Below are 57,671 nucleotides of genomic sequence, written 5' to 3' on the forward strand. Positions count from 1 at the left end.
CGTCAAGCGCTTATTTTAAGAAGTTTTTCAAGCGATGATTCTTTATACACTCTCGTGTTAATAACCATCTAATTGAGCTTCTAAAGCGATTGTCACCTGAGGCTAATTTCCTTAGAAGTTAATCTCTCTAACGCCGCTGCAAGTCCCGTTCTATCTAGCTTAACGCTGGGTAGTTGGCCTGCTGTGCCGTGTCAGTGGATGCGCATTATAGGGATGTGAGATTAAAGCGCAAGGGCAATTGTAAATAAAATCGAACTTTTATAATCGTTTGCTCACAAAACCCACTGACTAGCCACTTTTTAAGCTTTATAATGCTAAAAACACCATAATTAGGACTTTTAGATGCCAAACTCTAGAAACAATAACTCGCTACGATCCTATAAAGGTGTCGTCCCTACACTTAAGAAAAGTGTTTATATCGACGAGGCAGCTGTTTTAGTCGGCGATATCACGCTCGATGATGATGCCAGTGTTTGGCCTTTAGTTGCAGTGCGTGGGGATGTAAACCACATCTATATAGGTAAACGTTCCAATATCCAAGATGGTAGCGTTTTACATGTAACTAGAAAATCTGCTGCTTTACCTGAAGGCCACCCTTTGATTATTGGTGATGACGTCACTATTGGGCATAAAGCGATGTTACACGGTTGCCAAGTCGGTAATCGTATTTTGGTAGGTATGGGCGCAATCATTCTTGACGGTGCGATATTAGAAGATGATGTGATTTTAGGTGCGGGCTCGTTAGTGCCGCCAGGAAAAGTACTTAAGAGTGGTTTTCTTTATGTCGGCAGCCCAGCGAAACAAGCTAGACCGCTAACAGATGCTGAACTCGCCTTTTTACCGCAATCCGCTGACAACTATGTCAGACTCAAGAATGAGTATTTGCTAGAAGGCGAATAGCTTATATTTAGATAAGTGCGATTCTTCCCTGCTCGTCGAATGTATCTTGTTCGATGAGCATTTCAACCTCTTCTTCTATATCAAAACGGTATTCATCAAATACAGCTAAAGCGCTAGCCTCAAGTTCATCGCTATCTTGTTCAAACGTGGCAGATGAAAGCTGGGTTAGTTTATTTAGACTAATACGGCATTCAATGTTTGCCCCCTGCACTTGTACAGGAAAGACTACAGTTTGTGTTTGTGGGTCCCAATCTTGTAGATCTGGGAATAAAATACTTTGGTTCATGTCTATCTCAAACTTTTTGAAATTACAATTCAGCTCGTAACTGAGTTAATACCGGCTCAACGCTTGGCTTAACGTTGCGCCAAATATTGAAACTTTCTGCGGCTTGGCCAACCAACATGCCTAAACCATCTATCGTCTGACTCGCGCCCTGCGCTGCGGCCCAAAGATTAAATGCTGTAGGCTCTTTGCCATACATCATATCGTAGCAAACTGTTTTTAGCGTAATGGTATTGATACTGATGTTAGGCACATCGCCAGTTAAGCTTGAAGAGGTTGAGTTAATAATTAAATCATAGCTTTGGCCACTATGTTCTATCGGTAATACATCCACGTTACCAAAAGGCGCAAACAGACTTGCTAATGTTTCCGCCTTAGTTTGAGTTCGGTTAACGATAGTTAGTTTTGCAATACCTGCTTGTAATAGCGGTAACACACAGCCTCTTGCCGCACCACCAGCACCAACAAGCAGGACATTAAGCCCAGCTAAACTGCCAAGGTTTCTTTCTAAATCACTAACTAGACCTAAACCATCAGTATTGTCACCGCGCACCTCACCATTAGCCATTACAGATAAAGTATTCACTGCACCAGCAAGCTTTGCTTGCTCACTAAGCTCGTCACACAAAGCAAACGCTTGCTCTTTAAATGGCACTGTAACGTTAGCACCACGACCATTACTGCTAACAAACTCTTTAAAGCTTGCAGCAAACTCGTCTACCGGCGCTAAAATGGCTTCATAAGTTAGCGACTGAGCCGTATCTTGAGCAAACATGGCGTGTATTTTAGGCGACTTACTGTGGCCAATAGGGTTACCAAATACTGCGTATCGTTCAGTCATGCTTAGATCTCTTTGCCCCGAAAAATGACAGTGTAACTCGGATTGTCAGCGAGGCAATCGCTTCTATTGGAGTTATTTTCAGCTTTGCAATTTCAGCAACGGTTTGCAGCGCTAATCCATTACTCGTTAAACTGGGCATTACAGGTATAGAAATAAACAATTGAGTAGTAGAGCAATTAAATGAATTGGTTTAAAAAAATTATTGGTAAACAGAGTAGTAATCAAAATAGCTCACAAGACAGAGATCCAAATCAATCTAATGCCTATGACCGTATCGGTGGTGAACCGGTTATTCGCGCGATTGCTCATCAGTTCTACGCTCAGATGCAAAGCAACCCAGCGACTCAAGAGTTACTCGCGATTCATAGAGCGCCAATTGAAGAGTCTGAACAGAAGTTATTTGAATTTTTAAGTGGTTGGCTTGGCGGGCCACAGTTGTATCAGCAGAAACATGGCCATCCAGCACTACGAGCCAGACACATGCCGTTTAAAGTCGATGAAGCTATGCGAGATCAGTGGCTACTATGCATGAAGGCGGCGATTGAATTAGAAGTGAAAGAGCTGCAACACCAGCAAGCCATTTATAGCGCCATATCAACATTGGCTGACCATATGCGAAACCAATAATAGCCAAGTATTATTGGTTTCAGCCAGATGACGATGTAAATGACTTATAGGCTTAACCAATCTCTTGGTTTAAGGAAGTCACTATACAATAGTGACTCTGGACAGCCCGCTTCTGGTGTATAAGCATATTCCCAGCGAACTAGTGGCGGCATCGACATTAAAATAGATTCAGTACGGCCACCGGTTTGTAGACCAAATAAGGTGCCACGGTCATATACTAGATTGAACTCAACGTAGCGACCACGACGATAAAGCTGGAATTGACGCTCGCGCTCGCCGTATGCCGTATCTTTACGGCGTTCAACAATTGGTGCGTAAGCAGTTAAGAAACCATTTCCTACCGCTTGCATAAAGGCAAAGCTCTGTTCGAAACCGTGTTTGTTGAGATCATCAAAGAACAAGCCACCTACGCCGCGAGTTTCATTACGGTGTGGCAACCAAAAGTATTCATCACACCACTGCTTATACTTAGGGTAAGCCTCGTCACCAAATGGTTCGCACAACGATTTTGCACTTTGGTGCCACTCCACAACATCCTCTAAGTATGGATAGTAAGGTGTTAAATCAAAGCCGCCACCAAACCACCACACAGGATCCGCACCTTCTTTATTAGCAATAAAAAAACGCACGTTAGCGTGGGTTGTTGGTATATGCGGGTTATTAGGGTGAATAACTAATGACACTCCCATGGCTTCAAAACTGCGGCCAGCAAGCTCAGGACGATGCGCCGTTGCCGATGCCGGCATAGAAGCGCCAGTAACATGAGAAAAGTTTACGCCAGCTTGTTCAAATACAGCACCACCGGTTAGCACGCGGCTTTGTCCACCACCGCCCTCTTCACGTTTCCAAGAGTCTTCTGCAAATGTTGCTGCGCCGTCTAAGGCTTCTAATCCATTACAAATGCGGTTTTGAAGATCGAGTAAGAAAGCTTTTACTACTGCAGGATCTGGTGTGCTCATATTATTCCTTTTTATAGCGGCTGATTAACCTTGTCTTAAAATGGTGCCAGTTTTGGCATCAATAATCGTTGATGGTGACGCTTGGGTTCCTAGCTCACCTTTTACTAAACCTGCAATAATGCCGGTAAATTGTTGTTTTATGCTTAACGCCGATAGCGCAGGATCTTGACCTGACAAGTTTGCACTGGTCGACACAATAGGTTTGTTGATAGCAGCACACAGCTCTTTTACACCTTCATGTGCAGTAACGCGTACAGCAATGGAATCAAAACTACCACTGAGTAACTGAGACAAGCCCGGCTTAACAGGCATAATAAAAGTAAACGGCCCTGGCCACTTACTCTTAGCAAACTGTAATTGTTCTGCCGTTAGTTGTGATTCATCAATATAAGGCGTGAGTTGCTGGTAATCACCGGCCACTAGAATCAAGCCTTTCTGCCAAGGACGCTGTTTGATCTGTAGTAACTGCTCTATGGCATCATTATTATCAGGGTCACAACCTAAACCATATACAGCTTCAGTTGGATAGGCGATTACGCCACCTTGTTCAATTAGGTCAGCTACATCAGCAGGTAATACTTCTAACATTGGTCTCTCTTTATCTTATATAAGCAGTGTAATTTACGAAAACAACAGCTTTAAACTGGACGCTTATACTTACAGGCCTTTTCAGGACACTCTAAGCGCATACCCGCGGCGCCTTTACGCTCGACTAGAATACCAAAGCCACAATCAGGACATGATTCTGCACGAGGTGGGTAGTTAACTAAAAACTTGCACTTAGGATAAGCGCTACACGCATAAAACGATTTACCAAAGCGGCTAGTGCGATGTTCTATATGGCCTGTTTTACATTTTGGACAAGGGATCTCGTCTGCTGTATTCACTTGGTCATGCTTTTCTATATGGTGGCACTCTGGATAATTAGTGCAGCCAATAAAAATACCGAAACGCCCTGACTTTACCGCCAGTTCGCTACCGCAGTCAGGGCAAACAGAACCTTGTATCACTTGTGTTTCAATCGACTCATGCTGAACTAAAGGTCTTGTATAGTCACAACTTGGGTAATTGTTACAGCCAATAAAACCACCGTGCTTACTATTTTTTACCGACAACTCGCAGCCACATTTAGGGCAAAGCTCAAACTCTTTTTCAAGAGCGTGCTCGTGAGTAGTAAACAGTTGCTGATCTATTTTCGCCATGATTGTCTCAATTCATCTATATCGCGCTATTCTACCAAGGAATTGGCTAAGTTTTATATTCCAATGTTAGAATTTAGTAAAAGGTGATGATATATTGTATCCAATAAAGCAAAGGACAAATATAAGGGAATAACAATGACCTCACCCTCGAAGCTCTCTACTACAATTATAGCGACTCTATTGGTTACGCTTTCAGCTTGTAGCAACACTGTACCGCAAACTGCCGATCCACAAATTATTAGCCAAATCAGCTCAACCTCTGAAGCAGATTTATTTAACGCGCAAAACCCACTATTAACTAAAGATACATTTATGCAGGCCAGCATTGCACTCGCTGCCACTGAAAATGTCGATACAGTGGATCAACTCCTCTACTATTTTCGTGCTTTTAGTTATTACGGACCCACTGACGAGCTAACCGACAAAGAGATAACTGCTTTAGCCACAGCATTGGCCCAACTAGCAAACTCTGGCCAACTAGATAGTCAACCACGCCTGCAAGAGCAATATGCCGTAACCCTATATCGTTACTTCGCGAATAATGATGCAGCATTGACCTTAAAGCCACTTCTACCGCAGCTAGGTATTCAACTACAACAACTTGCAGTATCACCGGCTAATTCAACGAATGACTATGGTTTATTAGAAACACTGAAGGCCTATGGTTTCTTACTCAACAAAGCCCGTAAAGATATGGATGGCGAGCTAAACAAGGTTTTGATTAGTGCCGATCTCGATTCGCCACTATTAGCTTTTGCAGCAAGCCCAGCTAGTATTCGTTTTGGTAGCGACTGGCCGCGCAGCAATGCCTATTGGGCATTAGCCTTATACCGTTTATCACTGCCATCATCAGAAGATGGCCAGCCAACAGAGCAAGAGCTTGCAATAGATAACGCAGTCGCAGCGATCGCCAAAGCAGATGTTGCTGAACGTGGATATGCAGCGAAAGACACCTACACCGCAGGCTTTCATGTTAACGTATTTGGCGGCCAAGAGCTGTGCGAAACCAATAGCGATATTTGCCGTATACCTGAGTTAAAAACAGCCCTGCCAATAGAACATCACTGCTCAGACTCGCTATTTATATTAACCCAAGATTTAAATGAACAAGAGCTAGCAGAGAGTTGCACTAAGCTAACTTCGCAAGAATCAAGTTTCCACAACCTGTTGGAAACAGAACTAAAACCCACAGCAAATGACTTCAATACAGCCCTTCGAGTGGTCGCATTTAAAAACTGGAGCCAATACCACCTTTATGGTCAATTAATTTTCGATATTAATACCGATAACGGCGGCATGTATATTGAAGGCACGCCATCAAAGCCTGGCAACCAAGCCACATTCTTTGCTTACCGCCAATGGTGGATTGAGCCCGAATTTAAGGTTTGGAATCTTAACCACGAATATGTGCACTACTTAGATGGCCACTTCGTTAAATACGCAGGTTTTGGCCACTTCCCAGCCAAAATGGTGTGGTGGTCAGAAGGTCTAGCTGAGTACGTGTCTAAAGGAGATAACAATCCGTCAGCACTACGGGTTATTAAGCGAGATATAAAAGAGGCGCCAACTCTAGAGGAGATTTTTGCCACCGAATATAAAGATGGCCAAGATAGAACCTATAAGTGGAGCTATATGGCAATTCGCTTTTTAGCCGAAAACCACCACCAAGATTTTGTGCAGTTAAGCCAATATCTAAAGACTGACTACTTTGAGGGTTATGAGCAACTCATGCAGTCGCTAACCTCGCACCAAGCACAGTTTGCCAACTGGCTAACAGTGCAGGTCGATGCGTTTGATGACACAGAGGCTAGCACTAAGCCAAGACTGCATAAGCAAGGGCGTTACGACTACCGTGATTACTTACAGCCACAACATTTAGCTCATGGTGAGAACCATTTGAAGTTTTAAGTGCTAGGTACAATGCCAATTAGTATCCACCCATGGCAAATTGACATAAGTGTTCTGACCTCTAGGGATAGAGGAAATGCGAATAAATGTATGGAACATTTATCGCCAGACACCAAAAAGGAGGCTTAGGCCTCCTTTCTTTTTTAAAAACATATGAACACTATGAGTGCAGGCGTCCATCTGGTTGCTCAAAGATCAGATCTTCCATCTGTTCATAAGCCGACTCATGACCTGGTGCATTAAATAACACCATTAGGATTACCCATTTTAAGTCGTCTAGATTTAATGTTGGCTCGTCAATTTCCATCACTCGATCAATAACCATTTCACGAGTCTCAACACTTAGCACTTTGATTTGCTCTAAAAACAGTAAAAAACCACGACTTTCGACGTCAATTTTTTCCATCTCGGCTGTAGTGTAAATACGGAACGAATGCTGATCGTGATTACAAAGATAAGGCGTGCCTGCTTCTTGTAGATCAGCTAAATGCTCTAACCAAGACAGTGCCTTAATGATTTCACTTTGGTGAAATCCTGCGCGAGTAAGTTCTTTGGTGAGTTCGTCTTCATCGACTAGAAGTTCGACTTCACTGTGAACATAGTTTTCAAATAAATACATGAGGATATCAAACATGGCTAGCTCCTCTTTAATCTTATGTAACCACCAGGGACTGCAGTAATCCAACCCTGCAGCTCGAGTTCAAGCAATTGCTCCAATACTAGCTCTATGGTTTTTCCACTATGCTCAACTACGTCATCAATTGTCGTAGTCTCATAGCCTACACTAGCTAACAGCGAGGAAAATGGCAAATCAGAGGCGCTTTCCCCCCCTATATGGTGACACGCTTTTAATTCTTCAAGGTGATAACTTGATAAAGCGTTAACTTCTTCCAAAATATCAGCCACCGACTCAACCAACTTGGCCCCCTCACGCAATAACTTGTGGCAGCCTTCACTTTGTCCGCTAAGCACACTTCCCGGAATGGCAAAAACCTCACGCCCCTGCTCACCAGCTAACCGCGCGGTAATCAGTGAGCCACTTTTTACGCTCGCTTCAACCACTAATGTCCCCATAGTTAAGCCACTAATGATGCGGTTACGTTTTGGGAAATTGCCCGCGAACGGCTTAACATCAGGCCAGAACTCAGTTAATAGACAGCCTTCATTCTGAATATCGTGGTAAATACTGCGATGGCGCTTAGGGTAAATAACCTCGGCTCCTGTACCTAAAACCGCAATACTGGCTTTAGCGCTATCGATTGCCGCTTGGTGAGCTACCCCATCTATGCCTAACGCCATACCACTCGTTACACAGATACCGCGTGCAGCCAGTTGTTCACTTAATTCATAAGCCACTTTTTTACCGCCAAGGGTAGCGTTACGACTACCAACAACGGCAATACTAGGTAACAGTAACGTATTAATGTGACCTTTTAAAAACAACACTGCTGGAGGGTCATTGATCTGTTTTAGTAATGGTGGGTAAAGAGAATCACCGAGGCAGATCAGATGATGATTGTCAGCCTTTTGCTGCCAAGCTAATGCGGCCTCAACCAAAGCGTGATCAGGAGTAAAACGTGTTCTTAGAAGTGACTCAGGCAGAGGTAGCGCTTGTGGTTCATGTACTAGCCTTTGTTTTAACTCTGCCACATCCATATGATTGAGTAATTGCTTAACCCGAGCAGGCCCTAGCCCGGGTGTAGCCGATACAACTAGCCAATCGACAAGTGTATTGTTGATAATTCATCCTTGAATTCTTGGCATTACTGCTCGCAATACCGACCATAAACTAACTTAACATTAGCTTATTTATTCACTGACGCTAGCCGGATTCGGACTGGTCAGCTTATCAGCCACTCTCACTGGTCGTTCATTAACCAAAATAATTGCCATGCTAGTTTTATCAAACACCTTAAATACCATTAACTCACCACGGTATAAGTCTGGCATTTTAACAGCGCTATCTGATGACAAATTAGCGAGAATTTTTTCGTATCGATTGCGCTCATAAGGCTGTACAGGTGTGCCGTCACCATCTATCACCACAACCTTACCGTCTTTGAAAATTGAAAATACATCTCCCGTTGCCACGCCATCGTTAGCACCTCTGTCGAGGTAAACAACATCCAGTTTGCCCATCGCGCGAGTATCTTTGCCAGAAGCCAGCACAGTTGCAGGCTCAGTAAGCTGCGAGGCTCGCGGCATAAAGTAGGCAGACATCAACGAATCATCTTCTATAGGTAAAACATGGTAACCCGCTTCCGTTTCGCGCAAATTACTTAATAATTTAACTTTAGAAACCGCACCCGATTCAACCACCCTGCCCGACGCAGAAAGAATGACTTCTAAACCAAGGTTTTCACCATCGCTATTTTTAAAGCTGCGTCCTTGAGCATACACCCCAAGCTTAGTGCCGACGGCAAGTTCACCTTGCACATAAATGATGTCTGACATGACATGGAATTTTGATGGGCTTTCACCGGCCATCACTTTCGGCTGCAACTCAAACCAATCGGCATCAACAACACGATTTTGCAGCAAATAAGGCTGAATTAACGATAAATCTATCGCGGGGATCGCACCATCTTTGGCTGATACCCGTCCTTCAGGGCTCTTTCTTATATGTGGTTTCATAACAAGGCGTGGTTCACCGTCAATAAAAACCAAGGTAAGTTTATCGCCAGGATAGATTAAATGCGGATTCGCAACTTGAGGATTAACGCCCCACAGTTTAGGCCAGCGCCATGGATCATTTAAGAATGCGGCGGATATATCCCACAAAGTATCGCCTTTCTTAACTACATAAGAGTCAGGATGACCAGACTTTAGCGTCAAGGTGTCAGCGAAAGCAGAAGTACAACCAAATATAAGTGAAGCTAGTAATATTAACCGTTTCATCAGGGTATCCATGCTAATTGCTCTTTTATTAAAGTATAAATAGAGCTTTTGCTGTTATTGAATGCCGCTAACGACTAAAATTGAGCCATTAGCAAAAGTCAGTATAACTAACTGGCTCAAATTTGACAGACTTGTTAAGAGTTTAGGTATGAGTTTACTAAAAGTTTTACAATTTCCAGACGAAAGATTACGCACAGTTGCTAAGCCAATTACAGAGTTTAACGACGCACTTCAAACACAAATCGACGATATGTTCGAAACCATGTATGAAGAAAAAGGCATAGGTTTAGCGGCAACCCAAGTTAACTATCACCACCAGTTAATCGTGATGGATCTACAAGATGAGGTTGAACGCCCAAAGGTGTTTATCAATCTTGAGATTATCGCTAAGAGTGGCGAATTCACTAATGAAGAAGGCTGTCTGTCAGTTCCTGGCGTATACGCCAAAGTTGACCGCGCAGAGTTTGTGACAATTAAAGCACTTGATCGCCACGGCCAAGAATTTACTCTTGAAGCTGATGAGCTATTCGCTATTTGTTTGCAACATGAGCTAGACCATTTATCAGGTAAATTGTTTGTCGACTATCTGTCGCCACTAAAGCGTCAGCGCATCAAACAGAAACTTGAAAAAGCAGCCCGTCTAGAAGCAAAGCAAGGATAAATTTTTGAAACCATTAAACGTCATTTTTGCAGGAACGCCAGACTTTGCTGCACGCCATCTTCAAGCGCTAATTGATTCAGAGCATAACGTTATTGCGGTATACACCCAGCCAGACAGACCTGCTGGCCGTGGTAAAAAGCTGCAAGCTAGCCCAGTTAAAGCACTAGCGCTTGAAAATGACATTGCAGTTTATCAACCTAAGTCACTACGTGACGAAGATGCCCAAGCAGAACTTGCTGCACTCAACGCCGACATCATGGTGGTAGTTGCATACGGCTTAATCTTGCCGAAAGTGGTACTCGACACTCCTCGTCTAGGCTGCATCAATGTACATGGTTCAATTTTACCTCGCTGGCGCGGCGCAGCACCTATCCAACGTGCATTATGGGCTGGTGATACCGAAACTGGCGTCACCATTATGCAAATGGATATCGGTTTAGATACCGGTGATATGCTGCTAAAAACTCAGCTAAAAATCGAAGATACTGATACTTCAGCCACGCTTTATGAAAAGCTTGCCGAGCAAGGCCCAAGCGCACTAGTCGAGGCTTTAGCTGCTATTGCAGAAGACCGTTTACCTGCAGAAAAGCAAGATGAAACGCTAGCTAATTACGCAGAAAAGCTGTCAAAAGAAGAAGCACGTTTAGATTGGTCAAAACCAGCAGCAGCATTATGGCGTGAAATACGTGCGTTCAACCCTTGGCCAGTTAGCCACTACGACCATGAAGGCAATACCATCAAAGTATGGCAAAGCCATGTTAGTGATGAAATAAGCACAAAACAGCCTGGCACTATTTTATCTGCCGATAAAAACGGTATTAGCATTGCTACCGGTGAAGGTGTGCTAACCATCACTCAAATGCAGCTTCCAGGTAAAAAACCGCTCAGTGTTGCCGATATTCTTAACTCTAGAGCAGATTGGTTTACACCAGGTACCTTGCTAGCTAGTTCAGACAATCAAGAGGCTTAATCAGCTATGAACTTAAGAGCATTGGCCGCCAAGGTCGTTTTTCAGGTGCTAGAAAAAGGTATCTCACTGTCAGTAGCCTTACCTGAACAGCAAAAAAATCTCGATAACGGCAAAGATAAAGCCCTTCTAGCTGAGCTTTGTTACGGCGTAATGCGTTACTTACCACAGCTTGATAAGCAAGTTAGTGACTGCATGAGCAAGCAGATGAAAGGCAAGCAACGTATCGTCCACCAGCTTTTGCTAGTGGGTTGCTACCAGCTTTATTTCACGCGCATTCCAAGCCACGCGGCGATTTCTGAAACAGCTGAAGCATGCCGTCAGTTAAAGTTTGAAGGCTTAGTTAAAGTGGTTAACGGTGTTTTACGCAATATTCAACGCCAAGAAAAGCCGCTATCAACTGACAACGACACCTTGGCCTACAACACGCCAGCATGGATCATTAAGCGTCTAAAAGAAGCGTATCCAGACAACTGGCAAAACGTGATTGAGCAAAGCCATGAGCGTCCACCAATGTGGCTACGCAACAACCAACAATCGCAAACCAGAGAAACCTATTTACAGGCATTAGCTGGGTTAGACATTGAAGCAGAAGCGGGCAATAGCCCAGATTCAATCCTATTGAGCAGCCCGCGTGATGTTATGCAGCTGCCAGGTTTTGAAACCGGTGCCGCATCAGTACAAGATGGTGCAGCGCAGTGGGCCGCAACCTTATTAGCGCCGCAAGGCAGTGAGCTTGTGCTTGATGCTTGTGCAGCGCCAGGTGGTAAAAGCTGTCACTTATTAGAGCTAGCGCCAGAAATCAAACTCGTTGCAGTAGATTTTGATGCAAAACGTCTTGAGCGTGTGCAGCAAAACTTAGATAGATTGTCGCTTAACGCCGAGCTAGTGCATGGCGACGCAGCCGATATCGACTCTTGGTGGCAAGGTGACAAGTTCGACCGTATTTTGCTAGATGCACCATGTTCTGCCACAGGTGTTATTCGCCGTCACCCAGATATTAAGTGGCTAAGAAAGAACAACGACATCGAAGAGTTGGCACAACTGCAGTCAAAAATTTTCGATCATTGCTGGAAGTGGTTAAAGCCCGGTGGCACACTCTTATATGCAACATGTTCGATTTTGCCACAGGAAAACAAAGATCAAGTCAGCGCATTCTTAGCCAGAACACCTGATGCGACCTTAGTTCCTATCGAAGAACAAGCTAATCCAAGCGATATTGGTTGGCAGATTGTTCCGGGGCAAAACAGCATGGACGGCTTCTATTACGCTCGCCTAGTGAAGGATTAGTACGGCAATGAAAATTATCATTTTGGGTGCAGGACAAGTTGGCGGCACATTAGCTGAAAACTTAGTTGGCGAAAACAATGACATCACCATTGTCGATAGCGACAAAAACCGCCTACGCACCTTACAAGATAAATACGATTTACGCGTAATTGTAGGTCACGGCGCTCACCCAAGTGTATTAAAAGAAGCAGGCGCAGAAGACGCTGACATGCTTATTGCAGTAACCAATAGCGACGAATGTAATATGGCAGCCTGCCAAATTGCCTACTCGCTTTACGGTACGCCCACTAAAATTGCCCGAATTCGTTCTGAACAATATCTCGGCCTGCGCGATAAACTGTTTATCGACAGCGAAACCAAACATGCCGAAAACCGTCCTCGTGGCGGCTTTATTATTGATGAGCTTATTGCACCTGAACAACTTGTTACCGCCTACATTGGCCGTTTAGTTGAATATCCAGGTGCATTGCAGGTACTAGAGTTTGCCGAAGGTCGTCTCAGCTTAGTCGCTGTGCGCGCATACTACGGTGGCCCACTTGTGGGTAATGCTCTGGCGGCATTACGTGAACACATGCCAAATATTGATACCCGGGTAGCAGCAATCTTTAGACAAGGTCGCCCTATCATGCCGCGCGGTACCACTATTATTGAAGCCGATGATGAAGTCTTCTTCGTTGCCGACAGTCGCCACGTGCGCGCAGTAATGAGCGAGATGCAAAAGCTAGATAACTCTTACCGTAATATTATGATCGCTGGCGGCGGTAATATTGGTTTAGGGCTAGCCAAGCAGTTGCAACGCAATCACTCAGTCAAACTGATTGAACGTAAGCAAGAGCGTGCTGAAGAACTGTCTGAAAAGCTAGAAAACACCACGGTATTTTGTGGCGATGCATCTGACCAAGAGTTACTGCTAGAAGAACATATCGATCAAACCGACGTGTTTATCGCAGTAACTAACGATGATGAAGCTAACATTATGGCTGCGCTACTGGCTAAACGCATGGGTGCTAAAAAAGTTATGGTGCTTATTCAGCGTGAAGCCTATGTTGATATTGTGCAAGAAGCCAATATTGATATCGCTATTTCACCACAGCAAGCAACCATTTCTGCCCTGCTAACTCATATTCGCCAAGGTGATATTTGTAACGTATATTCATTGCGTCGTGGTGCAGCAGAAGCGATTGAAGCTATTGCTCATGGTGACTCAAATACGTCTAAAGTTGTTGGTAAGCAGATTAGTGAAATCAAGCTACCACCGGGTACAACTATTGGTGCCATCGTGCGTGATGAGGAAGTACTCATGGCGCACGATAAAACGGTTATCGAACAAGGTGACCACGTCATTCTCTTCTTAGTGAACAAGAAGTTTATCGGCGAAGTGGAAAAATTGTTCCAACCGAGTGCGTTCTTCTTTTAAAGCGCCTTGGTGTATAAAAGCTTAATATTGCCCCTTTTTAGTCTGCTACATAAGATTAAAAAGGGGACAAACATAATATTAGCGACCGAACTACAGGAAAGGCTCATCACTGAGCGTCTTCTCACTTAGATTGGTATAACCTATTATGCTGAACTATCGTCCTCTGCTATTTATTCTGGGCATTTTCTTATCAACACTGACAGTGTTTATGTTAATTCCCGGCGCCTTTGCCCTCTACTATGGCGAAGAAACTGTTGCCGCATTTATGATCTCCTCGTTAGTCGCCGGCAGCGCAGCAAGTTTTTGTATGCATCAAGGCCAAAACAGCGGTTTGCATCTCAATATTCGTGACATGTTTCTGCTTACTAGCCTAACTTGGCTGATCGTAAGCCTATTCGCAGCAATGCCCTTCACCTTGTACCACGGTATTAACTATACCGACGCTTTCTTTGAAACCATGTCGGGGATCACCACAACAGGCTCAACGGTGCTGTCAGGCCTAGATACCATGGATCACAGCATTTTAATTTGGCGCTCTCTACTACAATGGATGGGCGGCATTGGTTTTATCGTTATGGCTGTGGCTGTGCTACCTTTTTTAAACGTCGGTGGTATGCGTTTATTTAGAACCGAGTCATCGGACTGGAGTGACAAAACGACTCCTCGTACGCAGCACATGGCCAAAAACCTATTTATCGTTTATTGCCTACTAACCTTTTTATGCTTTTTGGCGTATCACAATAGCGGTATGAATTGGTTTGAAGCCATTAATCACGCTATGACGACCCTTTCAACGGGGGGTTACTCAACTTCTGATAAATCAATGGCAGCCTTTTCAAATGAGGCTCACTGGGTTGGCACCACATTTATGTTAGCCGGCGGCTTACCGCTGTTAATGTTTGTGTATATGGTGCAACAGCGCTCGGTAAAAGTGTGGAACGATGCGCAAGTTAAAGGCTTTTTAAAGTTTGTAATTTTTGTTTCCTGCTCACTGGCCTTATGGCTATGGAGCAGCAGAGAAATAGATCCGCTCGATGCGCTGCGTCTGGCTAGCTTTAATGTCGTCTCAGTCGTAACAACAACCGGTTATGGTCTTACCGACTACACGGCTTGGGGCGCTTTGGCCAATATTGCCTTTCTCTTTTTAATGTTTGTCGGCAGTTGCTCGGGCTCGACATCTGGCGGCATAAAAATATTCCGCTTTCAAATTGCTGGCGTGATCATGCGTGAACAACTTAAGCAACAGTTTCATCCCAATGGTGTATTTAAAGAACGTTACAATAAACGCGTCATTAAAGAAGATATCGTGCGCTCTTTAGTGACCTTTATTCTGTTGTTTGTAATGGTGATAGTGCTGCTATCAATTGTATTGGTGTTAACTGGCTTAGATCCAGTTACCAGTTTTACCGGAGCGATTACCGCGGTAACCAATGTTGGCCCGGGACTTGGCGGTACAATTGGCCCTGCAGGTAACTTTTCAACTCTACCAGATGTGGCTAAATGGGCTTTAGCGATAGGAATGCTGCTTGGCCGCCTAGAGATTTTAACGGTGGCAGTATTGTTCCACCCAAGCTTTTGGAAGTACTAATCAGTATAAACCTGATTGCCAGACACAAAAAAGCCGCATCAAGTGCGGCTTTTTGATTGGTACGCTTATTTAGCTAAACTAACCAAATGATCTGCGTAAACCTTTACGTCTTCCCAGTCGGTGTAATCAATCACAGCTTTAGGATCAGTTGGGCCGTCAGTGATCTTCATGATCAACTGGATCATCATTCTGTCATACCAACGCCAAGACGGATAATCCACTTTACCTGCAATCACTTTTACATCGTTAGGTTTCCACGCTGACAACTCAATAAACTTTTGTAGATATTTATTGTTTTCAGGGACGCGCTTAGCTGGGTTGCGAGCGACAACGTTAACACTGAAAAAACTCGCTGGTTTTGCACTTAACTGGGCTTGGTGCTGGGCAACAAACTCAAATACAGACTTATGATACGTGCCATAAAGCACGCAAGCACCTAGTGCTACAACATCGTACTTAGCCCAATCTATGCCTTCAGCTTTAGCTTCGTTAATGTGCATCATATCGCACTGATGACCAGTCGCAGCGAGATGCTCAGCAACTGCGCGACTGATTCTGGCAGTATGGCCGCCGCGTGAATAATAGAGTACCAGAACAGATTTCATCTTTATCCCAATAGAGAATTTGTTGTTTAACTACATTGTTGCAGCAATTAATACTTTTTAAAGGTTAATGGGTCACAATTTAGGTGTAGCTCATATTATCAACATCAAAAATTGTGAGAATGAGAAACTATAAGTATATTGTTATAGCAGTCCAACTCAATTAGAATAAACTAATTAAAGGCGATGGAGTTAAGTATCGTATGCAAAAAGAAATCGATGCCAGTGCAATGGTGACCAATGCCGAAAGCGCAGCCAAATGGCTTAAAGCTATCGCAAACCCATATCGATTAATGATCCTGTGCTTATTATTAGATAAAGAGTTAAGTGTTACTGAACTTAATAAAACCGTGCCTCTAAGCCAGTCAGCGCTATCGCAACACTTAGCGGTTCTGCGCTCTGAAGATTTAGTCGCTACCCGCAAAAGCTCACAAGTGGTTTATTACACCCTCAAAAATGAGCAAGTTACCGAAGTTATTTCAATACTGCATCGCAAGTATTGCGCCTAGACGCTTAGATAACAAAAAGCCTGCTTAATCGCAGGCTTTTTTAGTTTTAGGCTTATGCTAAATAGTGGCAATTTTTAACGTTCGGCAAATGCACGGCCAAACTCATCAACCTTGTTCCAATCGGTAAATTCAAAGGTACCACTGGTGTCTGTTGGGCCTTTGGTCATCCACATAATAAAGCGGATCATCACCTTGTCGAATAATCGATATTTAGGGTAATCAATCTTACCCGCAAATACCGCCAACTGTTGCGGCTGCCATAAAGAGAGTTCTAAAAACTTCTTCATATAGGGGTTAGTTTCTGGAGTATTTTTCTCAGGTTTACGTGCCACAACATTAACGGTAAAAAAGGCGTTTTGCTTGGCATTTAACACCGCATGATGACGATTAATAAACTGATAAAGTTCGGGTCTATGTTTACCATAGCGAATACTTGCCGCCACCAAGATTTTATCAAATTGCGCTAAGCCGAGCTTATCGGCTTCGTCAACTGAAGCCATAGTTACCGTGGCGTTTTGCTCTTGGTTAATCTTTTTGATTTGCTCGCAAATCGCTTTGGTTTGACCATCAACCGTCGAATAAATTATTAGTGTATTGCTCATTAACTTCCTACGATTTTCCGATTATCACTTAGGTCTTACTAGGCACAACATACAGCTATTGGCCAAGCGTTCATTAATATACTTGCGAATAATTAACGCTAGCTTAGCTCTAGTGTCCTAGTAAGTATCTTTACACTAATTTAGTTTTTCCAAAAGGTCGGAGTAAACAAAATTAATAGCGTAAACACCTCTAAACGACCAAATAGCATGGCAAACAATAGCACCCACTTTTCACCATCGCCAATACTGGCATAGTTACTGGCGACTTCACCGAGTCCCGGGCCTAAGTTATTTAAACAAGCTGCTGTAGCACTAAACGCAGTAATCGCATCCATGCCTTGCGCCATCAAAATAAGCATACAAACTACAAATACTAAGGCGTAAGCAGAGAAGAAACCCCACACCGCATCAATGACCCTGTCAGGCAGTGCATTACCACTGATACGAATAGAGAACATGCCACGAGGATGTACTAGACGCTTAAGTTCACGCGAGCCTTGTAGTAACAACAAAATCACGCGAATAACTTTAATACCACCAGCAGTTGAACCACCACTACCACCAATAAAACTAGAGAAAATAAGTAGAATTGGCAAAAACAGCGGCCAAGCATGGAAACTCTCGGTACCAAAGCCCGCAGTTGTAGAAATAGAAACGGCCTGGAACAGTGCGTAATCAAAGGTTTCTTCGGCAGAGTCGTAAATACCAGAGCCGTATAATGTTGCAAAACAGATTGCGGTTAGCACCAACTGAATAGCAATTAACACCTTAAACTCAGCGTCTCTAAAGTAGACTCTAAGGTTAATACCACGGCGAGAGAATGCGGCAAAATGCAGGCTAAAGTTAAGTGCGGCAATTAATAAAAATACCACACAAATCATATTGATTGTCGGGCTGTCAAAGTAACCCATACTGGCATCATGGGTAGAGAAACCACCAATGGCAATGGTTGAGAATGAGTGACAAATCGCATCAAACACATCCATACCTGCTAGCCAATAAGCGACAGCACATGCCACCGTTAGCGCCAAATAGATATACCAAAGGGCTTTAGCGGTTTCGGCAATCCTCGGGGTCATCTTACTGTCTTTCACCGGCCCCGGCATTTCAGCCCGATACAGCTGCATACCACCGACACCAAGCACCGGCAAAATAGCCACCGCCAATACAATGATCCCCATACCGCCTAGCCATTGCAGCAAATGTCGATAAAACAAAATAGCTTTAGGTAGGCTGTCTAGGCCAACAATAACCGTGGCACCAGTAGTAGTAAGCGCGGAGAAGGATTCAAAAAAACTGTCTGTTAAGCTCAGCGATGGCTGACCGGAGAAAATAAATGGCACCGCACCAATAGAGCCTAGTACCACCCAAAACAACACCACCAGCAAGAAACCCTCTCTGGTACGTAGATCTTTGCGGTGTGCACGGTTGGGATACCAAAGCGTAAAACCTAAAATCAAGCACAATACAAATGCCTGAATAAACGCCATACCGCCGCCATCTTTATAGATAACAGCAACGACCGCCGGTGGAAGTAAAGATAAAGAAAACAGCCCCATTAACAGGCCAGTAATTCTTATAATTGTTCGATATTGCATTGATTCCCATTACCCGCGTTCAGCTAACGCGCACTTAACACTCTTAATTTATTAAATTTATCGCTTCAATTGCTGGCATTAATCTACAAGTTATTATTCGGCGTATATCGCCTTTAACTGGCCTTTACTCATAGTCGCCAAATCAATATTTAGCTGCGCCTTAAACGCTTTCGGTATAGCAAATTGAATCACTATATTGTCGCTAAACTGTTTATCATCAATCACCACGTCATATTGGGCAAAAATATGCTCTACATCTTTGAGTTGATGATAATCACACACTAGCGTTGCCGGATAGCGGATCTGCTTTAACTGCGTTTCAAGTTGTGGGATAGCCTGCTTAATACCAGAGCTATATGCTCGAACTAATCCGCCCACACCGAGTTTGGTACCACCAAAATAACGAATAACTATGGCACCTAACTCGCCAATATTGGCACCTTGCAATGCCGCTAACATTGGTCGACCTGCACTACCTGAAGGTTCACCATCGTCACTTGAACCTATATTGATGCTATCGCTTGGCGCACCAGCAACAAAAGCATAGCAATAATGGTTCGCTCCGGGATACTCCACCTTCAAGTTGGTGAGTACACACTTCAAATCTTCAAGCGACTGACAATGAAACAGAAAAGAGATAAAGCGACTATGCTTTATCTCTTCTTCTATCAGTAAATCAGCCGCTGGAATGAGATAACTTTCACTCAAAATTGTTTTCTCAATAAATAAAAGCTTATCGCTCAAATACAGCTAAATAATTAGCGATTTAAACCTAAATCTCGAGTCATATTCTCAACTCGATCACCATGAATAATCACATTATCTTCAATACGAATACCGCCAAATGGACGTAAGATATCAATCGTATTCCAGTTAACTTGCGCTTGACGCTTATCTTGCTTCAAGCCCGCTAATAGTGAATCAATAATGTAAACACCCGGCTCAATTGTCAGTACCTGATTTACATCTAACTCACGCGTACAACGTAAGAAAGGATGCGCCTCTGGTGAAGCAATATGAGTACCTTTATCATCAGCTAGGAAACCGCCCATATCGTGGACTTGGATCCCCAACATATGGCCTAAACCGTGCGGGAAAAATACGCTAGTAATGCCCTGCTCAACCAGCCCCTGCACATCGCCGCTGACAATATCAAAATCCAACAAGATCTGCGCTAACTTATAATGAGTTTCGACGTGCAATTGCACATAGCTCACACCTGGCTTCATCATATTGATGATCTGCAGCTGCAAATTATCCATTGCCGTAATCAAGTCGTCGAAAATATTCTTCTCGAATGCATAGCTACGAGTAATGTCAGACGCATAACCATTAAAGTTTGCACCAGCGTCAATTAAAAATGAACGGCGCTGTGCTGGTGACTTCTGCTCTAGCGCTGTGTAATGCAAAATCGCCGCATTTTCGTTTAAAGCAACAATACTGCCGTAAGGAACTTGGTTCTCGCCTTGCGACACAGCAGACAAATACACCTGCAAGATTTCAAACTCACTTGCACCATTATAAAAAGCAGTCTTGGCCGCTTGATGCCCGGTCACCGCTATTACGTTTGATTGGCGCATACACACCAACTCATAGTCAGTTTTGCTAGCGCGGTGATAGTTAAGGTAACTTAGAACTGAATCAGGATTGCGAGAAGTAAAACCAAGTACGTCGGCAACATCTAAATGCTCACCAATATAAGCCCAATTTTCAATATCTTTAGGTAGATACTCAGCAACTTTATCAGCCTTAGTTAAAAACTTAATATCGACATGTTCAGACCAATATTCCGTTGGTTCTGCCGACACTTTATGCCAAAAATCAACTGGGCGATAAAATATTAATAGTGGTTTATCAGTACCGTTAACCACCAACCAAGAGTTTGGATTATCAGTTACTGGTAACCAAGCTTTAAAGTGTGGATTCACTTTAAATGGATAATCTAAATCATCTAAAAATTGTCTGTGTGGCTGACCAGAGTGGATGACTAAGCCTGATAAATTTTCGCGGGAAGTGATTTCGCTAACACGACGATTAAGAACTTGAAGATGGTCGTGATACAGATGCGCTAACTGTTCCATGAGGGTTACCCTATTGTTATTATTTAGCCAAATTTTCGACATCGACCCAGTCTAACACATAGACAATTAAAATTTTTCTTCAAACACATTATTCGCTAAAGCGGCTAAACTCTAGCGAGCAAAGATAAAATATAAACATCAATTTTATTGCTATAAGCGTATGATTTTATTTGATCTACTAATAAGGAATAAAAATAACTAAACGACCGTTTAAATTGGGTGTTGTAATTTTTTGTGATTAGTCGCACACTGAATAGCAACTGGTCAAATGATGGCCTAGGCTGCTGTGACAAAGAAGGTTACATTCGGACAATAAAATCATTAATGATCTGGATAGTGAACCTAAGCTAAAAGGAAGCAAGCAATGATCTACCAAAGCCCTACAATTGAGGTTGAGTTACTCGAAAATAATATCGCGCACTTGTGTTTTAACGCACAAGGCTCAGTAAATAAGTTAGACCGAGCAACCCTCGACTCACTAAATGCTGCACTCGATAGCATTCAACAAGATTCTAGTATTAAAGCGTTAATGCTTAGCTCAGCCAAAGATGCCTTTATCGTTGGTGCTGACATCACCGAATTTCTAGGGCTTTTTGCTGAAGACGATACTGTTTTACAGTCTTGGATTGAGCAAGCCAATGATGTATTTAATAAATTAGAAGACTTACCTTTTCCAACATTGTCAGCGATTAACGGTTTTGCGTTAGGCGGCGGTTGCGAAACAATTCTTGCTACAGACTTCCGTATCGCAGACACCACAGCTCGCATCGGTCTACCTGAAACTAAGCTAGGTATTATCCCAGGTTTTGGTGGCACAGTTCGTTTACCGCGAGTTATCGGTACCGACAATGCACTAGAGTGGATCACATCAGGTAAAGATCAACGCCCAGACGCTGCACTTAAAGTCGGTGCAATTGACGCGGTAGTAGCGCCAGAGCACCTCAAGTCTGCAGCGTTAAAAATGCTAAATGATGCCCTAGCAGAAAAGCTAGATTGGCAAACTCGCCGCGCTAAGAAAAAAGCGCCACTCACACTACCTAAACTTGAAGCCATGATGTCTTTTGCAACGGCTAAAGGCATGGTATTTAAAGTTGCCGGTAAACATTACCCTGCGCCGATGGCGGTAATTAGTGTTATTGAACAAGCAGCACAATACGGCCGCGCAGAGGCATTACAAGTTGAACATCAAGCGTTTGTAAAGCTTGCTAAAACCGAAGTTGCACAAGCGCTAATTGGTATTTTCTTAAATGACCAGCTTGTAAAAGGCAAAGCTAAGAAAGCTGGCAAGCTAGCCAAACCGGTAAGCTCAGCTGCGGTATTAGGCGCAGGAATTATGGGTGGTGGTATTGCTTATCAAAGTGCCAGCAAAGGCACGCCTATTGTGATGAAGGATATCGCTCAACCAGCCCTTGATTTAGGTTTAGGCGAAGCGGCTAAATTGCTAACGGCTCAAGTTAAGCGTGGTCGTTCTAATCCAGCCAAAATGGCAGCGGTACTAAATAACATCACACCGGCTCTCGACTATGCACCGGTTAAAGATGCCGACGTAGTAGTAGAAGCAGTTATTGAGCATCCAAAAGTAAAATCTATGGTACTTGCTGAAGTTGAACAACATGTCAGTGAAGATGCCATCATCACCTCTAACACCTCAACGATTTCAATCAACCTATTAGCTAAGAGCCTTAAAAAGCCTGACCGCTTCTGTGGTATGCACTTCTTCAATCCGGTGCACAAAATGCCATTGGTCGAAGTGATCCGTGGTGAAAACAGTTCAGATGAAACTATTGCCTCTGTAGTGGCTTACGCCAGCAAAATGGGCAAAACGCCAATCGTGGTAAATGACTGCCCAGGCTTTTTCGTCAACCGAGTACTCTTCCCTTACTTTGCAGGCTTTAGTGGCCTACTAGCAGATGGTGCAGATTTTGCGGCTATCGATAAGGTAATGGAAAAGCAGTTTGGTTGGCCAATGGGCCCTGCTTACCTACTTGACGTTGTAGGTCTCGATACGGGTCATCACGCACAAGCTGTAATGGCCGAAGGCTTCCCTGATCGTATGGGTAAATCAGGCAAAGATGCTATTGATGTAATGTTTGCAGCTGAGCGCTTTGGTCAGAAGAACAGTAAAGGCTTCTACCAATATTCAGTAGATCGTCGCGGCAAGCCAAAGAAGGATTTAGACCCAACTAGCTACGAGTTACTGCAAGCTGAGTTTGGCGAGCAAAAAGCTTTTGAATCAGATGAGATCATTGCCCGTACTATGATCCCAATGATTATCGAGACAGTTCGTTGTCTTGAAGAAGGAATTATCGCTTCACCTGCTGAAGCTGACATGGGCCTAGTTTACGGCCTTGGTTTCCCACCATTTAGAGGCGGTGTATTCCGTTACCTAGATACTATGGGTGTGGCTAACTTTGTGGCGCTTGCCGACAAATACGCTCACTTAGGTGGTCTATACCAAGTAACCGACACTATGCGCGAACTTGCCGCCAACAATGGCAGCTACTACCAGCAGGCTTAAGCAGAAAGGATTAAAACAATGAAAAACGCCGTTATCGTAGATTGTATCCGTACGCCAATGGGCCGCTCAAAGGCTGGTGTATTTAGAAATGTACGTGCAGAAACTTTATCTGCAGAACTGATGAAAGCACTACTTGAACGCAACCCAAAGCTTGACCCAAACACCATCGAAGATGTGATGTGGGGTTGTGTGCAGCAAACACTAGAGCAAGGTTTTAATATTGCTCGTAACGCTGCTTTGCTAGCAGGTATTCCTAAGCAAGTTGGTGCGGTTACAGTTAACCGTTTATGTGGCTCATCAATGGATGCTTTACATCAAGCAGCCCGTGCCATTATGACAGGTCAAGGCGACACCTTTATCGTTGGTGGCGTTGAACATATGGGTCACGTACCGATGAACCATGGTGTCGATTTCCATCCAGGCCTAGCTAACAACGTGGCTAAAGCCTCAGGCATGATGGGTCTAACCGCAGAGATGCTCGGCAAGATGCACGGTATCACCCGTGAACAACAAGATGCTTTTGCGGTGCGTTCACACCAGCGTGCGCATGCTGCCACTGTTGAAGGTCGCTTTGCTAATGAAATTGTGGCAATTGAAGGTCACGACGCCGATGGCGCTCTGATTAAAGTTGATCATGATGAAGTGATCCGCCCAGAAACATCAATGGAATCACTGTCTGGTTTACGCCCTGCTTTTGACCCAGCAAATGGCACAGTTACCGCTGGTACCTCTTCAGCACTATCAGATGGCGCATCTGCCATGTTAGTCATGGAAGAAGAAAAAGCTAAAGAGCTAGGTTTACCTATTCGCGCGCGCATTCGCTCAATGGCGATTGCTGGCTGTGATGCGGCAATTATGGGTTACGGGCCAGTACCTGCAACCCAAAAAGCACTTAAACGTGCAGGCCTAACGGTTGATGACCTAGACGTTATCGAACTTAATGAAGCCTTTGCTGCGCAGTCGCTACCATGTGTAAAAGACTTAGGTTTAATGGATGTGGTTGACGAAAAAGTTAACCTAAATGGTGGTGCAATTGCACTTGGTCATCCACTCGGCTGTTCGGGTACTCGTATCTCAACGACCTTAATCAACCTTATGGAAGCCAAAGATGCTAAGTATGGCCTAGCAACCATGTGTATTGGTTTAGGCCAAGGTATTGCGACTATTTTTGAGCGCCCATAAGCTTCAATAACACCATGCGGTTTCAAAACCGCAAACACAAAAAAGCCAGCTTATGCTGGCTTTTTTAATTTTTTTAATCAGTTAAAGTCTATTCTGATATAACTCGATTCGACTACTTACCTTCTTCAAGTAATGCTTAGTCTCGTCGTAAGGCAGATTAGTTAATAAGTGTTGGTACACTTCATCAGGGCTCATTTTATTAATGACTTTAGATGCCTTACGGATATTACGTGCTCCATCAGCATTAAAGGCCCTTGCTACGTTACCAGCCCCGGTGTTGTATGCCGCTATCACGCAATACAAACGACTTTCGTCATTTTCTATCGACTTTAAATAACGCTTATTCAAGATATTTAGGTAGGCCGCACCCGTTTCAACATTAATATTTGGGGTATAAAGTTCACCAGATGACATAGGCTCGCTTTTTTTCCTAACGATTTGGTTAACGTCATAACCAGCTGTAGTCGGCACGATTTGCATCAAGCCATATGCAGGGATCGGCGATGTCGCTTTAGGGTCAAAGCTCGACTCTGAGTGGATCACCGCCATAATCAGTGCCGATGACACTTGCCACCTGTCACCCTCAGTTTGGGCAAAGTCGACCACCGCATTAGCACGAGAACTCAAACCGTTTTTAGCTAACGCGACCTTATATTCGACTATTTTCTTTTCGGTTAATTGCGCTTTCTCTTGCTGGCGATGCTGCTCATAATCTTCAGCTACGCTCTCAAGTCTTTGCTTGGCGCCTGCAAGGAGCTTTTTCTTTTTTTGTATAGAAACTTGCTCTATGAGATCAACAGAAAGGCTGTCGTTTTTAGTAAGCTGCGCTTTATCAGACTCTTTATCAATTTCTGTTAATTGCGCTTTTGTTTGAGCAATAATAACTTGCTTAGCCTGCTTCTCATTGGCAGCAGAAAACTCAACCTCAATAACTTTTATCTGAGCTTGTGTTTGTGGCTGTGCACTTGAAAGAGCTTTAGCTGCAGTGGAATCACCTTTCGCAACTAGCTGTTCAACCTGTTTGGTTACTTCAGCCTTAGCGGCTTGGTCAGATAAGTTGTTATCGACCAAAACAGAAACCGTCAGCTCACCTTTATCATAATCAATCACGCTTTTAAGGTTTTGATCAGCAGAGTACTCAACATTTTTATGGGGTTGTGATACATCACCAACACCCCATTTTTGGATAATTTCGGCGCGGTATTTATCAAAATCTTTGAGGTACTCAACGCGCCAGTGCTCATATTCAGCCATATATGCGAACACAAAGTCTTGATATTCCTTTTCTGTTTGCTGTTCACTAAGGCTGTTGTCCATTACTGCATCAATTTCTGCAAATCTACCAACAGCATTCGCTGTTGGCATACTCAATAATAAGCAGGCCATTAAGCCTGTTAAACGAGTTTTCATTTTGAATCCCTTCTAATAGAAATAGACTAAAGCTGGAGGGGAATCTCCCCCTCCATTAGCAGTTCATTACAGCTTTTGTAATGACGACAGTGCTGCGTCTAATTCTTCCGCCGCTTTTTTACTATTAAACTTATTCCAAAGTTCTGGATCCTTGTTACCCGCTGCAGCGACAACTTTGGCAATATTCTCATCGTAAGTGGCTTTATCCATACCAACTAACGTATACAGTCCGCCACCTGGGCTACGCTGAGTCACAATCACTCTGCTATTAGACAGCGTACGGCTGGTTACGTTTTTAATCACTGACTCAAGGTATTCATTTACCTCTTCCGATACTCCATCTGTAGATGATGAATCAATATTAGCGGTTGTTGCTTGCTTAAATAGCGTATTAACGTTGGTCTCAAATTGCTGTGCTAATCTAGCTCTCGCATCGTTGGTCGCCACATCACGCATAATATTTAATCCAGCAACACTCTTCTTGGCGTAACCAACAGCGCCCATTTCAATGCCCGTAGGCATAACATCGCACACCCAACGCGGCGCTTCTGTTGCTGGTGAATCAGGATAGAAACAATCAATTTGTTGGACATCCTTGACGGTATCGTTACTTTGACAGCCAGCTAACATGGCGACTACAGCAGTTGCTACTAATACTTTTTTCATTTTATTCCCTTAAAAGCTAAATGTTTCTGATAGTGATTCTGATGTTTTGTGACAAAGACTCGCGAAAATAGACATGCTATTACAGGTATCTTCAAATTTTACCTTTACCGTATCCCCCCGTTTTACTAGCCCAGCCATATCGCTATCAATCATGACCCATGAGTGATTTGGCTTAATGCCGTGTTCAGCGTTATTAATAACCTCACCTTCACCATAGCCACGGGTTTCGACTTCAATCTCTCCAGCATAGTTAGTCACTTTTTCATGAGAAATAAAATCCACCTCCCATTCAGGCTCAACACCTTGATTGCTTCCCATATCAATACGAACCATAGTGCCTACATCGCATTGACGCATCTCAACAATACTGGCTCTCGGTGCGAGTAAATTTTTTAAATCATCATTACGAGTAACTGAGTATTTGGCTGCATTCGCAATCATGCTATTGATTTGATCTTGCGAGATTGGGCAACGCGAATTAGAAGTGTCGTAAGAGTAAGTTGTATCTCCAGCAAACTCTATTTGATCCAGGGTGAGCATGTCTGGAAGTGAAACAGCTCTGGTACTCGCCTCGATTTTAGCCTCAAAGTGACACGCTGGAGCAACTCTAACTCTCTTATCTTGGATAGGGTCGTACGCAACATGTGCGCCTTTAAATTCACGCGAGAAATGAGCTACACCAATATCGGTAAAAATAGCAAAATCAGCAATAGGAACACCTTCACTACTATAGCGACCGCTTGCCTCAGCAATTTCTAATTCAGGTTTCAGCTTCTTAGCTAAACTTCGGTCCACAATTTGCGAACCGGTTTTATTAATCTGCTTTCTCAATGATTGATCGAATGAGGCTGTAATGCTCTTCGCTGTTGATGTATCAACTTTTAAGTCTGGTTCGAAAATAACGACCTTAGTACTCGCTGTACCCTTCACCATGTGGCTACTATCTGGCAGTTCTACTCGCGAAGACGCAGAACAGACATTTGGCCCGGTGCTATTACATCCCGTGATAGCTGTGAGTATTGCTAGCGTTATAAAAGATTTTTTTAACATACCAATATCCATATATTGTTAGAAAAATATCTAAAGCCCTAAGGCTCCCCAAAAATTCTGTGCTTGTAACTTGGCAGAGAAATGACGTGACGCGCCTTCATCAGCACGTTCAAAGCTGGTTACCGAGTTAGCGTTGGCGATAATTTCATTGCTAGCGATAACTAGTTGCTGTTGATTTTTAACGGTAATATTTACCTGAACCGTAGAAATGTAGATGTCGGCGACATAGTTTTTACGCCAATCACTATCAAGCACTAGCTCATGACTGTGAGCCTCACCACCATGCTTAACAACACTGATTTTATTCTGGTTCAAATAGTGGGTAACCGCTTCACTCATCCACTTATCACGAGGCTCAGCCAAGACCATAACTTTCAAACCTGAATGAACATCGACAACTTTTGCTTTAAGCATAGGAATAACGTTAGCTGCCACCTTTTGCTTTTCAGCAGGAGACAATGCATAAAGCATTGATTGACGGCTAGCCATTTTAGCTTCGAGTTCTACTGTATTATTGTTTTTTAACCACCACACTAATGGATCGGTTTGCGCTAATCTGTCTAATTCAAATTGAGCTGCTGCATTGTACTCAGCAATATCAGCACGTAGTTGAGACTTAATCGTGGCTTTATTGACACTAGCCTCTACATAAAAAGTATCACCGCTTTGCTCTGCTTTAGTGAAGCTCACACCGCTTAATATAAGAGCTGAAGTTTGGGTGTTGACGCTAAAATCATTTAACTGCTGATAATGCTCTCGACCATTAATGTCATTGGCAATGTTTCGACTCAAGCCAGTTGATTGAACCTGAGTCCATAATTGTTGGTTTAGTGCACTTAATGCTTTTTGCTTTGCGTTTTCAAGATTTGAACCTTGCCCTACTGCCACCAATTGCGCTTCATTTGTCGTTATAGGGTTAAGATACCAATTAGGTACCTTGGCTGTTGTCTGGCAACCAGATAATAATGCCCAACCTAAAAACAAGCTGGTAAGTTTTAAGTGCATACTTCTTCCTTGAAATAGTTAATTATTAAAGGTTATTGGCTCTTCAATAGCGTCTTATATTCAAAATGAGTTAACAGGGCTTCAATCATCACTTGGGGGGCTAACTCTGTAACAGCAAAATAGTTAGGCTCAAGCTTACGGCTTGCCGCTAAAGCTCCACCGATATCATCAACGCCTCTATCAAGCTGCGCATTTAACTGAGCAATTACCGCTACATCTTGGCTGCCTAAACTTCCATAATTAACCGCACCAAGTATTAAACTGTAAAACATAACGCTTTTACCTAGGTCATGTGCTTCAGCATAGTATTCAAGATTATTCGCATCAGAAAAGTAGCTATCTACTCCCAAAAAGTAAGACGCTAAATTATCGGAAAGGAGTGTTCTATTGAGGTAAGGAATCGCCGCTTGAAAATCAGGTTGTAAACCAACAATGGCGTAACCAGATAAACGTTCATCTTTTATTGCCAAGGTTAATTGATATTTTGGATGACCATAATAAAAATAATATACGTCTGTATCTACAGACGAACGCTTTGATACATGAGGAGTGCCAAACAAACTCGTCACGTAGGCTTTGGTTTGGCCCACATGCAAATGCGAAATTTGCTTGTATTCAATATCATTAGTCCAGTGCGCAACAAAAGATTCATAGGCAGAATTAACTGCTTCTTTAGTATCATTCCATTGTCCGAACCACAACATCACAGCGACAGCAGTAAGTGCGATACTTTGGAGTTTCCCCCAAAAACCGATCCTAGCCGCCTGTTCACGACCTTCCATGTCAACTCAAATTCCTTTTAAGTCAAAAGTATAAAAACACATCAATGTTAACTAATTTAGTAACATATCACAATTGGACCAATTGTTTAGAAATTATTCCCTAACACGAAAAGATTAAAAATATTTAAAGCCATGCTGTTTGCTATATATCTCGGGATATATCACGGTATAACCCGCTTGCTTGTGAAAAGATCACTATAATTCGGATTAGCTATTTATACGGGACACGTTCAGTCATGACTCCAGCAATAGACCTACTTGTAAAAAACAAGATTTCCCACCAAGTACATGAGTATCAACATGACCCATCTTGCCAAGCTTATGGTTTAGAGGCGGCGGAAAAAATAGGTGTTGCACCAGAGTTAGTATTTAAAACCTTAGTAGTGAAACTTGATGGTAAGCAACTCGCAGTCGCGATTATTCCTGTAGCAGAAAAGCTCAGTATGAAATTAATAGCAAAAGCAGCCAAAGCTAAAAAGGCCGTTATGGCAGAAGCAATTGAAGTTCAACGCAGCTCAGGTTATGTACTTGGTGGCGTTAGTCCCTTAGGGCAAAAGAGATTGCTAGCAACGGTTATCGATCAGTCTGCTAGCCAACTGGATAAGATGTTTATTAGCGGTGGACGCAGAGGGCTTGATCTCGAGCTTGCGCCGGAAGATCTTAAACAACAACTAAAAGCGCAGTTTGCCCCGCTTACAGCTTAAGTGACTTTGAATATGTTCCACGTGGAACATACTCAAAACTGAAATGATGCCAGCTCACAAATTAGTAGCTGCCGCTTGGATAAACCTAAGCGCTGGAGTAATATTAGCCACTTCTGTTTAATCGTTCGGCTGAGGAAATATGAACGACCTATTTAACGCTGCTCAACACCAACTCGATGCTTTAGGCTTAAGATGCCCAGAGCCTGTGATGATGGTACGCAAATCAGTAAGACGCATGAACGACGGCGAAACTTTACTTATCATTGCTGACGATCCTGCAACTACACGTGACATTCCAAGCTTTTGTGAGTTTATGGATCACACTTTAGTAGCCAGCCAAACAGAATCTACACCTTATCAATACTTGATAAAGAAAGGTCTATAGTCACCACTATCTCACCTTAATAGATAAAAGGAATTATCATGGCTTCATTAATTGGCATTGCATTTAAAACTGAAAAACGCGGTAGCATGCAAACTGTCGAGCAAGCTCAAGTGACGCAAGCCAGAGGTGTTGAAAACGACATCTTTGGTCGTCCGGGTAAGCGTCAGGTTACAGTAATGTCGACTCAGCAATGGCAAATAGCTTGTAACCAAGTGGGTAAAACCTTGCCTTGGTTTACCCGTAGAGCCAATCTACTCATTGACGGCTTCAGTTTTAGCGCTAGTGATGTTGGTAAACAACTAACAATTGGTGGGCTGTTACTTGAGATAACCGGTGAAACTGACCCATGTAAAAAAATGGAACAAGCTTATCCCGGTTTAGAGGCCGCTCTATTACCTGATTGGCGCGGTGGTGTAACTTGCCGAGTACTGAACGACGCTAATATTCAAATTAACGACCCAGTCTATTTAGCTTAAGTTTACTAACTTCCCAATCAAACAAACAAACAAACAAACCAATCAAACAGGCTGGTATCGTATCGATACAGCCTAATGCTGATATCAAAACTTCAACTTAGCTATAAAAACGATAGCCATATCCAATTAGCTTTCATCACTCTCCATTAGCAAATTAACAAGCTCACAGTTATTACAAAATAAAGCAGCCAGCAATATCCTCTTGTGGCAAGACTAAACACAACAAGATTGGAAATCTAGCAACCTTCATCCAGCAGTAACGCCATTATTTTCGCCCTCCACTAACTATATAGAGCTTAACTAATTGAAACAGAATTTTTGTTTTACTGTTAAGTAATTTGTGCGATAACTGTTGCACAAATTAATCTCCATTTAAGCACTAACACTAACAATCAATAAATTGATTTGAAAATCACGCCTTTAAAACGATAACAATAATTAGGATTATCATGTTAAAGAACAAGCTTACTCCCCTATATGCCGCTATTGCATTGAGCTTTAGTGTTCCAACCATAGCTGAAGAAAATAAACAATCTTGGCAAGTTAATGCCCCAACAAACGCTCCATTAGAACAAGTAAAAATCGAAGTTGATGAAGGTACTTGGATGAACGTCAGTGTTAGCCCGAATGGCAAACATGTGGTGTTTGATCTGCTTGGTGATATCTATCAAATGCCAATTGATGGCGGTGAAGCTAAGCCGTTAGCTAAAGGTATTGCATGGCAGATGCAACCTGTCTATAGCCCAGATGGAAAGTACATCGCCTTCACCTCCGATGAAGATGGCGGTGACAATATTTGGATTATGCAAGCTGACGGCAGCAACCCTCGTCCAGTCACCGAAGAAACATTTCGTTTATTGAACAGTCCAGCCTGGAGCCCAGATGGACAATATCTGGTAGCACGTAAACACTTTACAGGTAGTCGTAGCCTAGGTGCAGGTGAAGTATGGATGTATCACGTTGCCGGTGGTGACGGTGTAAAACTTACCGAGCGCCCAAACGAGCAAAAAGATTTAGGTGAACCCGCTTACTCGCCAGATGGCCGTTATATCTACTTTAGCCAAGATGCGACACCGGGTAAGACGTTCCACTATTCAAAAGATTCGGTAAAAGGTATCTATAAGATCAAGCGTTACGATACCCAAACAGGTGATATAGAAGTATTGATCCAAGGTACGGGCGGTGCAATTCGACCAACCCCAAGTCCAGACGGAAACAAGCTTGCCTACATTAAGCGTGATGGCTTTCAATCTTCACTATATCTACTCGATTTAAAGTCTGGTGAAACAGAAAAGCTATACGATGAACTAGACCGAGACATGCAAGAAACCTGGGCAATTCATGGCGTTTATCCAACCATGAGTTGGACCGCCGATAACGATGAAATCGTATTCTGGGCTAACGGCAAAATCAATAAGCTAGATGTTGAATCTAAGTCAGTAGAACAAATTCCATTTACTGTTAAAACCGAACGAACTGTTCAGCCTGCGGTTCGCTTCACTCAAGATCTCGATAAAGACGTATTTGACGTGAAGATGCTCCGTATGGCGCAAGTATCTCCTGACGGTAAAAAAGTTGCTTTTGAAGCCTTAGGTAAAATCTGGATTAAGAGCTTGCCCGATGGCAAAATGTCGCGTCTTACCAAACTAGATAGCGACTTACGTGAGCTGTTTCCACAATGGTCACGCGATGGCAAACGCGTTGTATTCACCACTTGGGATGACCAAGAACAAGGTACCGTGAGTTTAGCGACCGTACGCAATAAGCGTGTAAAAGTAATAACAGATGAGCCAGGTAAATACGTAGAACCTACCTTCTCACCGGACGGTGAAACTATTGTTTATCGTAAAGCTAAAGGTGGCTATATCACTCCCCGCACTTGGTCACAAGAAACTGGTCTTTACCAAGTCGATGTTGATGGCGACAAAAATACCAAGATAACCTCGGCAGGATATCAACCTCAATTTGGAGCCGATAACGACCGCATCTACTTTATGGAAAGTGGCGAAACACCGCAGCTTGCATCGATTGGCCTCAATGGTTTTGAAAAGCGAGTGCATTACACTAGCAAGCATGCCACTGAATTTAGAGTCTCGCCAGACGGTAAGCAACTTGCCTTTGCTGAACGATTTAAAGTATTTGTCACACCATTTGCTAAGCATGGCGAGACCATTCAAATAGGCCCTAAAGCCAGCAACCTGCCCGTTGAGCAACTAAGTGTACGTGCCGGTGAAAGCATTAGCTGGAATACCGATAGCGACCAACTTTATTGGACCCTTGGTCCTGAGCTTTATCAAGTAAATGTAGATACCCAGTATCAAACCGCAGCCGATGATAAATCTAAGCCAACAATTACCGATCTAGGTTTCAGCCAAAAAGCGGATGTTCCACGTGGAACAATTGCTTTTGTCGGCGGTAATATCATCACCATGGAAAACGACCAAGTCATCGAAAATGGCACTGTGATAGTCAAAGATAACCATATCGTCAGTGTCGGTTCATCATCTGTAATTGATATTCCAAGTGATGCTAAGGTCATCGACATTAAGGGCAAAACGTTAATGCCAGGCTTGTTTGATGCTCACGCTCATGGCGCTCAAGGTGAAAGCGAGATCATTCCACAACAAAACTGGGAGATGTATTCGAACCTATCTTTAGGTGTTACCGCGATTCACGATCCATCAAATGACACTACAGAGATTTTCGCAGCTGCCGAGCAACAGAAAGCCGGTAATATTGTAGGGCCACGTATCTTCTCAACCGGTACGATTTTATATGGCGCAAATGCTCCAGGTTATACCTCGCATATCGACTCGCTGGATGATGCAAAATTCCATTTGGAACGTCTAAAGAAAGTCGGTGCATTTAGTGTTAAGAGTTATAACCAACCACGTCGTAATCAACGCCAACAAGTCATTGCCGCAGCACGCGAACTTGAAATGATGGTAGTGCCTGAAGGCGGTAGCTTACTACAGCATAACCTCAGCATGATTGCCGATGGCCATACTGGTATCGAACACTCACTACCCGCTGCCAATATCTATGACGATATAAAGCAGTTTTGGGGCCAAACTGAAGTTGGTTATACCCCAACTTTAGTTGTTGCCTACGGTGGAATATGGGGTGAAAACTACTGGTACGATAAAACAGATGTTTGGGCTCATCCACGTCTATCTATGTATGTTCCGTCTGACATCTTAAATGCTCGCTCAATGCGTCGCCCTACCGCACCAGATGAACATTACAATCACTTCAACGTAGCTCGCGTAGCTAATGAACTAAATGAAGTTGGTGTAAAGGCTAACATAGGTGCCCATGGTCAACGTGAAGGTTTGGCTGCCCACTGGGAAATCTGGATGTTCGCGCAAGGCGGTATGAGTAATATGGAAGCGCTAAAAACGGCAACCATTAATCCAGCCAAACATTTTGCTATGGATCATCAAATTGGCTCAATCAAGCAAGGTAAGCTAGCCGACCTAATCGTTATCGATGGTAATCCACTGGAAGATATTCGTGTAACCGATCGCGTAACCTATACCATGGTTAACGGTAAACTGTTTAATGCTGAGACGATGGATCAGCTAAATGGTGGTAAAAATAATAAAGGTAAGCAGAGAGAAACCTTCTTTTTTGAAAAATAGATTAGGTTTTTAAATTTAAAATCTGGCTAACTCAGCTAAGATTTTCTAATTTGAGAAAAATTATTTTTTGATTCAAAAGTGAGCCTTTAGCTAAAAATAAAAAAAGGATGTTCCACGTGGAACATCCTTTTTTAATGAGTCACAACCAAGCGGTGTAGTACTTTAGTGCTAGTTGTGACAAAAACAATCCGTGGTGTGGTCATTGACCATTCCCACCGCTTGCATAAATGCATAACAAATTGTCGGCCCGACAAAATTGAAACCCATCTTTTTCAGCGCTTTCGACATAGCCTCAGATTCTGGCGTTTGTGCAGGCACTTGTTGCATCGACTCAAAATGGTTCACCTTAGGGCTGCCGCCAACAAAGCTCCACAAGAATGCTGAGAAATCATTGCCCTGCTCAATATAAGCTAAATAGGCTTTAGCATTTTTGATAATAGAATTAACCTTAAGTCGATTGCGCACAATTCCGGGGTTGAGCATCAGATCTTCGACTTTGGCATCATCGAAGGTCGCAATAATCTCTGGCTCAAAATTAGCAAATGCAGCCTCATAGTTTTGCTGTTTTTTAAGGATAGTAATCCAAGACAATCCTGCTTGTTGGCCATCTAAACACAGCTTTTCAAACAACTCTCGGCTGTCATAAACAGGCCGCCCCCACACTTTGTCATGGTACTCTTGATAGATAGGATCTTGCCCCACCCAAGCACAACGTGTCACTTCCATCGCCACTTTCCTAAATTTTTAACCAACCAGATAAAAAATAACCTACATAAGCGTTATTCTACAAGGTATAATCGAAACCATTTTCTATTAAGGCTTCCAGGCAGTAGACAAGCGGATATGACGACGAAACACGACGTAAAAACATTCCAGGGCTTCATTATGACCCTGCAGGAATACTGGGCGCAGCAAGGTTGCGCAATCGTTCAACCATTGGACATGGAAGTAGGTGCAGGTACATTCCACCCTATGACATTCTTACGTTCATTAGGCCCAGAGCCAATGAGCAGTGCCTATGTTCAACCATGTCGTCGCCCAACTGACGGCCGTTATGGTGAAAACCCTAACCGCCTGCAGCACTACTACCAATATCAAGTAGTACTAAAGCCATCACCAAGTAACATTCAAGAACTTTACTTAGGTTCACTAGAAGCGCTTGGCGTTGATATGAATGTTCATGATGTTCGCTTCGTAGAAGACAACTGGGAATCACCAACTCTTGGTGCTTGGGGTCTAGGCTGGGAAGTTTGGCTAAACGGTATGGAAGTATCTCAGTTTACTTACTTCCAGCAAGTGGGTGGTCTTGAGTGTAAGCCTGTTACAGGCGAAATCACTTACGGTCTAGAACGTCTTGCGATGTACATCCAAGAAGTAGACAGCGTTTACGATCTTGTATGGACTGACGGCCCAATGGGCAAAGTTATGTATGGTGATATCTTCCATCAAAACGAAGTTGAGCAATCAACTTATAACTTTGAACACGCCAATGTTGAAGTGCTATTCAAGATGTTTGATGACTGCGAACAAGCTTGCGAGCGTTTATTAACGCTAGAAAAGCCACTTCCACTACCAGCTTACGAGCAAGTAATGAAAGCCTCTCACGCATTTAACTTGTTAGATGCTCGCCATGCTATCTCTGTTACTGAGCGCCAGCGTTATATCTTACGCGTTCGTACCATGGCTAAAGGCGTTGCTGAATCTTACTATCAAGCCCGAGAAGCACTTGGCTTCCCAATGTGTAAGTAGAGGAATAAAAGATGAATTTTGAAAACTTACTCATTGAAGTAGGCACAGAAGAGTTACCACCAAAGTCACTACGTAAACTAGCTGAATCATTTTTGGCTAACTTTACTGAAGAGCTAACTAAAGCAGAACTAAGTTTTGAGTCTGCTGTATGGCATGCAGCACCTCGTCGCTTGGCAATTTGCATCAACCAACTTGCACTTGCACAAGCAGACAAAGTCGTTGAAAAGCGCGGCCCTGCAGTTGCACAAGCCTTTGATGCTGACGGTAACCCAACTAAAGCAGCGATGGGCTGGGCTCGTGGTAACGGTATTACCGTTGAGCAAGCAGAGCGTTTAAAAACTGATAAAGGCGAATGGTTACTACACCAAGCACGCGTTGTTGGTGTTGAAACTAAGAGCCTTATCGCAGATATGGCGCAGCGCTCATTAGACAAATTACCTATTCCAAAGCCAATGCGTTGGGGTAGCAATACCACACAATTTATCCGTCCAGTTCACACTGTCACTATGCTACTTGGTAGTGAAGTCGTTGATGGTGAACTACTCGGTATTAAGTCTGATCGCGTTATTCGTGGCCACCGCTTTATGGGTGAATCTAGCTTTGAGCTAGACCATGCTGACAACTACTTAGTTGCGCTTAAAGAGAAAGGCAAAGTACTTGCTGATTACGAAGCACGTAAAGCAATTATCAAAACTGACTCTGAAGCAGCTGCAGCTAAAATTGGCGGCGTAGCTGATCTTGAAGACGACTTATTAGAAGAAGTCACCTCTCTTGTTGAGTGGCCAGTAGTGCTTACTGCAAGCTTTGAAGAAAAGTTCTTAGACGTACCAGCAGAAGCTTTGGTTTACACCATGAAAGGTGACCAAAAGTACTTCCCAGTATTTGATAATGCGGGTCAGTTGCTACCAAACTTTATCTTTGTAACTAACATCGAATCTAAAGATCCACAGCAAATTATTTCTGGTAACGAGAAAGTGGTTCGCCCACGTCTTGCAGATGCTGAGTTCTTCTTTGAAACAGATAAAAAAGACACACTTGAAGCCCGCCTTGCGAGCCTAGAGACTGTTGTATTCCAAAAGCAGCTTGGCACTATTAAGCAACGTGTTGAGCGTATTTCTGCTATGGCAGGTTACATCGCTACTAGCATTGATGCTAACAGCGAAGAAGCTGCGCGTGCAGGTCTATTATCTAAGTCAGATTTGATGACTAACATGGTAATGGAATTTACCGATCTTCAAGGCACCATGGGTATGCATTACGCCCGCCTAAACGGTGAAACTGAAGCGGTAGCTGTTGCACTATCAGAGCAATATAAGCCTAAGTTCTCTGGCGATACAGTACCAACGGCACCTATCTCTATCTGTGTGGCATTAGCAGAGAAGCTAGACACGCTAGTGGGTATTTTTGGTATTGGCCAAGCACCTAAAGGCGCTGCGGATCCATTCGCACTACGTCGTGCTGCAATTGGTGTGCTACGTATCTGTTTAGAGAACAACTTACCACTAGATCTTGTAGACCTAATTGCTAAGGCACAAGCGCTACACGGTGAAAACCTAACTAACGCAGACGTTGCTGAGCAAGTACTAGAGTTCTTTATGGCTCGTTTCCGTGCTTGGTACCAAGATCAAGGTGTAAGTGTAGACGTGATCCTAGCTGTATTAGCTCGCCGCCCTACTACACCTGCAGATTTTGAAAGCCGTATTAAAGCTGTCGCTCACTTCAGAACACTTGAACAAGCGTCAGCTCTAGCTGCTGCTAACAAGCGTGTATCTAACATTTTAGCCAAAGTTGAAGGCGAGCTACCTGCTGCAATCGACGACAAGCTACTTGTTGAAGATGCTGAAAAAGCACTGGCTGCTAAACTTGCTGAACTGCAACCGCAACTAGCACCGCTATTTGCTGCTGCAAACTATCAAGAAGCATTAGCGCTATTAGCCAACCTACGTGAAAGTGTTGATACTTTCTTCGAAGATGTAATGGTTATGGCTGATGACGAAGCACTTAAGAACAACCGTCTAGCGCTACTTTCTAGCCTGCGCGAGCAATTCTTACATGCTGCTGATATCTCGTTACTGCAATAAGTAATAAGCAGATATAAAAAACGCGCCTTTGGGCGCGTTTTTTTTGTTTTGAAACTCGGTCATTTAAAGTAATTAAAATAGTACCAGTTTTTTGTGTATTTCATCGAACGTTGTTCTATCGACTCCAGCGTCATATAACAATCTATTTAATTGTTCGGCTTGTAACTTACCCGCCTCAAATAACATTGAACATTCACTGATAAGATTGGCCCGCCATATCACCTCCGCAAGGCCACCAGCAGGCTTAGAATCAACCACCGCTAGACGATTAAGCTCAGACTCAAATAGCGATGGTAACTGCCAATAATGTGCAAGTAAGGCGCTCAAACTCAAAGATTTAGTTGTCATCACCTGTCTAAATAAACTAGAACATGGTTGCTCACCTGGTTCTGCTTGTTTAAAGGCTTCTAATAGCAACTTGAAGATGGCTATTTTGCCTACGTCATGCACTAAACCCAGCAAAAAAGCACTATCAGGATCGTCATCGGCTAACTCACTAGCAAGGTAAGCAACCTGCATTGAGTGGCGCCAAATTTGGCTACCAAAGCGTCTAAAGTATATTGGCTTAACATCAATAACCTTGCGCATCATAGCTGTAGTGACAAAACGGCGGATCTGATCTCGACCTAACTGCACTAATGCTAACTGTAAGCTGGTGACATCTTTATCGCTACGTCTAAATAGCGGCGAATTACACAGTTTAAGCACCTCAACACTCAATACAGGATCTTTCTCTATTAAGGCTAATAATGCTTTGGTATCGGTATTTTCATCAGCTAACTGTTTGTCTAGGGCTGCTACCTGTGTAGGCATTTTTAGCACACGTTCAGCAATTGCCTTAGGTGCAGCCAGAGCCGCTTCTACTCGCCTAAAAACACTTTTTTCTAATTCGTTCGCGGTGCCGTTTAATTGGGTACTTGGAAACAATAAACTATAAAAAAGTGCTGAGAGATCAACAGCTACAACAGAAGCTGTTTCAGCGGGTTTTACTTGAGCAGCCGCAGGCTCAACATGATGTGCTTGCAACTGTTCCATAGAACCACTAAAGCTAGTTGGTTTTTCAATAACCACCCGCTCTCTAATGTTAAACAGTTTTTTAAAGGCTTTACTAAACAATTTTTGATGACCGATTAATTGACAAAAAAATCGGTGCATATAGCACCGATTCAATTTTAGCTTTTTGTTTGCAACAACCCTATACGTCTAGGTTTGCTACATTCAATGCGTTAGCTTCGATAAAGTCACGACGCGGCTCAACTTGATCACCCATTAAACAGGTAAATAGTTGGTCAGCAGCAATCGCATCTTCAATCGTTACTTGTAGCATACGGCGTGATTCTGGATCCATTGTAGTTTCCCACAATTGCTCAGGGTTCATCTCACCCAATCCTTTATAACGCTGGATGTACAAGCCACGCTTAGATTCAGTCATTAACCACTCTAGCGCGTCAACAAAGCTCACCACATCTTTAGTACGCTCGCCACGTTGAACATAGCCGCCCTCTTCAATCATACCGTTGATTTCAGCGCCCATCTTAACGATGCGTTGATAATCAGTAGACTGGAAGAAGTCGTATGAGAACAAGTAGTGCGTATCAATACCGTGTTTACGGATAGTAATTTTCGGCAAGTAAGATTGACGCTCAGGGTCAAGAACTGGCTCACCGCTATATAAAACACCACCGGTTTCTTTGTTAGTTAAATCAGCAACAAATGCATCAGCCCAAGCTTTAACTTGCGCTTCATCAGCTAACATCTCGTTGTTAAGTGCTGGGTGATACAACATCAAATCAGTGATGTTAGTTGGGTAGCGTTGCTCTAAACGAGCAATAATAGCCTCAACTTCACGGTACTGATTAACCAAGCGCTCTAATGGCTGACCAGACATACCTGGTGCACCTTGCGATGGATAAATGTTTGCATTATCTAGCGCTTGAGTTGTTAAGTACTCAGTTAGTGCTGGATCATCTTTAAGATACTGTTCTTGCTTACCTTTCTTAACCTTGTATAGCGGTGGCTGTGCAATATAAACATAACCACGTTCAATAAGCTCAGGCATTTGACGGAAGAAGAAGGTCAACAGCAGCGTACGAATGTGCGAGCCGTCGACGTCAGCATCGGTCATGATAACGATGTTGTGATAACGCGTCTTATCTGGATCGTATTCGTCGCGGCCAATACCACAACCTAATGCAGTAATTAGCGTTGCAACTTCTTGTGAAGATAACATCTTATCAAAACGTGCTTTTTCAACGTTTAGGATTTTACCTTTCAGTGGCAGAATAGCTTGGTTCTTACGGTTACGACCCTGCTTAGCACTACCGCCCGCAGAGTCACCCTCCACTATGTAAATTTCAGAAAGACCAGGGTCTTTCTCTTGGCAGTCAGCTAGTTTACCTGGCAAACCACCTAAATCTAATGCGCCTTTACGACGGGTCATTTCACGCGCTTTACGTGCCGCTTCACGCGCACGAGCAGCATCGATAATCTTACCAACAATAAGTTTAGCTTCGTTTGGATGCTCCATTAGGTAGTCACCTAATTGCTCACCCATAGTTTGTTCAACAGCAGACTTAACTTCACTAGAAACTAGCTTATCTTTAGTTTGTGAACTGAACTTTGGATCCGGTACTTTCACAGAAATAACTGCTGTTAAACCTTCACGAGCATCATCACCCGTTGCAGCAGTCTTACCTTTCTTGTTAAAGCCCTCACGTTCCATGTAGTTGTTCAGGTTACGTGTTAACGCACCGCGGAAGCCCGCTAAGTGAGTACCACCATCACGCTGTGGAATGTTGTTGGTAAAACAGAAGATATTTTCTTGGAAGCCATCGTTCCACTGCATTGCAACTTCAACGGTAATACCGTCTTCACGCTCTTGGCAGAAATGGAACACTTCTTTGTTTACTGGTGTTTTGTTAACGTTTAAGTAGTCAACAAATGCGCTAATACCGCCTTCGTACTTGAAAAACTCATCACGGTTGTCACGCTCGTCCACTAGACGAATACCAACACCTGAGTTCAAGAAAGATAATTCACGAACACGTTTAGCTAGAATGTCGAAGTGGAATTGAACGTCAGAGAAAGTCTCTTCACTTGGCCAGAAACGAATTTCTGTACCTGTGTTAGACGCTTCGCCCACTTCTTTAATTGGCTCATCTGGCTCACCCATGGTGTAGAACTGCTCATACACCTTGCCGTCACGACGAATCGTTAGCTGTAGCTTTTTAGAAAGCGCGTTAACTACCGATACACCTACACCGTGCAAACCACCAGATACTTTGTAAGAGTTATCATCGAACTTACCACCAGCGTGCAGTACAGTCATAATAACCTGAGCTGCTGATACACCTTCTTCAGGGTGAATCGCAACTGGAATACCACGGCCGTCATCGCGTACTGAAACAGAACCATCGGCATGAATGGTAATATCAACGTCGTTACAGTGGCCCGCTAAGGCTTCATCGATAGAGTTATCGACCACTTCGAATACCATGTGATGTAGACCTGTACCATCATCAGTATCACCGATGTACATTCCTGGTCTCTTACGTACCGCATCAAGGCCTTTTAAAACCTTAATACTCGAAGAATCATAACTATTCTCTGACATATTATTCTCTCGTCGGTTATTCAATTACCGTTACACAACCGTGTTCCACATGGAACATCTTACTTGGCGGCGTGATTAACGAATCTACTATTGATGCTGGCTCAATAGCCGTGACAAAAACTTGTGCCCCGGTATCCGCTAATTGCTGTAACAATAGTTTTCTATGCTGTGCATCCAATTCCGATGGAAGATCATCCACCAGATAAATACTTTTTTTATCTATTTGTTGTTTGAGCAACTTTCCCTGTGCAATGCGTAATGCACAGACTAATAATTTCAGTTGACCGCGCGATAAAGCATCTTGTGCAGGTAGTGTTCCTACTCGCAACCGTAAATCCGCTTTATGTGGTCCACTGACGGTATAGCCTGTGGCTAAATCTCTAGGATATTGCGTCTCGAGCAGCTGTGCATACTCGGTTTTTGCATCCCATCCTCGGGTAAAAGAAACCTTAACATCAACCTGAGGTAAAAACTCTCCGATTATACCCTTAAGTAGCTCATTTAACGAGTCTACATATTGCTTTCTTATGTCGGTGACCAGTTCAGCATAACGAATAAATTCTTTATCCCAAAATTGAATCGAACTATAGGGCGATCCATCTCTGAGCAATTGATTTCTCTGCTTTAAAATCCGCCGAACATTAACCCAAGCGGCATAAAAACGTGGGTCAGAATGAAACGCCCCCCAATCAATAAACTGTCGTCTTGATTTCGGCCCCTCAAAAAGCAAAGAAAAGCTCTCAGGCGTAATAACTTGGATTGGTAAAGTTTCAGCTAATGTCGATAAACGCTTTACTTTATCACCATTAATTTTTACTTCAATATCACCGCTTCTAAAGCGGCGTAAGCCAATTTTACTCTGCTCATCACCACTTTCCATGCTGGCAAACAATGTCAGCGCATCATCGTCGTTCTTAATTACACGCTGTGAAAGATGGCTGCGAAAAGAGCGTCCCATCCCCAGAAAATAGATTGCCTCTAAAATACTGGTTTTGCCACTGCCATTTTGACCATAAATCAGATTCAGGCCTTCACCTGGCAACAACTGGGCTGAGGTAATATTTCGAAAAGCTTCAATATGAAGACGGCTAAGACTCATTAATGACCTTATAAAGCAACAGGAAGCATAATCTAACAAAAGATAAGGCTAGTCAGTTACCATTAACTGACTAGCCTTAGAATATAGAAAGGAGGAGCGAGACTAAAGTCTCATTGGCATAACAACGTACATAGAATCTTGTTCTACATGGTTATCAATTAGTGCACTTGAGTTACCGTCAATCAGAGTGATACGAACATCGTCTGATGGCAAGTTGTTAAGTACATCTAGTAAATAACTGACGTTAAAACCAATTTCTAGTGGTGCGTTTTCATATTCAACATCTAAAATCTCTTCCGCTTCTTCCTGTTCAGGATTGTTAGCGGTGATCTTAATTAGATTGTTTTCCAACTGAACACGTACACCACGGAACTTCTCGTTAGATAAAATAGAAGCGCGTAATAACGCTTGCTTTAACTGCTGACGGCTGGCAATAACCACCTTATCACCACCTTTTGGTAGTACTCGGCGGTAATCAGGAAAACGTCCATCAACTAACTTACTGGTAAATACCGCTGTAGCAGTTGTGGCGCGAATAGCATTGTCACCAATCGCAATCGTTACATCTAAATCATCAGCCTCAAACGAGCGCATTAATTCAAGCACACCTTTACGCGGCACAATCACCTGTTTTTCAGGTAAAGTAGCTTCGATTTGGCGATGACTTAATGCTAAACGATGACCGTCTGTGGCAATAGCGCGCAGTACATTACCTTCTGTTTCTAACAACAAACCATTTAGGTAGTAACGTACATCTTGGTTAGCCATCGAGAACTGAGTCGCATCAATGAGTGACTTCATCGTACCTTGTTTAAGGGTAAACTCGATTTCCGCTTCAAACGCTTCAACGTTTGGATATTCTTCTGCTGGCAAGGTTGCTAAAGTAAAGCGACTTCGGCCAGAGCGTAATAATAAACGGTTATCTTGTTGCTCTATCTTTAACTCGACTTGATCGGGTAACGATTTAACAATATCTAAAAACTTCTTCGCAGGAACGGTTGTACGCCCTTCAAGGATTTCACCTTCTAGCTGAACTTCACCTACCAATTCAACTTCTAAATCGGTACCGGTAAGCTTTAGTGAGTGATTACTCACTTCTACCAAAAGGTTTGCCAATATAGGCAAGTTGTGACGTCTTTCTACCGCACCACTTACTAGCTGCAACGGTTTTAATAAAGCGTCCCTATCAATTGAAAATTTCATTGATTAAATATCCCTGATATTAAGAAGATAAGGTTCTTATCAAGTTAGCATAATCTTCTTTAATGTCATGACTTTCTTCACGCAACTGCGCAATTTTACGACATGCATGTAAAACCGTCGTATGGTCACGACCACCAAAGGCATCACCGATCTCCGGTAAGCTTTGGTTAGTTAACTCTTTTGATAACGCCATTGCCATCTGTCTTGGTCGTGCCACGCTGCGTGAACGACGCTTAGATAACATGTCAGCCATCTTAATCTTGTAGTATTCAGCTACTGTCTTTTGAATATTATCAATAGTCACTAACTTCTCTTGTAGAGCCAGTAAGTCACGCAGTGCTTCACGCACAAAATCGATAGTAATCGGACGACCAGTAAAGTTAGCGTTTGCAATAACACGATTCAATGCACCTTCAAGCTCACGTACGTTTGAACGTAAACGCTTAGCAATAAAGAAAGCCACTTCATCAGGTAGGTTAATGCCACTTTCTTGTGCCTTACGCATCAAGATCGCTACTCGGGTTTCTAATTCTGGTGGCTCAATAGCAACCGTTAGACCCCAACCGAAACGTGATTTCAAACGATCTTCAACACCGTCGATCTCTTTCGGGTACTTATCCGAAGTCAAAATGATCTGGTGGTTACCTTCTAATAGAGCATTAAAGGTATGGAAGAACTCTTCTTGAGATCTATCTTTATTAGCGAAGAATTGGATGTCATCAATAAAGAGTGCATCAACGCTACGATAGTAACGCTTAAATTCTTCGATCGCGTTATTTTGTAACGCTTTAACCATGTCTTGCACAAAACGCTCAGAATGCATGTAAACCACTTTTGCATCTGGCTTGTTCTTAATAATGCCATTACCTACAGCGTGCAATAGGTGAGTTTTACCTAAACCTGTTCCACCATAAAGGAACAAAGGGTTATACGCTCCACCAGGATTTTCAGCCACTTGCAAAGCAGCCGCTTTACCTAATTGGTTTGATTTACCTTCAACGAAGTTATCAAACTGGTAAGTCGGATTAATATTACTGCGATGATTAGCATTCGCCATAGGCTCTGCATGCGGAGTATTAAAAGAAGGCTTAACGACTTCTCTACTAGCAGGTCTGCTAGTTTTTACTGCTGCTGTGGCCTGAACAACGGGTTTAGCCGACGGACGACTACCGATATCGAAACGCAAACTTGGCGCATCGCTACCCATTTGTTCAGTAAAAAATTGGTTGATGATATTTAGGTATTTATCCCTAACCCAATCCAACACAAAGCGATTAGGTGCATAGATGACGAGTGTATCGCCTTCCATTTCTGCTTGTAACGGTCTTATCCACATACTGAATTGTTGAGCAGAAAGCTCATCTTGCAGCCTTGCGATACATTGTTGCCAAAGTGAAACCGCCACGAGTTATCCCCAAAAGATCATACAAAAGAGGTCTATTCTATAATGAGATCACGCTGATCGCTATCCTTTAAATAGATTTATCCCCAGATAGATCATCTATTCTTGAATATCTCGATCTTAAAAGATCGGTTGCGATCGAAAAATATTAGCAAAGCTGCAAATCCAGCTTTATAAAGCGATCCAGATCGATCTATAATAAACAGCTTTCGATCAGCTTTTTGATCTGCTAAACCACAAGATGTAGTGGTAACTCACAGAGTTATCCACACATTCTTGTAGACCTAAACCTTCGAAGCATTTCCAGAGGAACTAATATTTAATCACTTGCGCTGATTCGTAGTTGACGCGCATAACTAAAGTGATTACAATTCGGCCTCTTTTTTGCCCTTAGTTCTATTTTATAGAATTTAAGGATTATTAACCTAACAAAGACGGATTGCCATAATGAGTAAACGTACTTTTCAACCTAGCAACCTGAAGCGCAAGCGTTCTCACGGCTTCCGCGCTCGTATGGCTACAGTAGGTGGCCGTAAGGTCATCGCACGTCGCCGTGCTAAAGGTCGCGCTCGTCTTTCTGCGTAATCGTAGAAATGCAAGTGACTAGCTACACCTTTACGCGGGAGTTACGTTTGTTAACTCCCGCGCAATTTAAATCTGTATTTACCAAACCTATCAAAGCGTCCTCCGCTGAAATAACCTTACTTGCAATTCCTAATTCTGAACAACACCCACGTTTAGGACTAACTGTTGCCAAGCGTTATGTCAAAAAAGCAAACCAACGTAACCGTATTAAACGCATAATTAGAGATAATTTCCGTTTACACCAGCATGATCTACCCGCTGTGGATATCGTGGTGCTTGTAAGGAATGGCGTGCTTGATATGGAAAACGCAGAACTTAAAAACTTAGTAGAAAAGCTATGGCGAAAACTCTCTCGCCGTTACAATGGCTAGCGACTACGATTATTCGTGGTTACCAACTACTCATAAGCCCCATGCTGGGGCCTCGTTGTAGGTTCAATCCAACGTGTTCACATTACGCAATTGAAGCAATTCGATTGCATGGAGTGGTGAAAGGGTGTTGGTTTGCAGGTAAACGCATATTAAAATGTCACCCTTTACATCCGGGCGGTGAAGACCCCGTCCCTAACAAAAAACATAGGTGCGATAAATAGGTTATGGAATCTCAACGCAATATATTGCTGATCGGTTTACTGTTTGTCAGCTTTCTACTGTGGCAACAGTGGCAAGCAGATAAAGCTCCTCAACCGGCGGTTGCAGCTCAAACACAATCTTCTATTCCAGCTTCTACAGTTGCTGACGCCCATAGTTCAGACGTCCCTGATGCCGATTCAGCGGTACCAGAAACTGTGGCTGCATCTAAAGAACTCATCACAGTTATTACTGACCAATTAGAAATCAAAATTGATCCAGTTGGTGGTGATATTGTTTACTCTGCGCTTCTTGCTCATAAACTTGAAGAAAATGGAACCGACCCGTTTGTTCTACTAGAACAAACTAACGATATCTATTATATCGCGCAAAGTGGCCTAATTGGTCGTGACGGTATCGACAGCTCTGTAAAAGGTCGAGCTCACTTTGACAGCGCATCACGCGAGTATAAATTGGCAGACGGCCAAGACACACTAAACGTGCCTCTAACTTTTGTTAGCGACAAAGGTGTGACTTACACTAAAGTCTTTGAATTCACTCGCGGTAAGTTCAACATCGCAGTTGACTATAAAATCGACAACACTTCAGATACACAGCTTCAAGTTCAAATGTATGGACAAATTAAGCACAGTATCAAAGAAAGCGAAAGCAGCATGATGATGCCTACTTACCGTGGTGCAGCGTTCTCTACTGCAGATACTCGCTACGAGAAGTATAGCTTCGATGATATGGCTGATAAGAACTTAGACAAGTCAACACTAGGTGGTTGGGTTGCTATGCTTCAGCATTACTTCGTATCAGCATGGGTGCCACCTGCAAATGACAAGAACATTATCTTCTCAAGTATCAGTGCTGGCGGCTTAGCTAATATCGGTTTCCGTGGTGCACTTTACGATATAGCACCTGGCGCTACACAAAACATCAAAGCTGAATTCTATGTTGGTCCTAAGGATCAAGAAGCACTTTCAGCATTGTCTGATTCATTAAACCTAGTAGTTGATTACGGTTTCCTATGGTGGTTAGCGGTACCAATTTACAAACTATTGATGTTCTTCCAATCAATCGTTGGTAACTGGGGTATTGCGATTATCCTAATCACTCTAACCGTTCGTGGTTTGCTATATCCGCTAACGAAAGCGCAATACACCTCTATGGCGAAAATGCGTAATCTACAACCTAAACTAGCTGAACTAAAAGAGCGCTTTGGTGATGACCGTCAGAAGATGGGTCAAGCTATGATGGAACTGTACAAGAAAGAAAAAGTTAACCCTATGGGTGGCTGTCTTCCAATCTTGCTACAGATGCCAATCTTCATCGCACTTTACTGGGTATTACTAGAAAGCGTTGAATTGCGTCATGCGCCATTCATGCTTTGGATTACTGACTTATCAGTACAAGATCCATACTATGTATTGCCAATCCTAATGGGTATTTCGATGTTCATTATGCAGAAGATGCAGCCAATGGCACCGACTATGGACCCAATGCAAGTTAAGATGATGCAGTGGATGCCAGTAATCTTTACCGTATTCTTCCTATGGTTCCCAGCTGGTCTGGTTCTATACTGGTTGGTAGGTAACTTAGTAGCGATTACCCAGCAGAAAATTATCTATGCTGGTCTAGAGAAAAAAGGGTTAAAATAATCTTTAGCTCTGACTAACAAAAAGCGGTCAATACTGAGTATTGACCGCTTTTTTGCTTTCTATGTAGAGACAATATTTTTAACCCGCTGAAAATCAGATTAGGAAACACAGTAATGACTACAGATACTATCGTGGCACAAGCGACCGCTCCAGGGCGTGGTGGCGTAGGTATTATTCGCGTATCAGGCGACCTAGCCAGTAATGTTGCTATGGCCGTATTAGGGCATATTCCTAAAACTCGTTATGCAGATTACTGTGACTTTAAAGATCATGATGGTGAGGTGATTGACCAAGGCATTGCACTGTTCTTTAAAGGCCCAAACTCATTTACCGGTGAAGACGTGTTAGAGCTGCAAGGCCACGGCGGCCAAATCGTTCTTGATATGCTGATCAAGCGTGTCATGGAAGTCGACGGACTACGTATTGCTAAACCTGGTGAGTTTAGCGAACAAGCTTTTATGAACGACAAGCTTGATTTGACCCAAGCTGAAGCGATTGCTGACTTAATTGATGCTACCAGTGAGCAAGCCGCTAAAAGCGCTTTAAACTCACTTCAGGGCGAATTTTCAACTCAAGTACACGATTTAGTAGAAAAGGTCACCAACCTGCGCTTATACGTCGAGGCTGCAATTGATTTTCCAGACGAAGAAGTCGACTTCTTATCTGATGGTAAAATTGCCGCTTCTCTCAATGGTATTATCAGCCAATTAGACGGCGTACAAGCCAGCGCAAAGCAAGGCTCAATTATCCGTGAAGGTATGAAGGTTGTTATTGCGGGCCGCCCAAATGCGGGTAAATCGAGCTTACTCAACGCCCTTGCCGGTAAAGAGTCTGCCATTGTGACAGAGATTGCCGGTACCACACGTGACGTGCTACGCGAACACATTCATTTAGATGGTATGCCGCTGCATATTATCGACACTGCAGGTTTACGCGATACAGCTGATACCGTTGAAAAAATCGGTATTGAGCGTGCTTGGGATGAGATAAAAACTGCCGATCGCGTGCTGTTCATGGTTGATGGAACCACAACCAATGCTGTTGATCCACATGAAATCTGGCCAGACTTTATTGATCGCCTACCAACTAATTTAGGCGTAACAGTAGTGCGTAACAAAGCCGATCTAACCGGTGAAGATCTTGCTGTTACCCAAGAAGCCGGTCATAGCGTTTATCGCATTTCAGCCAAAACAGGCTTAGGTGTTGAAGAGCTAAAACAGCATTTAAAATCACTAATGGGATATCAGAGTAACCTAGAAGGTGGTTTTATTGCTCGTCGCCGTCACTTAGAAGCACTCGATTTAGCCAGCAGCCATTTAATGTTGGGTAAAGAGCAACTGGAAGTATATTTCGCAGGCGAGCTACTTGCCGAAGAACTACGTATGTGCCAAATGGCACTATCAGAGATCACCGGTAAGTTTACTTCTGATGATCTACTAGGAAAAATCTTCAGCTCGTTCTGTATTGGTAAATAACACGTAAGCGAATCATCAATACGCTTAAGCAGCAATCAAAGCGACTGTAGTTAGCCCTACCGTCGCTTTTTTATTATAACGACCGTTATAACTTCTCAAGCGAGTAACCAAGCCTAACAATGACGAGTAATAGATCGACGTAAGTACAAATTGCTGTAACTGCGATCAACATTGATCTCAAACTTAAAATTAAAGATCGTTGCCAATAAATATTAGATAAGTATCAACAGAGATATCAACAAGTAAATACGATCTGTGGATAGATCCTAACAACACTAACAATTTCAAACCAAAGCGATGATTTATATGGGTTTTATTAAAATCTGCTTTTAGAAATCGTTTAGAGTTATCCCATTAAATTGGATCTTTTCCGATAAGTTATACTCAGAAAAAAACACAAACGATCGATAGCTAGTTTACAACTCAAGCAAAAAACGAAAAAGATGATCATTAAGCCCGATATTTATCGCTAAAAGAGCTCAAATTTACCAGCGTTTGAACTAGAGAAGTAAGGCTTATGAACTGCTAAATATGAAACTTAGTTCCACGTGAAACCAACACTATATTTTAATTAGCAAGGGCTGCTTAATTACGCTAAGTACAAAAAGTACGACTTATGTATCTAGCAAGTATGGGTTCAGTATTCAGAGTTAATTGGTAATTAAGAAGGTACTTAACTAGAACGTTAAAACTCTACTTTAGACTGTGCCATGACCGCTCTGTAGCTTGAGCGGCTAAAATCAGGCGTTTATAACTAATCTTTAAAACTAAGCTTTAAAAATAACCCAGCGATTACCGCGATTAGTCATATTAAATTAAGCATCTGTTTTAAAAGATTTTTAATCAGTTATTTTCTATACATACAACTAAAATATTGAACAATAATGACTAACAACCACTATCAAGAATTTCGAAAGTAGGTGGCGTGGTAGGGCTCTGTGCTTCTGTATATTTAAGATAGCAATTGTCACCTTTAAACTTCTTCGTTTGCGGCATAAATAGAATAAAATTTTCAGCAGGGTTATTTTGAAAATACCAGTCGGCTGGACGTTCAGGATTAAATTGCGAGTCCTCAAATTTAGCCATTATCAACTTGCTCCAGCTGTTTGCAGCATCAGCAGCAGGATAACCATATACCAAATCGACTTTTTCCCCATCAATGACAATAAAGTTTTCCTCGCCATTCTCTTTATCAGGTTTAGGTTTATTCTCTAATCCTTGAAATACAGATTTTGGGTAAAGTACGCTCATCACTCCGTGCATCTCAGTTTTTAAGCCTTGCAACGAGGCAAGCCTAGCGTCTGCCTGCAAACCGATAAACTTAGGAACAGCAATAACAGAAAGTATGGCCAATATAATAATAGTTACTACTAACTCTATAAGAGTAAAACCATTTTTCTTCATTTAACCCTACGTAAAATTAACAAATCCAATACTGTATTATACAAAATAGCTTGGTAATTTAATATCGAACGCCCTGCTTTCACCACTAATAATTAACAATCAAAATCAAAGCTACAAATATTAAATATACGCTTAAAATGATGATAAATGAGTAATGGTTAGCCCCAAAAAAGTTATATAAAAACCAGCGTAAACAAAGTATGCCAATTGGGTCGCTATTTTTACTAGCTGTATCACTTTCATTCCAATTCGATCACTGTAGAATCCGCGCCTTGTTTTCAGCGCACACTTTATACCTGCATATATATGATGATCGATTTGGCCTTACTGCCACTATATTTAACTACTGTTATCGCCCTCCTTCTTATACCTGGCCCGGACATGCTTTTAATTGCGAGCTCAAGCCTAAGCTACGGTAAAAAAGTCGGTGTCTATGCCAGCTTTGGTAACGCTACCTCAGGTCTAATCTTGACTTTGTTAGCTGCTATGGGTGTATCAGCTGTTATCGCCATGAACCCAATGGCTTTAGAGGTATTACGTGTTCTTGGTGCCGCATATTTACTAAAAATGGGCTGGGACTGCATTAGAAGTTCTGCTGCTGAAGCACCAGAAATAAGCCAACAAAATAACTTAGCCAAATTGCTATATAAACGTGCTGTTGTTAGCAATCTACTAAACCCTAAAGCATTAATATTCTTTGTATTGTTCTTGCCACAATTTGTCTCTACTCAGCTAACAGCTAGCTCAGGCGAACAAATGCTAGCACTAGGTTTACTGCTCAATGTAATGGGGTTGGCCTTTAATTTACTACTAGTAGCCTTGGTCGGTACAGTAGGTAAACCACTGCTAAACAATGAAAAGTTTAGAACTTATCAGAATAAATTTATGGGTGGGATCTTCTTTATATTAGCTATTTGGTTACTAGCGTCACAAGTACAAAACATTAGCTAAGCAGTGTAAAAAGTGTGCTCTACTCAGAGCAATTTTTAACAGTGCTGATTGGTATAATAAAAAGCGGAGATTAATCTCCGCTTTTTCATAGTGATAACTTCACTTTAGTCGCTATTTACGATGACCGTATTCAATAATTGTTTCGCGGTATAACTCAAGTAAAGCTTGGTCGCGTACTGCTACCCCAACCTTTTGCGCTGGTTTTGATGCCCAGTCATCATGCTGATAACGGCGCTTATCAAATTTCTGAATCGTTAGCCCTTCTGCAGGGCCATCTGTTACCACACGAACTGGGCCTTCACGTAAGGTGAATAAGCTAGGATCGATAACATAGGCGATAGCTGATGGGTCATGCACATGGCAGCCTTCTAAGCCTACTTTTTCAGAATAGAACTTCAAATAGTAACGACTAATATCCCAAATAAACTGACCAACTTCAGCGGCATCATCACGTAGCTGATCAAGGTAATCTTTACTAAAGAAGCTTTCTTCAGTGACATCAAGACCAATAACAACCACAGGCCAAGCAGCTGTAAATACTATGTCAGCCGCATGAGGATCGTCGTGGATATTAGCCTCAGCATATGGCGTAACGTTGCCACGATGGTCGTTCATACCAAACGCACCGCCCATGACTACAACTTCTTTAACTAGAGAAGCGATCTCTGGAGCCGCTTCAAGTGCTAAGGCTAGGTTAGTCAGAGGACCAACAGCCACTAATGTGATTTCACCAGGTTCGGCTTTTACCGCATCAATAATGTATTGGTAAGCAGGACGAGGATCAGCTGTTACAGTTAGATCTGTAGGCGCATGCACATCACCAAAACCCGTTTCGCCATGTACCACAACTGTAGGCCCAACAGGATCACGTACAATCGGCTGACTAGCCCCTTGTACGATATCCGCTTTAAAACCATATTTTTGTTTTAAAAATAATGCGTTATTGGTTCCATTTTCGATCGTAGCATTACCATAAACGGTAGTAATAGCCTTAAGCTCGATTGCTGGATGAGCTTCAGCAAATAATATTGCCATTGCATCATCAATTCCCGGATCGCTATCGAGAATTATCTTGTTTATCATTCTATTCAAATCCTATTTGTAGATCTTTTATTGTATGGGTAGCCCGTTAAGATACCTTTATAAGCTTTAGATAAACGTGATAGAGATTTTAAGCTACAAAAATCTACAGCTCTACAATGCACCAACTGCTGTAAAAAACAGCCTATTTATGCCATCTAACGGGACTAGAGCAGTTAGCTCCTTGATAAATATCCAGCACAATAAACAGTTATTCAATCCATACATATAAAAGTTAAAGCAATATAAGTAACAAGATCCTTAGTCTAATTTCACTTATCATGCGCATCAGCACTAAGCTATATAATACCAATCAATACAAGTATGAGCCTGTTTGGCGGGCAATTTAGAGCAGATAAGCAGCATTATGTTACTGTTCTCATGCATGAGCTTACCTATATATAGGTGTTCAAAAGGCTTGTTAACGACTGTTTTTAGCGCTATTTGAAAGTAATTATTAGGATACAGAATGGCAAAAGTAGAGATTTTAGTAGGTACAACTCTCGGTGGTACCGAATATGTCGCAGATGAAATATCAGATCAATTAAGTGATTTAGGCCATGAAACCTTAATACATTTAACCCCAAATTTAGACGAATTGAGCAAAGATTCACTTTGGATCATCGTGTCTTCTACTCATGGAGCAGGTGATCTTCCAGACAATATCGTACCGTTTTTCGAAGAGATCCAAGCCCAAAAACCAGATCTGAGCGCTGTAAAATATGCTTTATGTGCAATTGGCGATTCAAGTTATGACACTTTTTGCCAAGGCCCTGAAAAGCTGATTGGACAGCTTGATTTATGCAGTGCACAAGTATTTGTGGATAAGATCCAGATCGATGTGCAATATAATCCAATTGCAGAAGAAGCAGCATTATCATGGCTTAGCGAGTGGCAAGCCAAAATTTAAGATCATATTCAAAAATGATCTTCCCACCTATATGAATAATAACTCACAGATTTGATCACACTTATCCACATAAAACTTATTAATTTAATAAATATGTGGATAAGGTATTATTTTGATCTGATCAACGCTTGTATTAATTCACATCCGATCTGCTCAATGATCCACCTTGTGGATAAGTAGGCGATCTACCCACAAGCTTAATCGAGTTAGATCGCGATCAGATCACAAGATCATTTCTTCGTTATCTATTGAATATAAAGAGAAATTAGAGTTATCCACCGAAAACAGCGATCCTAATAGTAAACATAATAAGAGATCTATATAAAGATCTTAAGATCTATTAAGCGGATCCATGCTGATCAAAACAAGCGAAATAGATCGTTCACCTTAAGCAAAGCAAGTGCTAAAATGATCTGCTCAAAAACTATTTATCCTTTTACGAATCGAAGGCTGTCGAATGCAATTTCATGAACGGTTTGATGTAATCGTTGTTGGTGGTGGTCATGCTGGTACTGAAGCGGCGTTAGCTTCAGCTAGAATGGGCTCCAAAACGCTGTTACTGACCCATAACATAGATACTTTAGGACAAATGTCCTGTAACCCTGCTATCGGCGGCATAGGTAAAGGACACTTAGTCAAAGAAATTGACGCCCTAGGTGGCGCAATGGCTGTAGCTACTGACTATGCAGGTATTCAATTTCGTACATTGAATTCAAGTAAAGGGCCAGCTGTTCGTGCAACTCGAGCACAAGCTGATAGAGCGCTTTACCGCAATAAGATCCAAGCGATCTTACAAAACCAACCAAACTTACGTATTTTTCAACAAGCTGTAGACGATCTAGTTGTTAAAAATGAAAAAGTTATCGGTGTTGTTACGCAAATGGGCTTAGCGTTTGAAGCACCTGCTGTTGTATTAACTGCCGGTACATTCCTAGGCGGTAAGATCCACATAGGTCTTGAAAACTATAGCGGTGGTCGTGCAGGTGATCCGCCAGCTATCGCATTAGCTCATCGATTACGTGAGTTACCAATTCGTGTTGGCCGTTTAAAAACCGGTACCCCACCACGTATCGATGCGAACACTATTGATTTTTCATTGATGACAGAACAAAAAGGTGATGATCCATTACCAGTTATGTCTTTCATCGGTGATGTAAACGATCATCCAGAGCAAGTGTCTTGTCATATCACTCATACCAATGAGCGTACTCACGATATTATTCGTGGCGGATTAGATCGTAGCCCAATGTACTCAGGGGTTATCGAAGGTATTGGCCCACGTTACTGCCCTTCTATCGAAGATAAAGTTAATCGCTTTGCTGATAAAACATCGCACCAAATTTTTATTGAGCCAGAAGGTTTAAATACGACTGAAATTTATCCAAACGGTATTTCAACTAGCTTGCCATTTGACGTACAGCTGAATTTAGTTCGCTCAATCAAAGGCATGGAGCATGCTGAGATCATGCGTCCTGGTTATGCAATCGAATATGATTATTTTGATCCGCGCGACCTTAAAAACTCATTAGAAACTAAAACCATTAGTGGTTTGTTCTTTGCAGGTCAGATCAACGGTACAACCGGCTACGAAGAAGCCGGTGCTCAAGGTTTATTAGCCGGTATGAACGCTTCGCTGCAAGTTCAAGGTAAAGAAGCTTGGTGTCCACGTCGTGATCAAGCTTACCTAGGCGTATTGGTTGATGATTTATCAACCCTAGGAACTAAAGAACCGTACCGCATGTTCACTAGCCGTGCGGAATACCGTTTGTTATTACGTGAAGATAACGCTGATTTACGCCTAACTGAAAAAGGCCGTGAGCTTGGTTTAGTTGATGATAAGCGTTGGGCAATGTTCAGCGAAAAAATGGAATCAATTGAAACTGAACTGCAACGCCTGCGCAGCCAGTGGATCCATCCTAATTCGCCACTAGTTAACGCATTAAATCCACATTTGAATACGCCGATCACCCGTGAAGCAACATTTGAAGATTTATTACGTCGCCCAGAGATGGATTATCCTAAACTAATGGCAATTGAAGGTTTTGGTCCAGCGCTTGAAGATCAACGAGCTGCAGAGCAAGTACAGATCCAAGTGAAATATTCTGGTTATATTCAGCGTCAACAAGGTGAGATCGATAAAGCGATCCGTCATGAAACTACCCTATTGCCGTTAGATCTGGATTACCAAGAAGTGCCAGGTTTATCCAACGAGGTAATTGCTAAGATGAATGAGCATAAACCTGAAACGATTGGTCAAGCATCGCGTATTTCAGGTATGACACCAGCAGCCATCTCAATCTTACTGGTACACCTTAAAAAACGCGGTTTATTACGTAAAAGCGCTTAATACGCCGTATATTCGGTAGTTTTGTATGATAAAGGGAAGTCTGAAGGCTTCCTTTCATCATTTCAGCACTTCATAATACCGATTGATTTCTGAATTGCTCTATTTTGAGGACACACAAAGTGTTATCTGCCCAATTAAATGATTATTTAGCCGAAGTAGGCCTGACTGCTACTGAACACCAAAAACAGCAGCTGCTAGACTTTGTTGGTATGCTCAACAAATGGAATAAGGCATTTAACCTCACTTCTGTGCGCGATCCTGAGCAAATGCTGATCCGTCACATCATGGATAGTTTAGTTGTATCCCCTCATCTTGTAGGACAACGCTTTATTGATGTTGGAACAGGTCCTGGTCTACCGGGGATCCCACTGGCAATCTTAAATCCAGATAAAGAATTTGTATTACTTGATAGCTTAGGCAAACGTATTCGCTTTCAAAAGCAGGTGCAGTTTGAGCTAGGTATCAATAATATTTCTTCTGTTGAAAGCCGTGTTGAAGCTTATCAACCAGAAGAGCTATTTGATGGCGTATTAAGCCGTGCATTCGCGTCAATTCAAGATATGTTGCATTGGTGCCACCATTTGCCAAAAGCAGATGGTTGTTTTTACGCGCTAAAAGGCCAATTAAGCGAAGAAGAAATGTCACAATTGCCAGAAGGCTTCGTGGTAACTGATACATTTGAGCTAAAAGTTCCTAAACTTGATGAGCAGCGCCATTTGCTGCGTGTGATCAAGCAAGATTAAGCTTGTTTGTCTAAGTCACGATAATAAAAGACTAGATGGAGTAA

General features: G+C 42.7%; 52 protein-coding genes. 26 read left to right on the plus strand and 26 right to left on the minus strand.

The genetic code is table 11. From position 1 onward, the window contains the following. Window positions 1–342 precede the first annotated feature (342 nt). Window positions 343–900 carry a gamma carbonic anhydrase family protein gene (locus L2740_RS19450; RefSeq protein ID WP_248951707.1) on the plus strand — a complete coding sequence of 186 codons (558 nt, stop codon included), beginning with the start codon at window positions 343–345 and terminating at the stop codon, window positions 898–900. A gap of 7 nt (window positions 901–907) precedes the next feature. Here the strand turns inward: L2740_RS19450 and L2740_RS19455 are convergent, their stop codons facing one another. Then, entirely contained in the window at window positions 908–1,186 is a 279-nt protein-coding gene (locus tag L2740_RS19455) for a DUF1488 family protein (protein WP_248951708.1), read from the minus strand. A 22-nt stretch (window positions 1,187–1,208) separates the two neighbouring features. Next, window positions 1,209–2,024, minus strand: coding sequence for a shikimate dehydrogenase (gene aroE / locus L2740_RS19460; RefSeq protein WP_248951709.1), 816 nt, complete (start codon window positions 2,022–2,024; stop codon window positions 1,209–1,211). Window positions 2,025–2,204: 180 nt separating this feature from the next. Between aroE and L2740_RS19465 the strand changes: the two genes are divergently transcribed. After that, entirely contained in the window at window positions 2,205–2,651 is a 447-nt protein-coding gene (locus L2740_RS19465; RefSeq protein ID WP_248951710.1) for a group II truncated hemoglobin, read from the plus strand. Between the two features lie 44 nt (window positions 2,652–2,695). On the opposite strand, the gene hemF is transcribed toward L2740_RS19465, so the two are convergent. The 3 genes from hemF to L2740_RS19480 are packed head-to-tail and all read right to left on the minus strand — an operon-like array spanning window position 2,696 to window position 4,812. Further along, window positions 2,696–3,610, minus strand: a complete 915-nt coding sequence (hemF, locus tag L2740_RS19470; RefSeq protein WP_248951711.1) for an oxygen-dependent coproporphyrinogen oxidase — start codon at window positions 3,608–3,610, stop codon at window positions 2,696–2,698. A 24-nt stretch (window positions 3,611–3,634) separates the two neighbouring features. Continuing rightward, window positions 3,635–4,198, minus strand: a complete 564-nt coding sequence (tsaC, locus tag L2740_RS19475) for an L-threonylcarbamoyladenylate synthase type 1 TsaC (RefSeq protein ID WP_248951712.1) — start codon at window positions 4,196–4,198, stop codon at window positions 3,635–3,637. A 50-nt stretch (window positions 4,199–4,248) separates the two neighbouring features. Then, on the minus strand, window positions 4,249–4,812 hold the full coding sequence (locus L2740_RS19480; RefSeq protein WP_248951713.1) for a DNA topoisomerase family protein: 564 nt from the start codon (window positions 4,810–4,812) through the stop codon (window positions 4,249–4,251). A gap of 135 nt (window positions 4,813–4,947) precedes the next feature. On the opposite strand from L2740_RS19480, the gene L2740_RS19485 reads away from it, so the two are divergent. After that, window positions 4,948–6,720, plus strand: coding sequence for a collagenase (locus L2740_RS19485; RefSeq protein WP_248951714.1), 1,773 nt, complete (start codon window positions 4,948–4,950; stop codon window positions 6,718–6,720). A gap of 160 nt (window positions 6,721–6,880) precedes the next feature. On the opposite strand, the gene L2740_RS19490 is transcribed toward L2740_RS19485, so the two are convergent. The 3 genes from L2740_RS19490 to L2740_RS19500 all read right to left on the minus strand — a co-directional run bounded on the left by L2740_RS19490 (window position 6,881) and on the right by L2740_RS19500 (window position 9,630). Beyond that, window positions 6,881–7,354, minus strand: a complete 474-nt coding sequence (locus L2740_RS19490; protein ID WP_248951715.1) for a DUF494 family protein — start codon at window positions 7,352–7,354, stop codon at window positions 6,881–6,883. A 2-nt stretch (window positions 7,355–7,356) separates the two neighbouring features. Continuing rightward, on the minus strand, window positions 7,357–8,376 hold the full coding sequence (dprA, locus tag L2740_RS19495) for a DNA-processing protein DprA (RefSeq protein WP_248951716.1): 1,020 nt from the start codon (window positions 8,374–8,376) through the stop codon (window positions 7,357–7,359). Between the two features lie 153 nt (window positions 8,377–8,529). Further along, window positions 8,530–9,630 (minus strand): LysM peptidoglycan-binding domain-containing protein, encoded by a 1,101-nt coding sequence (locus L2740_RS19500; RefSeq protein WP_248951717.1) that lies wholly within the window; start codon window positions 9,628–9,630, stop codon window positions 8,530–8,532. A gap of 136 nt (window positions 9,631–9,766) precedes the next feature. Here L2740_RS19500 and def point away from each other — a divergent pair, with 136 nt between their 5' ends. The 5 genes from def to L2740_RS19525 all read left to right on the plus strand — a co-directional run bounded on the left by def (window position 9,767) and on the right by L2740_RS19525 (window position 15,541). Then, window positions 9,767–10,279 (plus strand): peptide deformylase, encoded by a 513-nt coding sequence (gene def / locus L2740_RS19505; protein WP_248951718.1) that lies wholly within the window; start codon window positions 9,767–9,769, stop codon window positions 10,277–10,279. 4 nt (window positions 10,280–10,283) lie between these two features. Continuing rightward, entirely contained in the window at window positions 10,284–11,249 is a 966-nt protein-coding gene (gene fmt, locus L2740_RS19510; protein WP_248951719.1) for a methionyl-tRNA formyltransferase, read from the plus strand. 6 nt (window positions 11,250–11,255) lie between these two features. After that, complete coding sequence (gene rsmB, locus L2740_RS19515) at window positions 11,256–12,536, plus strand: 16S rRNA (cytosine(967)-C(5))-methyltransferase RsmB (protein WP_248951720.1); 1,281 nt, start codon at window positions 11,256–11,258, stop codon at window positions 12,534–12,536. A 7-nt stretch (window positions 12,537–12,543) separates the two neighbouring features. Continuing rightward, a complete protein-coding gene (gene trkA / locus L2740_RS19520) occupies window positions 12,544–13,953 on the plus strand; it encodes a Trk system potassium transporter TrkA (RefSeq protein ID WP_248472091.1) in 1,410 nt (469 codons plus the stop codon). Between the two features lie 145 nt (window positions 13,954–14,098). Continuing rightward, window positions 14,099–15,541 carry a TrkH family potassium uptake protein gene (locus L2740_RS19525; RefSeq protein WP_248951721.1) on the plus strand — a complete coding sequence of 481 codons (1,443 nt, stop codon included), beginning with the start codon at window positions 14,099–14,101 and terminating at the stop codon, window positions 15,539–15,541. Window positions 15,542–15,606: 65 nt separating this feature from the next. On the opposite strand, the gene hemG (L2740_RS19530) is transcribed toward L2740_RS19525, so the two are convergent. Continuing rightward, window positions 15,607–16,146 carry a menaquinone-dependent protoporphyrinogen IX dehydrogenase gene (hemG, locus tag L2740_RS19530; RefSeq protein WP_248951722.1) on the minus strand — a complete coding sequence of 180 codons (540 nt, stop codon included), beginning with the start codon at window positions 16,144–16,146 and terminating at the stop codon, window positions 15,607–15,609. A gap of 200 nt (window positions 16,147–16,346) precedes the next feature. Between hemG (L2740_RS19530) and L2740_RS19535 the strand changes: the two genes are divergently transcribed. Then, window positions 16,347–16,652 (plus strand): ArsR/SmtB family transcription factor, encoded by a 306-nt coding sequence (locus L2740_RS19535; RefSeq protein WP_248472094.1) that lies wholly within the window; start codon window positions 16,347–16,349, stop codon window positions 16,650–16,652. Between the two features lie 74 nt (window positions 16,653–16,726). Here L2740_RS19535 and hemG (L2740_RS19540) read toward each other — a convergent pair whose 3' ends face one another. From hemG (L2740_RS19540) to pepQ, 4 genes are all read right to left on the minus strand, one after another. Further along, a complete protein-coding gene (gene hemG, locus L2740_RS19540) occupies window positions 16,727–17,254 on the minus strand; it encodes a menaquinone-dependent protoporphyrinogen IX dehydrogenase (protein WP_248472095.1) in 528 nt (175 codons plus the stop codon). Window positions 17,255–17,394: 140 nt separating this feature from the next. Then, window positions 17,395–18,852 (minus strand): TrkH family potassium uptake protein, encoded by a 1,458-nt coding sequence (locus tag L2740_RS19545; protein ID WP_248472096.1) that lies wholly within the window; start codon window positions 18,850–18,852, stop codon window positions 17,395–17,397. Between the two features lie 93 nt (window positions 18,853–18,945). Further along, complete coding sequence (locus tag L2740_RS19550) at window positions 18,946–19,560, minus strand: YigZ family protein (RefSeq protein ID WP_248951723.1); 615 nt, start codon at window positions 19,558–19,560, stop codon at window positions 18,946–18,948. Window positions 19,561–19,610: 50 nt separating this feature from the next. Beyond that, entirely contained in the window at window positions 19,611–20,933 is a 1,323-nt protein-coding gene (gene pepQ / locus L2740_RS19555; protein ID WP_248951724.1) for a Xaa-Pro dipeptidase, read from the minus strand. Window positions 20,934–21,297: 364 nt separating this feature from the next. Between pepQ and fadB the strand changes: the two genes are divergently transcribed. Then, entirely contained in the window at window positions 21,298–23,451 is a 2,154-nt protein-coding gene (gene fadB / locus L2740_RS19560; protein ID WP_248951725.1) for a fatty acid oxidation complex subunit alpha FadB, read from the plus strand. A gap of 18 nt (window positions 23,452–23,469) precedes the next feature. After that, window positions 23,470–24,633, plus strand: a complete 1,164-nt coding sequence (gene fadA, locus L2740_RS19565; RefSeq protein ID WP_248472100.1) for an acetyl-CoA C-acyltransferase FadA — start codon at window positions 23,470–23,472, stop codon at window positions 24,631–24,633. A gap of 81 nt (window positions 24,634–24,714) precedes the next feature. On the opposite strand, the gene L2740_RS19570 is transcribed toward fadA, so the two are convergent. The 5 genes from L2740_RS19570 to L2740_RS19590 all read right to left on the minus strand — a co-directional run bounded on the left by L2740_RS19570 (window position 24,715) and on the right by L2740_RS19590 (window position 29,546). Beyond that, entirely contained in the window at window positions 24,715–26,043 is a 1,329-nt protein-coding gene (locus tag L2740_RS19570; protein ID WP_248951726.1) for a transglycosylase SLT domain-containing protein, read from the minus strand. Between the two features lie 66 nt (window positions 26,044–26,109). Beyond that, window positions 26,110–26,709: an LPP20 family lipoprotein gene (locus L2740_RS19575; RefSeq protein ID WP_248951727.1), complete on the minus strand. Its 600-nt coding sequence runs from the start codon at window positions 26,707–26,709 to the stop codon at window positions 26,110–26,112. Between the two features lie 9 nt (window positions 26,710–26,718). Continuing rightward, on the minus strand, window positions 26,719–27,759 hold the full coding sequence (locus tag L2740_RS19580; RefSeq protein ID WP_248951728.1) for a hypothetical protein: 1,041 nt from the start codon (window positions 27,757–27,759) through the stop codon (window positions 26,719–26,721). 30 nt (window positions 27,760–27,789) lie between these two features. Continuing rightward, on the minus strand, window positions 27,790–28,764 hold the full coding sequence (locus tag L2740_RS19585) for an LPP20 family lipoprotein (protein WP_248951729.1): 975 nt from the start codon (window positions 28,762–28,764) through the stop codon (window positions 27,790–27,792). A 32-nt stretch (window positions 28,765–28,796) separates the two neighbouring features. Further along, the gene (locus tag L2740_RS19590) at window positions 28,797–29,546 is read right to left on the minus strand and encodes an ETEC_3214 domain-containing protein (RefSeq protein ID WP_248951730.1); all 750 of its coding nucleotides are present in this window, start codon (window positions 29,544–29,546) and stop codon (window positions 28,797–28,799) included. A 236-nt stretch (window positions 29,547–29,782) separates the two neighbouring features. On the opposite strand from L2740_RS19590, the gene ybaK reads away from it, so the two are divergent. The 4 genes from ybaK (at window position 29,783) to L2740_RS19610 (ending at window position 34,752) form a co-directional block, all read left to right on the plus strand. Continuing rightward, window positions 29,783–30,250, plus strand: a complete 468-nt coding sequence (gene ybaK / locus L2740_RS19595; protein ID WP_248951731.1) for a Cys-tRNA(Pro) deacylase — start codon at window positions 29,783–29,785, stop codon at window positions 30,248–30,250. Window positions 30,251–30,389: 139 nt separating this feature from the next. Beyond that, a complete protein-coding gene (gene tusA, locus L2740_RS19600) occupies window positions 30,390–30,635 on the plus strand; it encodes a sulfurtransferase TusA (protein WP_248472107.1) in 246 nt (81 codons plus the stop codon). 38 nt (window positions 30,636–30,673) lie between these two features. Then, entirely contained in the window at window positions 30,674–31,111 is a 438-nt protein-coding gene (locus tag L2740_RS19605) for an MOSC domain-containing protein (RefSeq protein ID WP_248951732.1), read from the plus strand. Window positions 31,112–31,560: 449 nt separating this feature from the next. After that, on the plus strand, window positions 31,561–34,752 hold the full coding sequence (locus L2740_RS19610; protein ID WP_248951733.1) for an amidohydrolase family protein: 3,192 nt from the start codon (window positions 31,561–31,563) through the stop codon (window positions 34,750–34,752). 168 nt (window positions 34,753–34,920) lie between these two features. On the opposite strand, the gene L2740_RS19615 is transcribed toward L2740_RS19610, so the two are convergent. After that, entirely contained in the window at window positions 34,921–35,478 is a 558-nt protein-coding gene (locus L2740_RS19615) for a DNA-3-methyladenine glycosylase I (RefSeq protein WP_248951734.1), read from the minus strand. 117 nt (window positions 35,479–35,595) lie between these two features. Between L2740_RS19615 and glyQ the strand changes: the two genes are divergently transcribed. Further along, window positions 35,596–36,501 carry a glycine--tRNA ligase subunit alpha gene (glyQ, locus tag L2740_RS19620; RefSeq protein ID WP_248472111.1) on the plus strand — a complete coding sequence of 302 codons (906 nt, stop codon included), beginning with the start codon at window positions 35,596–35,598 and terminating at the stop codon, window positions 36,499–36,501. A gap of 11 nt (window positions 36,502–36,512) precedes the next feature. Continuing rightward, a complete protein-coding gene (glyS, locus tag L2740_RS19625) occupies window positions 36,513–38,582 on the plus strand; it encodes a glycine--tRNA ligase subunit beta (protein ID WP_248951735.1) in 2,070 nt (689 codons plus the stop codon). Window positions 38,583–38,654: 72 nt separating this feature from the next. Here glyS and L2740_RS19630 read toward each other — a convergent pair whose 3' ends face one another. The 5 genes from L2740_RS19630 to dnaA form a co-directional block, all read right to left on the minus strand. After that, the gene (locus L2740_RS19630) at window positions 38,655–39,698 is read right to left on the minus strand and encodes an HDOD domain-containing protein (protein ID WP_420833549.1); all 1,044 of its coding nucleotides are present in this window, start codon (window positions 39,696–39,698) and stop codon (window positions 38,655–38,657) included. Between the two features lie 79 nt (window positions 39,699–39,777). Next, window positions 39,778–42,195, minus strand: a complete 2,418-nt coding sequence (gene gyrB, locus L2740_RS19635; RefSeq protein ID WP_248951737.1) for a DNA topoisomerase (ATP-hydrolyzing) subunit B — start codon at window positions 42,193–42,195, stop codon at window positions 39,778–39,780. Between the two features lie 16 nt (window positions 42,196–42,211). Further along, window positions 42,212–43,294 (minus strand): DNA replication/repair protein RecF, encoded by a 1,083-nt coding sequence (gene recF, locus L2740_RS19640; protein WP_248472115.1) that lies wholly within the window; start codon window positions 43,292–43,294, stop codon window positions 42,212–42,214. 102 nt (window positions 43,295–43,396) lie between these two features. After that, window positions 43,397–44,497 (minus strand): DNA polymerase III subunit beta, encoded by a 1,101-nt coding sequence (dnaN, locus tag L2740_RS19645; RefSeq protein ID WP_248472116.1) that lies wholly within the window; start codon window positions 44,495–44,497, stop codon window positions 43,397–43,399. 19 nt (window positions 44,498–44,516) lie between these two features. Beyond that, on the minus strand, window positions 44,517–45,902 hold the full coding sequence (gene dnaA / locus L2740_RS19650) for a chromosomal replication initiator protein DnaA (RefSeq protein WP_248472117.1): 1,386 nt from the start codon (window positions 45,900–45,902) through the stop codon (window positions 44,517–44,519). A 444-nt stretch (window positions 45,903–46,346) separates the two neighbouring features. Here dnaA and rpmH point away from each other — a divergent pair, with 444 nt between their 5' ends. The 5 genes from rpmH (at window position 46,347) to mnmE (ending at window position 50,192) form a co-directional block, all read left to right on the plus strand. After that, a complete protein-coding gene (gene rpmH / locus L2740_RS19655; RefSeq protein ID WP_011867659.1) occupies window positions 46,347–46,484 on the plus strand; it encodes a 50S ribosomal protein L34 in 138 nt (45 codons plus the stop codon). A gap of 14 nt (window positions 46,485–46,498) precedes the next feature. Further along, window positions 46,499–46,855: a ribonuclease P protein component gene (gene rnpA / locus L2740_RS19660; RefSeq protein ID WP_086020069.1), complete on the plus strand. Its 357-nt coding sequence runs from the start codon at window positions 46,499–46,501 to the stop codon at window positions 46,853–46,855. Further along, a complete protein-coding gene (yidD, locus tag L2740_RS19665) occupies window positions 46,822–47,076 on the plus strand; it encodes a membrane protein insertion efficiency factor YidD (protein ID WP_084221438.1) in 255 nt (84 codons plus the stop codon). The genes rnpA and yidD overlap by 34 nt, the downstream gene beginning before the upstream one ends. A gap of 3 nt (window positions 47,077–47,079) precedes the next feature. Further along, a complete protein-coding gene (gene yidC / locus L2740_RS19670) occupies window positions 47,080–48,717 on the plus strand; it encodes a membrane protein insertase YidC (RefSeq protein WP_248951738.1) in 1,638 nt (545 codons plus the stop codon). A gap of 113 nt (window positions 48,718–48,830) precedes the next feature. Continuing rightward, window positions 48,831–50,192 (plus strand): tRNA uridine-5-carboxymethylaminomethyl(34) synthesis GTPase MnmE, encoded by a 1,362-nt coding sequence (gene mnmE, locus L2740_RS19675; RefSeq protein WP_248951739.1) that lies wholly within the window; start codon window positions 48,831–48,833, stop codon window positions 50,190–50,192. An 888-nt stretch (window positions 50,193–51,080) separates the two neighbouring features. Here the strand turns inward: mnmE and L2740_RS21485 are convergent. Continuing rightward, window positions 51,081–51,596: a type II secretion system protein gene (locus L2740_RS21485; protein ID WP_275974413.1), complete on the minus strand. Its 516-nt coding sequence runs from the start codon at window positions 51,594–51,596 to the stop codon at window positions 51,081–51,083. 309 nt (window positions 51,597–51,905) lie between these two features. Here L2740_RS21485 and L2740_RS19685 point away from each other — a divergent pair, with 309 nt between their 5' ends. Further along, entirely contained in the window at window positions 51,906–52,547 is a 642-nt protein-coding gene (locus L2740_RS19685) for a LysE family translocator (RefSeq protein ID WP_248951761.1), read from the plus strand. A 111-nt stretch (window positions 52,548–52,658) separates the two neighbouring features. Here the strand turns inward: L2740_RS19685 and L2740_RS19690 are convergent, their stop codons facing one another. Beyond that, window positions 52,659–53,630 carry a nucleoside hydrolase gene (locus L2740_RS19690; protein WP_248951740.1) on the minus strand — a complete coding sequence of 324 codons (972 nt, stop codon included), beginning with the start codon at window positions 53,628–53,630 and terminating at the stop codon, window positions 52,659–52,661. A 466-nt stretch (window positions 53,631–54,096) separates the two neighbouring features. Between L2740_RS19690 and mioC the strand changes: the two genes are divergently transcribed. From mioC to rsmG, 3 genes are all read left to right on the plus strand, one after another. Beyond that, on the plus strand, window positions 54,097–54,537 hold the full coding sequence (gene mioC, locus L2740_RS19695; protein WP_248951741.1) for an FMN-binding protein MioC: 441 nt from the start codon (window positions 54,097–54,099) through the stop codon (window positions 54,535–54,537). Between the two features lie 457 nt (window positions 54,538–54,994). Then, entirely contained in the window at window positions 54,995–56,884 is a 1,890-nt protein-coding gene (gene mnmG, locus L2740_RS19700) for a tRNA uridine-5-carboxymethylaminomethyl(34) synthesis enzyme MnmG (RefSeq protein WP_248951742.1), read from the plus strand. Window positions 56,885–57,003: 119 nt separating this feature from the next. After that, window positions 57,004–57,627 (plus strand): 16S rRNA (guanine(527)-N(7))-methyltransferase RsmG, encoded by a 624-nt coding sequence (gene rsmG, locus L2740_RS19705; RefSeq protein WP_248951743.1) that lies wholly within the window; start codon window positions 57,004–57,006, stop codon window positions 57,625–57,627. The last annotated feature ends 44 nt before the right edge of the window (window positions 57,628–57,671 follow it).

Source organism: Shewanella pneumatophori (assembly GCF_023283895.1).
Classification (GTDB): domain Bacteria; phylum Pseudomonadota; class Gammaproteobacteria; order Enterobacterales; family Shewanellaceae; genus Shewanella; species Shewanella pneumatophori.

What these genes read in the sequence shown, in the direction of transcription:
- L2740_RS19450 (WP_248951707.1), top strand. Translation starts at nt 343, where the DNA reads ATGCCAAACTCTAGAAACAATAACTCGCTACGATCCTATAAAGGTGTC.
- L2740_RS19455 (WP_248951708.1), bottom strand. Translation starts at nt 1,186, where the DNA reads ATGAACCAAAGTATTTTATTCCCAGATCTACAAGATTGGGACCCACAA.
- aroE (WP_248951709.1), bottom strand. Translation starts at nt 2,024, where the DNA reads ATGACTGAACGATACGCAGTATTTGGTAACCCTATTGGCCACAGTAAG.
- L2740_RS19465 (WP_248951710.1), top strand. Translation starts at nt 2,205, where the DNA reads ATGAATTGGTTTAAAAAAATTATTGGTAAACAGAGTAGTAATCAAAAT.
- hemF (WP_248951711.1), bottom strand. Translation starts at nt 3,610, where the DNA reads ATGAGCACACCAGATCCTGCAGTAGTAAAAGCTTTCTTACTCGATCTT.
- tsaC (WP_248951712.1), bottom strand. Translation starts at nt 4,198, where the DNA reads ATGTTAGAAGTATTACCTGCTGATGTAGCTGACCTAATTGAACAAGGT.
- L2740_RS19480 (WP_248951713.1), bottom strand. Translation starts at nt 4,812, where the DNA reads ATGGCGAAAATAGATCAGCAACTGTTTACTACTCACGAGCACGCTCTT.
- L2740_RS19485 (WP_248951714.1), top strand. Translation starts at nt 4,948, where the DNA reads ATGACCTCACCCTCGAAGCTCTCTACTACAATTATAGCGACTCTATTG.
- L2740_RS19490 (WP_248951715.1), bottom strand. Translation starts at nt 7,354, where the DNA reads ATGTTTGATATCCTCATGTATTTATTTGAAAACTATGTTCACAGTGAA.
- dprA (WP_248951716.1), bottom strand. Translation starts at nt 8,376, where the DNA reads ATGGATGTGGCAGAGTTAAAACAAAGGCTAGTACATGAACCACAAGCG.
- L2740_RS19500 (WP_248951717.1), bottom strand. Translation starts at nt 9,630, where the DNA reads ATGGATACCCTGATGAAACGGTTAATATTACTAGCTTCACTTATATTT.
- def (WP_248951718.1), top strand. Translation starts at nt 9,767, where the DNA reads ATGAGTTTACTAAAAGTTTTACAATTTCCAGACGAAAGATTACGCACA.
- rsmB (WP_248951720.1), top strand. Translation starts at nt 11,256, where the DNA reads ATGAACTTAAGAGCATTGGCCGCCAAGGTCGTTTTTCAGGTGCTAGAA.
- trkA (WP_248472091.1), top strand. Translation starts at nt 12,544, where the DNA reads ATGAAAATTATCATTTTGGGTGCAGGACAAGTTGGCGGCACATTAGCT.
- L2740_RS19525 (WP_248951721.1), top strand. Translation starts at nt 14,099, where the DNA reads ATGCTGAACTATCGTCCTCTGCTATTTATTCTGGGCATTTTCTTATCA.
- hemG (WP_248951722.1), bottom strand. Translation starts at nt 16,146, where the DNA reads ATGAAATCTGTTCTGGTACTCTATTATTCACGCGGCGGCCATACTGCC.
- L2740_RS19535 (WP_248472094.1), top strand. Translation starts at nt 16,347, where the DNA reads ATGCAAAAAGAAATCGATGCCAGTGCAATGGTGACCAATGCCGAAAGC.
- hemG (WP_248472095.1), bottom strand. Translation starts at nt 17,254, where the DNA reads ATGAGCAATACACTAATAATTTATTCGACGGTTGATGGTCAAACCAAA.
- L2740_RS19545 (WP_248472096.1), bottom strand. Translation starts at nt 18,852, where the DNA reads ATGCAATATCGAACAATTATAAGAATTACTGGCCTGTTAATGGGGCTG.
- pepQ (WP_248951724.1), bottom strand. Translation starts at nt 20,933, where the DNA reads ATGGAACAGTTAGCGCATCTGTATCACGACCATCTTCAAGTTCTTAAT.
- fadB (WP_248951725.1), top strand. Translation starts at nt 21,298, where the DNA reads ATGATCTACCAAAGCCCTACAATTGAGGTTGAGTTACTCGAAAATAAT.
- fadA (WP_248472100.1), top strand. Translation starts at nt 23,470, where the DNA reads ATGAAAAACGCCGTTATCGTAGATTGTATCCGTACGCCAATGGGCCGC.
- L2740_RS19570 (WP_248951726.1), bottom strand. Translation starts at nt 26,043, where the DNA reads ATGAAAACTCGTTTAACAGGCTTAATGGCCTGCTTATTATTGAGTATG.
- L2740_RS19575 (WP_248951727.1), bottom strand. Translation starts at nt 26,709, where the DNA reads ATGAAAAAAGTATTAGTAGCAACTGCTGTAGTCGCCATGTTAGCTGGC.
- L2740_RS19580 (WP_248951728.1), bottom strand. Translation starts at nt 27,759, where the DNA reads ATGTTAAAAAAATCTTTTATAACGCTAGCAATACTCACAGCTATCACG.
- L2740_RS19585 (WP_248951729.1), bottom strand. Translation starts at nt 28,764, where the DNA reads ATGCACTTAAAACTTACCAGCTTGTTTTTAGGTTGGGCATTATTATCT.
- L2740_RS19590 (WP_248951730.1), bottom strand. Translation starts at nt 29,546, where the DNA reads ATGGAAGGTCGTGAACAGGCGGCTAGGATCGGTTTTTGGGGGAAACTC.
- ybaK (WP_248951731.1), top strand. Translation starts at nt 29,783, where the DNA reads ATGACTCCAGCAATAGACCTACTTGTAAAAAACAAGATTTCCCACCAA.
- tusA (WP_248472107.1), top strand. Translation starts at nt 30,390, where the DNA reads ATGAACGACCTATTTAACGCTGCTCAACACCAACTCGATGCTTTAGGC.
- L2740_RS19605 (WP_248951732.1), top strand. Translation starts at nt 30,674, where the DNA reads ATGGCTTCATTAATTGGCATTGCATTTAAAACTGAAAAACGCGGTAGC.
- L2740_RS19610 (WP_248951733.1), top strand. Translation starts at nt 31,561, where the DNA reads ATGTTAAAGAACAAGCTTACTCCCCTATATGCCGCTATTGCATTGAGC.
- L2740_RS19615 (WP_248951734.1), bottom strand. Translation starts at nt 35,478, where the DNA reads ATGGAAGTGACACGTTGTGCTTGGGTGGGGCAAGATCCTATCTATCAA.
- glyQ (WP_248472111.1), top strand. Translation starts at nt 35,596, where the DNA reads ATGACGACGAAACACGACGTAAAAACATTCCAGGGCTTCATTATGACC.
- glyS (WP_248951735.1), top strand. Translation starts at nt 36,513, where the DNA reads ATGAATTTTGAAAACTTACTCATTGAAGTAGGCACAGAAGAGTTACCA.
- gyrB (WP_248951737.1), bottom strand. Translation starts at nt 42,195, where the DNA reads ATGTCAGAGAATAGTTATGATTCTTCGAGTATTAAGGTTTTAAAAGGC.
- recF (WP_248472115.1), bottom strand. Translation starts at nt 43,294, where the DNA reads ATGAGTCTTAGCCGTCTTCATATTGAAGCTTTTCGAAATATTACCTCA.
- dnaN (WP_248472116.1), bottom strand. Translation starts at nt 44,497, where the DNA reads ATGAAATTTTCAATTGATAGGGACGCTTTATTAAAACCGTTGCAGCTA.
- rpmH (WP_011867659.1), top strand. Translation starts at nt 46,347, where the DNA reads ATGAGTAAACGTACTTTTCAACCTAGCAACCTGAAGCGCAAGCGTTCT.
- yidD (WP_084221438.1), top strand. Translation starts at nt 46,822, where the DNA reads ATGGCGAAAACTCTCTCGCCGTTACAATGGCTAGCGACTACGATTATT.
- yidC (WP_248951738.1), top strand. Translation starts at nt 47,080, where the DNA reads ATGGAATCTCAACGCAATATATTGCTGATCGGTTTACTGTTTGTCAGC.
- mnmE (WP_248951739.1), top strand. Translation starts at nt 48,831, where the DNA reads ATGACTACAGATACTATCGTGGCACAAGCGACCGCTCCAGGGCGTGGT.
- L2740_RS21485 (WP_275974413.1), bottom strand. Translation starts at nt 51,596, where the DNA reads ATGAAGAAAAATGGTTTTACTCTTATAGAGTTAGTAGTAACTATTATT.
- L2740_RS19685 (WP_248951761.1), top strand. Translation starts at nt 51,906, where the DNA reads ATGATCGATTTGGCCTTACTGCCACTATATTTAACTACTGTTATCGCC.
- L2740_RS19690 (WP_248951740.1), bottom strand. Translation starts at nt 53,630, where the DNA reads ATGATAAACAAGATAATTCTCGATAGCGATCCGGGAATTGATGATGCA.
- mioC (WP_248951741.1), top strand. Translation starts at nt 54,097, where the DNA reads ATGGCAAAAGTAGAGATTTTAGTAGGTACAACTCTCGGTGGTACCGAA.
- mnmG (WP_248951742.1), top strand. Translation starts at nt 54,995, where the DNA reads ATGCAATTTCATGAACGGTTTGATGTAATCGTTGTTGGTGGTGGTCAT.